The sequence below is a fragment of the Rothia sp. HMSC036D11 genome (assembly GCF_001814205.1).
GTDB classification, from domain to species: Bacteria; Actinomycetota; Actinomycetes; order Actinomycetales; family Micrococcaceae; genus Rothia; species Rothia dentocariosa.
In genome coordinates, this window is the sequence record NZ_KV815302.1 from 115,343 (window position 1) to 173,013 (window position 57,671).

The window sequence follows — 57,671 nt, forward strand, 5'->3', positions numbered from 1 at the left end:
CGGCAGCGAGTGGGAGATCACCGTGTACTGGAATGAACGTTCTGTTTCGGAAGGGTCGCACCCCTTCAGTACCGGACACGCAGAGTCTCTACTGACCCATATTCTCGCTGAACGTGAGGTTCAGATGCTCACGCCACTGTATACTCGCTCAGCCACTCTCGAAGAGGCATATCTGGCTATGGCGGAAGGACTGAAACGATGAACCGGCAACTTCGCTTGATGTCCTTTTCCCTGCGCCAATTCCTCACAGTACCCTACTTCCTGCAGCTGCTACTGCTGAGTACCTTTGGGGCGACGGCCCTGCAAGCGCTCGCCGCCGGTGCCTGGCCAGTAGATGCGACCCTCGCCTGGACTCGCGCAGGCATTATCGGCACCTGGAACATGTGCATTGTTGCCGCCGGGATCCTCAACTTTGAGCGCTACCGGGGAACGTTCGTGTATCTGCTCAATGGTGCCGTGAACCCGCTGCGGGCGCTCGCAGCGGTGGTCTCAACTGCCTCCATTTTTGGGCTTGCCGCCCTGCCATTGGCCTGGGCTATCTGGGCGCTGTGCACCTTTTCGGTAGGTTTTACGGACTTTACTCAGGTGGGTGCACGCTATCTGGTGGGTCTTCCGCTGCTGTGGGTCTCGTGTCTGGCGGTGACCTTTGTGATTGCAGGGTTCTTTGTGGCGACCCCGAACGCTATCGCCTATGAGGAGCTGCTGCTCGTGCCGGTTTTCGTGGCTTCCGGGGTGCTTTTTACCGAGAGTTCCGCGCCTGCATGGCTTGATGCGCTCGGCACACTGATTCCGATTCAGGCACCCGTGAAGGTTCTGCTTGGGCAAATGCCTATGAACTCATTCGGTGACTTTCTGGGCGTGGTACTGCAAACCTGTGCGGTCACAGCCCTCTGGATGCTCGCGGGGTATCTGTTGGGTAGGCGAGCGCTGCGCGCGGCAACGGTGCACGGCACTCTGGGTGCAATCTAGGAGGCTGCGATGTTTAAACGAACGAACTTTCTCTATCGTCTGAACAGTACCGCCAAGGTTGGGTGGTCTTCATCCATCACCTTCGCCACAGCTGGTACGGCCCTCAGCGCCCTCGTGATCGTACCGGGGATGAGCGTGCTGTTCAGCGTTCTACTAGGACGCGATCTTTCCGCACCTGATCCTGTGCGGATTGCATGTGCCTCTGCCCTGGCAAGCGTGGTACTCGGCGTGGCAGTCGGTGTTGTGGCGCGCGCGGCGACCGACCGCTGGCTGGGAGTGTTCGAGCAGGTGTGCACCGCTCGACGGTTTGATGCGGCTTATTGGCTGGGAGTCTCTGCAATGCCCGTGCTTTTGGCTCTGATCACTGGCATCACGAACCTGGGTGTTGCAGCGGCCTATGCCGGTTTCGGTGGTTCCGTTGAAGGCAGCCTGTCCATGCTTGTGCGTTCTGTGACGCTCTTACCTCTGGCTCTCATAGCGGGCGTATGTCTGGGTGTTTTCGCTGCTGGGCTGGGGCTGTATCTCTCGGACCCGTACCTGGGAGGAACTATCTTAGGAGCGCTTCTGCCTATCAGTGCGGGTGTGATCGTGCCGGTAGATGCATACCCGGTGTGGCTGGCGGCATTGTGTACGTTGGTTCCCGGCGGACGAACGATTGCTTTGGTGAGCGGCTCTTCTGAAGTGATGGATTCAACAGTTGTGACTGAGGTGTTAGTCTGCGTACTTTGGGCACTCGCAGGGCTTGTCCTAGTGCATGCCGCTGCGCGACGCATCCGCTCGGGTGCACGCACGAACCTGCTATAACCTTTCCCTTCTCGCGAGCAGGTGGTTTTGGCCGAGAAGGTGATTTTCTCACCTTCTTGGCCAAAAATCTGCTGCTTGTGTGTACCCAAAATAACCTCCTACCCTTGACAGGTGACTATATAGTCACATATTCTCGTGTTATGGATGATGACGCAGTTTTCAAAGCTCTCGCAGACCCCACCCGCAGAAAGCTGCTCGATAAGCTCTACACCACCGGCGGCCTCACCCAGGGACAGCTTGAAGAAGGTTTGGAGATGACTCGCTTCGGAGTGGCCAAGCATCTGCGCATCCTCGAAGAAGCAAACCTTGTGATCACACAGCGCTCAGGCCGCCAAAAGCTCCACTACCTCAACGCTGTGCCGATTCGCCGTATCCACGACCGTTGGATCGATAAATACACCGCCCACCAAAGTTCAGCACTTCTTGACCTGCAGAAGAATTTAGAGGAGGAAGACTCATGAGCACCGCCGACAACCCAAGCACTCCCCCACGTCCCCAGAGGGTTATCAGCTCGGTGATTATTCAAAACACCCCGCCGCAGCGCGTGTGGGAGGCGATCACCCAGCCCGAGTTCACTTCCCAGTATTTCTTTGGTTCGCGGGTTGAAATCATCGAGGACGAGCCGGGTCGCCTGCGATACCTTTCCCCAGACGGGAGGGAAGTTTGGGGAGACGGCGCGATTCTGGAGTCTGATCCACCGCGGCTTCTCGTTGTAGAGTGGCGCTCGCTTTATCTTCCCGATGCGGCACACGAACCGGCAAGCCGCGTTACCTGGCAGCTTGAGCCGTGGACGGATGGTGCCACGAAACTCACGGTCACCCACGACCGTCTGGAAGACTCTCCTGTTACGGCGCAGAATGTGGCCTCACCGCGGGGCTGGTCGTTTGTGCTGGCGGGCCTTAAACGAGTTCTGGAAACTGGCGAATAAAACCCGTCATAACCCGCGAGCAGGTAGGATTTTTCTATCTGCTCGACCAAATCCTACCTGCTCGCGAATATCAGGATTTAGAGCTTATCGCCCATCGAGACGTCAATAATCTGCCCGGTAATTGTTTGCGATGCATTCTGAGTGAGCAGACCAATTACTTCTGCGACATCCTCGGGCTGGGTAACCTTCTTCATAGCATTGCCGGATTTCACGAATTCGGCCGCTTCCGCATTATCGCGCAACCAGGCGGCGTTAATATCGGTATCGACCACGCCGGGCGCCACAAGGTTCACCGTAATCCCCTGAGGGCCAAGCTCAACGGCCATATTCCGCACCAGGTACTCCAGTGCAATCTTGCTCATGCCGTAGCCCGTCATCGCGGGGAACGCGTAGCGAGTCAGCACCGAGCCGGTAAAAATATAACGCCCGCCCGGTGCGCTCATGAGCGGCACCAGCCCGGCGGCAAGTTCGTAGGGGGCAACCGTATTGATCTGCAGCAGATTACGCAAAGCCTCTCCATTGAGCTCCTGGAAGGTTCCCTGCGTGCCAACGCCTGCGTTGAGCACAGCGACGTCGAGGGTATCCCCACCCAGCACATCTTTCACGTGAGCCAGGAAGGCAGAAACGGACTGTGGATCTGAGAAATCAGTCTGTACAGGTGTTACTTTTACTCCGTGTTCCGATGCGGCAGCCTCTACCTCACTAAAGTCCGGGTTCTCCACGCGGTGCTGTGCAATCACGTGATGCCCCAGCTGCGCCAGTCGAACCGCAGTCGCCTTACCAATACCGCGGCTTGCGCCGGTGACGAGAGCAATCTGTGCCATTTTTCCTCCTTGTATGAGCTGTGAAAGACGCTGAAAGTTCAGCATCACCTTTCAGCATAGTGAAACGAAAGTTGAGCTGTCTATCAAGGGGCACTGCACACATCCCTAGATATGACATCGACAGATACGCCGCTGCAGATTTCTATGTCCAGCGCAGGCATTGGCTCCGTGGGGCTCGCCTGCTGCGGCAGGCTGAACAATGAATCGCACCATCATACTGCCGTATAAATCTGCTTTTTCAGATCAATTGACGCAATATAGCAGAACAAGCAGATAGGATACCTTCAAGCTGAAATACGCAGCGATTCAAGAAGCCTCGTTAAGGTTTTCATCGTGTCTTCTAAAGCATCTGAGGAGTCGGTTTCGGCCAGCCACAGCGCTGCCTCATTCATCGCGCCAGAAAGCAGATGCGAAAGAGGCTCCACCGGCTGCTTTGCAATAATTTCCTGTTCCATAAGGGTCTTGAGGATGTCAGCCAAGAGCACCATTGAAGACGATTCATCGAGCGCCCGCCATTCATGCCACCCCAGAACAGCAGGTGCATCTACTAACATGATCCGCCGCACATTTGGTTCTATTGATGCAAGAATAAAAGTTTTGCTGCCCTCTACTAACTCTTCCCAAGGGGTGGCGCACGACCGAGCCGCATCTTCAATCTGACGCCCTACATCCTGCTGCACCTCACATACAACAGCACGGAAGAGGTCTTTCTTATTTTTGAAATGATGATATAGAGCCCCTTTAGTGATACCAAGCGAAGAGACGATATCGTCTATCCGCACGCTGGCATAGCCATCACGAGCAAACCTTTGGCGAGCCTCGGTCACAAGTGCTGAGACAGTAGCTTCCCGCTGGGCGGCACGCTGTCCTTCCACAGTTCTCCCCTTTTATGTTGACATACCCAAAGTATGCCAGATATTTTTAACATACTCAGAGTATGTGAAACCTTTGGATCCCTAATTACCCCCGTATGTGTAGGAGGAAGACATGAAGTTCATCGACCGCTACCCCCTCGTCGTTACCCCCATGAAAGACTCTTCCCGAGACTTCTGGACGTCTTATTTTGACTTCCAGATTATCTTTGACAGCTCATGGTTTACTCTTCTTGCTTCTCAAGACGGAGCCACATCTATCGCGTTCATGACGCCCGATCATCCTTCTGCGCCTCCCGGCTCAGAAACTTTCAACGGAATTGGGATATGCCTTGAGCTTGAAGTTCAAGATGCCACCGCCACCTATAACGATCTCAAAGCTCAGGGACTCGACATAACCTATCCTCTAACCAATGAGCCTTATGGGCAGCGCCGTTTTGGGTTTTCGGACCCCTCAGGATTATGGATAGATATTGTCGAACAGATCGAACCTGCCACAGGATACTGGGATAAATATATGCTCCCCTAGTCTCAAAGAAATCAGCCACACATACTGAGACAGCCGCGACATGCGGGCTACCTCAATTCGGAGATTTCTGGGGCGATATGTGCGCTGCCTCGTTACACTAGATAGCAAGCATATTTATCCAGGACTATTACGAGAAAGAGCCCCATGAGCGACGCATCGAACACCACACCGGCAGAAGAAGTTCCCCTCGTCCCCGTCCCTAAAAAAGTTGAGCATATTCGTGAGTATCACGGCGATACTTTTATCGACCATTACGAGTGGATGCGCGATAAAGAAAATCAGGAAGTCCTCGACCACTTGAACGCGGAGGCAAACTACACCGCCGCCGTCACAGCGGATCAGCAGCCTCTACGCGAGCGCATCTTTGAGGAGATCAAGTCCCGTACCCTGTTGACGGATTTGACGGTTCCGAATCGCATCGGCGATTGGTGGTATTACAGCCGCATGGTTCCCGGCGGTCAGTACCCAATTTTCTACCGTTACCCTGCCCTGCATGAGGGCGACGAGGTGGTGCGCTACACTCCCCCGGTTATTAAGCCCGGCGAGCCGCTGGAAGGCGAATCGGTGGTGCTTGACTGCAATGAGTACGCCAAAGACATGGAGTTCTTCGCACTCGGCGTGTTCCAGCCTTCGCGTAACGGTAAGCTTCTGAGCATTTCGGTTGATGAGAAAGGCGACGAACGTTACGAGCAGCGCTTCCTCAACCTGGAAACCGGCGAGTTCCTGCCCGATACCATCCCGAATATTAGCGGCGGGTCGTTCTTCATCAACCACGCACAGCAGCTCGTGTACACTGTGCCGGACGATTCGTGGCGGCCCTACCGCGTGTATGTGCACGATATTGGGGCGGGCACCGAAGACCACCTGATCTATGAGGAAACTGACCCCACCATGTGGCTGGGCTCTGCAATGAGCGCCGACCGTTCATCCATCGTACTCTCCAGCGGTAACTCCGAGTTTACCGAGGTCAGCCTAGTGCCTATTGCCGACCCGAAGAGCACGCCGCGCGTGATTATTCCGCGGGATGCGCGCATTGAGTACCAGGCGGAGCCGATCACGATTGCTGGTGAAACCCATCTGTTGATTCAGCACGACTATAAGGCGCTGAACTCGGAGCTGGTGCTCGCCGATATGCCACAGGAAGGCGAATCTTTAGAGGAATATTCGAAGCGTTGGGTTCCGGTGATTCGTCACAGCGAAAATGTTCGCCTCGAAGGGTTCACGCTCTCTGCGACCCACCTGGTAGTGACCGCCCGCGCGGATACGACCACACGCCTGTTCCTTGCCCCGCGGGAGCAGTTGCCCGTGCAGTGGCGCCGCAAGAAACCCGCAGGTATCACGTTTATGGAGCCTGCCGGGTTCGATGAAGAACTGTACACCGCTGGCGTGCTGCGTGCCGAGAACTATTCCCCGGTTATCCGCATCGCCTACACCTCATTCCTAACTCCACGCCGCGTATACGATTACTTCCCCATGTCACAGACCCTGCTTCTGCGCCGCGAGACCCCGGTGCTTGGGGGTTATCAGCGTGAGGATTATCGTGCCTACCGTGACTGGGCACCCGCCGCCGATGGAACCCTCATCCCCATCTCGGTGATTCACCGTGCCGATCTTGACCTGACACAGCCGCATCCGGTGCTTCAGTACGCTTACGGATCCTATGAAATTTCGATGGACCCCATGTTCTCCATCCCCACACTGTCTATTTTGGACCGCGGAGTGGTGTACGTGATTGCGCATATTCGCGGTGGTGGCGAGATGGGGCGCACCTGGTACCTCAACGGCAAGAAGCTGCACAAGAAGAACTCATTCACTGATTTTGTGGATGTCACCGATTACCTGGCGACCAAGCCATGGGCGGATCCTGCGCGTATCGCCTGCTACGGTGGTTCTGCAGGCGGGCTGCTTATGGGTGCCGTGCTGAACCTGGCTCCTGAGAAATATGCGGTCTCAATAGCCCAGGTTCCCTTCGTGGATGCACTCACCACCATCCTTGACCCTGACCTACCGCTTTCTGCTTTGGAATGGGAAGAATGGGGCAATCCCATTGAAGATAAGGAAGTGTACGAGTACATGAAGTCTTACACCCCCTACGAGAACATTCGCCCCGTGCGCTACCCCGCCATCGCGGCAGTAACCAGCTTGCACGATACACGCGTGTTCTATGTGGAGCCCGCCAAATGGATTGCAAAACTGCGCGAAACTATCGACCCGTCATCCCCCACCCCGCTGTTGAAGATCGATATGACTGGCGGACATGGAGGCGGCTCCGGGCGGTATACCCGCTGGCGTGAGATTGCGTGGGATTACGCCTTTATCCTGACACACCTAGGGATTACCGAATAAGCGGGTATACCCTTCCGCACGCAGATTTGGTACCTCGCGCGCTCGGAATCTGCATGCTCCAGCCCGCTGGCGTGAGATTGCGTGGGATTACGCCTTTATCCTGACACACCTAGGGATTACCAAATAAGCGGGTATACCCTTCCAATGTGTCCTCTTCCTGAGGACACAAAAGGCTCTTTATTCCAATAAAGCAACGAATAATACGCTTTATTGGAATAAAGAGCCTTTTTAGCAGGTTGTCAGGGATGCCCCACAAGCCCACGTTCTAGGGCGGCCGCGTGCACATCATCCCAGGCTCCGGATGCTACAAGCTCGCCGTCTTCCATGACAAGTACCTCATCGACCGCCGCTAAAACCTCGGGAACCGTACGGTGCGTAATGTAAACAAACCCTTCCATACTCTCGAAAAGAGCACGCTCAACCCGTCCCGCCGTAGCGTGGTCCAACCCAGTGGTAAGCTCATCCACAATATAGAAAGAGCGTTCGTGCAGGAGCATACGTGCAAGCAAGATACGCTGTTTCTCTCCGCCGGAAAGCGATCTCAAATCGTCGCTCAGCATATAATCAAGACCCTTCGCGGAAGCCCATTCGCCCAGACCTGCGCGCTCACAAGCCCAGAGAATCTGCACATCCGGCACCGACGGATCATACAGGCGAATATTTTCGCGCAAACTATCGTGCAGCAGATGACTATCCTGCGCGAGCAGCCCTAGGGAGGCATGCATATCCTGTTCGGCAATCTCACGCAGATCGCGCGTCTGCCCAGATTCGTGTACCTCAATAGTTCCGCTGTATTCGGGGTGATTTCCAAAAAGAGGTTTGAAAAGCGTAGATTTGCCCGAGCCGGATGCGCCAATCACCAGATACTTTTTACCAGTCTCAAATATGAAACTCACGCCATAACCCGCCGACTTTTCGCCCAGCGGCTTGACGTCACGATAGGTAATCGCATCCAGTGTGAGAGGCTCGCCTGATCGGTAATCTTCCACAGCGGGTACTTCCGCATCAATCTTGCGAATAATCTCACGACCTGCATAATACTGGGTCAGCAAACCCGTAGACATAAACAGCGGCATGCAAATCATACCGGTCAACTGGGCAAAAGCGACCACCTCGCCCACGCTCGATAGCCCCGAGAGCACCAACGCCCCACCGGCAAGCCACGTTCCCAAATACAGAAGTTTCGTGAACATACTATTGACGGCGTCTACACGCTCCTGCGTGCGCTGATAACTCTGCGCTGCCACGTACCATTCACTCAATTCTTCAGAAAAGCGTTTAGCCACGAATGAGTATGCGCCCAGAATCTTCCACCCCAAAGCGCTGCGGAGCGTATCACCGCTAACCTCGTTCAATGCGTCGGTCCGCGAGGCATAAACTTTCGTCACGGCGCCGATACGTTTTCGAGTCAGCATCGGCATCAAACCCACCGGCAGACTCAGCGCAAGAACAGCGCACGCCATGAAAGGGTTCAGAATAAAAGCAGCCACAATGGCGAGAATAAGCTGCGTGGCAAGGTACCCGCCCCAGAAAATAACGTCAATATAGTTGGTTTTAATGTTTTCAAGCTGACTCGTGAACTGCGAAAAATAATATTCCGAACTCCTGCCCGTCAACCGCGCTACGGGAGAAAGCCCGATGCGGCGGAACAATTCTGCACGCAGATTATTCTGAATCTGCACCCCAGCGAGAGCGGCACGGTACTGGCGTGCGTAATGAAAAAATGTATCGACGATAAGGTATACGGGCACGGCAAGAAACATCAGGAGAAAAAGCTTACGATCGCCCGTGATAACGGCATCGGAAAGGTACTTGATGAGCACACTTTCAAGCACCGAACTTACAGCAAGCACAAGAGTAAGCACGATAAGCATTAGGAGGGTCCCCGAGCTGAGTCTTCGGATAACCTTCATGCTTTCCTCCCCAATCTACTATGCTGCATATCACTACTGTACCGTATGAGGGTGAATGTGCCGCGTGTCTGCTGCGGGCTTCTCCCCTTTTACTGATCGCGCTGCTGCATTGTATTCAGCATAAAAAGGCTCTTTATCCGAATAAAGCGATGAAAAATACGTTTTATTCGGATAAAGAGCCTTTTTAGAGCCCGAACAGAGATCTTATCGAGGGTGCTTAGGTAATTAGCCTTCCACGCCGCAGGCCTGCAGAATAAGCTCACGCACGCGAGCCGCATCCGCCTGGCCTCGGGTAGCTTTCATCACCTGGCCAACGATTGCACCCGCTGCTTGAACCTTACCGGCACGAATCTTATCGGCAACATCCGGCATGGCCGTCAAAGCCTCCTCAACAGCGGCGGTGAGCGCACCATCATCCGAGACCACAGCAAGACCGCGAGCCTCAACGATCTCGGCAGGCTTACCTTCGCCAGCAAGCACATGCTCCAGAACCTTACGGGCAATCTTATCGTTGATCTTACCCTCGCCGATCAGCGCTTCAAGCTCCACCACCGTTGCGGGTTCAACGCCCAAATCGGTTAGTTCAACTTCTGCCTGCTTAGCTTTGCGGGCAATTTCACCCATCCACCACTTGCGGGCAGCGGATGCGCTAGCCCCAGCGGCAATAGTCTGCTCAACAACATCAAGAGCACCGGCATTGACCACGTCACGGAACTCTTCATCTGAGTATCCCCACTCCGCCTTCAACCGGCGGCGACGTTCCGCAGGAGGCTCGGGCAGGCTTGCACGCAGCTCTTCAACCCACGCCGTCTCGGGTACCACGGGCACCAGGTCAGGTTCCGGAAAGTAGCGGTAATCGTCAGCATCAGATTTGGGACGCCCTGATGAAGTCTCACGGGTATCCTCATGCCAGTGGCGGGTTTCCTGCTGAATTTTCTCACCACGCTCCAAAATAGCAGCGTGACGGCGAATCTCATAGCGTACCGCACGTTCCACCGAGCGCAGGGAGTTAACGTTCTTCGTCTCCGAACGAGTACCGAATTTCTCGCTCCCCTTGGGCATGAGCGACACGTTTGCGTCACATCGCACGTTACCGCGTTCCATGCGAGCATCCGAGATACCCAAGCCTTTGACAATCTCACGAATCGCTGCAACATAGGCGCGTGCCAGTTCGGGCGCACGCTCGCCAGCACCCACAATCGGGCGGGTCACAATCTCGATTAGCGGCACACCAGCGCGGTTGTAGTCCACCAGCGAGAATGCCGCGCCCTGGATGCGCCCGTCGGCACCGCCCACATGGGTGAGCTTACCGGCGTCTTCCTCCATATGTGCGCGCTCAATCTCAACGGTAAAGACGGTTCCATCTTCGAGTTCCACGTCCAGCTTGCCATTCTCAGCGATGGGGCCGTGATGCTGCGAGGTCTGGAAGTTCTTCGGGGAGTCCGGGTAGAAGTAGTTTTTACGCGCAAAATACGAGATAGGTGCGATATCGCATCCCAGGGCAAGACCCAGTTTAATAGCTGATTCAACTGCAACCTTGTTCACCACGGGAAGCACACCGGGCAGCCCAAGCGAGACCGGGGTGATATTGGTGTTCGGTTCATCCCCGAAAACGTTCGGAGCGGCATCGAACATTTTGGTGTTTGTATTGAGCTCTACATGCACCTCAAAACCAAGCACCGGATCATATTTCTCGATGGCTTCTTCGAAGCTGAGGACTTCTTCACTCATTACTTGGTACCCCCAAAGTCAAAGTCGCTAATCAGATTTTCGGTGTTGGGAATGCGGGTGTAGAACGGCGCACCCCAGGTATCATTCAGAAGCGCTTCCAAACCGGCACCCACCCGGTACAGGCGTGCATCTTCGCGTGCGGGGGCGGTGAACTGTATGCCCACTGGCAATCCGTCTTCGTCAGCAACACCTGCCGGGAGCGAAATCGCGGGAACCCCTGCAAGATTTACCGGCACGGTTGCCACATCGCCCAAGTACATCGCCATGGGGTCACCTTTAGTTTTCTCACCCAGTTTGAAGGCGGTTGTTGGCGAAGTCGGAGAAACCAGCACATCGCACTTCTCAAAAGCTGCGGTGTAATCACGCTGAATAAGAGTACGCACGCGCAATGCCGCACCGTAGTGGGCATCGTAGTTACCCGCTGATAGTGCATAGGTACCCAAAATGATGCGGCGCTTAGTCTCGTCGCCAAAACCAGCTTCGCGGGTAGCTGCCATAACGCGCTCGATGGTCACCGGACCGTCTTCGGGTATAACGCGCAGACCGTACCGCACGCCGTCGTATTTTGCCAGGTTTGAAGATACCTCGGAGGACATAATCATGTAGTAAGCGCTAATCGCTTCCTTCACTGAAGGAAGGGAAACTTCTACAACCTCAGCCCCAGCCTTCTCCAGCAGCTTTAGGGCGTCGTGGAAACGGTCAAGAACGCCCTGTTGGAAGCCACTGCCGGAACCGCCACCGAGTTCTTTAATAACGCCGATGCGCATCCCTTTGAGGGATTCAGGGTTGGCACCCTCAAGAGCCTGAGCCGCAAAAGGACCGACTGGTTCATTCAAAGAGGTAGAGTCCATGGGGTCGTGACCAGCGATAGCTTCGTGAAGCATCGCGGTATCGAGCACGGTACGAGCGCAGGGACCTACTTGGTCGAGCGAAGATGCCATAGCAATTACGCCGTAGCGGGATACCGAACCGTAGGTCGGTTTTACGCCTACAGAACCGGTGAGGGAGGCAGGCTGGCGAATAGATCCGCCTGTATCAGTTCCAAGAGCTAAGGGAGCCTGGAAAGCCGCAACAGCGCTGGCAGATCCGCCGCCAGAGCCGCCGGGGGCACGATCAAGCGCCCATGGGTTACGAACTACGCCGAATGCCGAGTGCTCGTTCGAGGAACCCATAGCAAACTCGTCGAGGTTAGTCTTCCCCAAGATTGGCATGCGTGCTGCACGCACCTTGCGAGTTACGGTACCGTCATAGGGGCTCATCCATCCTTCAAGCATGCGCGATCCGGCGGTGGTGGGCTGTCCCTTTGTGACGATCAAGTCTTTAACGGCGATGGGTACACCAGCGAGCGCGGGCAACTCTTGACCTGCCGCACGGTCAGCATCAACAGCCTGCGCGGTCTCCAGGGCTTCCTCACGGTTGATGTGTAGGAAAGCGTTCAGACCACTTTTACCGTCAGCGTGGTTCTCGCTGAGTGGGGTGCCATCGGTTGCTTCAATGCGATCTATATGCGCCCGGGTAAGCTCAACGGCAGAAATCTCACCGGCTGCAAGTTTTTGAGCGGCTTCAGCCGCAGTGAGCACAATAAGTTCGTTCACGTCTTCCCCTTAGTCTTCGTCGAGAATTGCGGGCACGCGGAATTTGCCATCCTGCGCATCGGGGGCACCTGAAAGCGCCTCTTCTTGGGTGAGGGTCTGCCCCACAACATCTTCACGCAAGACGTTCTGAAGCGAAATCGGATGGCTGGTCGGGGGTATGTCTGGGGTGACGGTTTCAGACAGATGCTCCATCGAGCTGACAATAATATCGAGCTCTGCCGCCATAGCGTTGAGCTCGTCCTCGGTCATCTCGATGCGTGCCAGTTCGGCAAGGTGCTTAACCTGCTCGGTGGTGATGGCAGACATGATTCTCCGTTAGGTATACTTTCAATTCTCTATCTAGTGTACCCGCCGGCTCGCAGGTATGCTGACGTATTGGTGATCTAGCGAGAGAGTTTTTAGATTTACAGGGACTCCAAACCTATAGCCTGCACAGAATAGATTTTCGCTCTGGCATTCATAAAAGTCTGAAGTGTAAAAGGGCAGTATCGTGCCTAGACGCATATGAGCCCCACCTTCCTTTGGGAAGGTGGGGCTCATATGTCTACGTTAAGGTGAACTCCCTAAATTATGCGGGGATGTTCAGAACCTGACCGGGGAAGATCAGGTCAACGTTGTAGACAACGTCGGTGTTAGCAGCTGCGATTGCCTGGTAACCACCAGCAACGCCGAGCTGAGCAGCGATACCGGAGAGGGTATCACCGGACTGCACGGTGTAGGTGCCAGCAGCGGTTGCTGCGGGTGCCTGAGCTGCAGGTGCTGCTTCCTGAACAGGTGCTGCGGGAGCTTCCTGAGCAGGAGCCTGAGTCGTAGGTGCGGGAGCTGCAGGTGCTGCTTCCTGAACGGGCTCGGAGTAGGACTGCTGAGCCTGTGCCTGAGGTGCTACCTCCTGCTGAGCTGCACCGGGATCGGTGTAGGAGGGGGTTGCGTTACCGGACAGACCGAGCTTCGAGGAGCATGCGGGCCATGCGCCCCAGCCCTGCTGTGCAAGCAGACGCTCTGCTGCCTCAATCTGCTGTTCACGGGAAGCGTTCATGGGGGAACCGGACATGCCGACACCGTTCCAGGACTGCTGGGTGAACTGCAGACCACCGTAGAAACCGTTGCCAGTGTTGGTTGCCCAGTTACCACCGGACTCACACTGTGCCAGAGCATCCCAGGTGGATGCCGGTGCTGCGTTTGCAGCAGGCGCGGCAGCGGCTGCAGCTGCACCACCAATAGCGAGAGCAGCAACAGTACGGCGGATTGCGGAAGTGTTCTTCATAATGCTCCAAATAAGGCCATCCACGCTCACTCCGTCCCCGGAGCTTCATAGCGTTACCGCTCACCCGTTTTAACAAATTGATTACTTGTCGAGGCTCTACCATGTGAGCGGCTATCCACGTGATTCGCACTTCCGCCATAGTCGCGTATTGCGGGGTAGACGGCAGAGGCGCATCCTCACGTGGGGACGTGCGGTAGAACCGGGCATCGTTTTGGGGTTTCCGGTCCCAAAACTAAATTTCTGATTGACTCCCAATAAAGGAATCGTTCTGCAGATAAAGATAGCTGAGAAAACTCAAGATTCCAACCTCTTCTATGCTCCCAGCAAGCGTTCTGAGTTCTCACAGGGAACTCCCAGGTAAATTAACTCAGGGTAGGCTAAGTTCAAACTTTTAAAACCTCGATTCCTACTCATCCATTGCCATACCAAGGAAGCATACAAGAACGAATCTTCTATATTCTGTTTCTGGGGGTGGGCTTTATCATTTCGTAATAGTGACCCTCCACCCATTTAAAAATTTTTTAAAAAATTTTTCGCTTGCGGCGTGTTTTAAGGGTTCATGACGACATGAGTCCAAACCACTTAACAGCTCTGCGGCGCGATGGCGCGCCTTAGCATATATGCACGGTCTTTGGGAGATTATGCGCTTATGTCACCCCATATAGAGCTATTTTCGGGCGTTAACAACTCTATTACCGGGTTTCAGGACCTTCATCGCAGCACATCATGCAGCTGCGCTGCCCCACACCAAATACCAGCTACAGCGTAACCTTTCGCCGTTATTTGGTGGATAACTCGGAGTAAGAGTCCTACTCCCCCGGTGTTAGCGCATCGGGCCCGTGGGCCAAAAGTTTCGTAAACCCGTCTTCATCAAGAACCGGAATTCCCAGGGCCTCGGCCTTATCGAGTTTTGACCCCGCAGAGGCTCCGGCAACCACAAAATGGGTCTTCTTAGACACAGACCCGGAGGCACGCCCGCCCCGCACGATAATCGCTTCCTTCGCGCTGTCACGGCTATAGTTCACAAGGGTTCCGGTCACAACCACGGTCACGCCTTCGAGCGTGCGTTCTATTGACGCGTCACGCTCATCTTCCATACGCACACCGGCATCCGCCCAACGGGCAAGAACTTCGCGATGCCAATCCGTTGCAAACCATTCGATAATCGAATCGGCGATAACGCCGCCCACACCATCAACAGCCGCTAACCTATCCCGGTCAGCCTGGGCGATCGCATCCATAGAACCAAATTCGGTGGCAAGGGCTCGCGCCGCAGTTGGCCCCACATGGCGAATCGATAAGGCCACAAGCACGCGCCAGAGAGGCTGCGATTTTGCTTTCTCAAGCTCTACGAAGAGATTTTGTGTGTTCTTCGTAGGAACGGGCTCCGGCTTTGCTTTCGTGGGTTTCGTATAGAAGTATGGAACAAGCTCAAACTTGCCGGTACCCACCCCCTTGACCTTCTTCTCGCGGCGAATTTTCACATCGCGTAGGTCTTCAGCGGTGAGATCGAAGAGGAACGCCTCACTCGTGAGCGGAGGCTGCTCAGGCTCGGCGGGAGCTGTCAACGCCTTAGCCGCCTCAAAGCCGAGTGCTTCAATATCGAAAGCACCCCGCGACGCGGCGTAGTAGATGCGCTCGGTCAGCTGCGCCGGGCAGGAACGGTAATTGGGGCAGCGCATATCGACGTCGCCCTCTTTACCGGGAGCCAATGTCGTACCGCAGGAAGGACACTCGGTGGGCATAACGAACTCGCGTTCATGACCGTTACGAAGAGCAACAACAGGCCCCACGATCTCGGGAATCACGTCGCCAGCCTTACGAAGAACCACGGTGTCTCCGATAAGCACACCCTTAGCCTTCACCACATCCTGATTATGTAAGGTTGCGCGTTCAACGGTAGAGCCCGAGACAAGCACGGGTTCCATCACACCATAGGGGGTCACGCGGCCGGTACGCCCAACATCCACGCGAATATCGAGAAGCTTGGTGTTAACCTCTTCGGGCGGGTATTTGTACGCTACAGCCCAGCGCGGCACTCGCGAGGTGTACCCCAGTTGAGTCTGCGCTACAAAGTCATTGACCTTGATGACAATGCCGTCGATCTCGTGCACCAGAGAATGGCGCTTTTCACCGTACTCGGCAATATACCGAAGAATATCATCGACTGAAGTAAAAAGTTTGCTGTATGGACTGGTGGGAAGCCCCCAAGCGGCCAATTGCTCGTAGGTTTGGTACTGGGAGTTCACATCTAGCCCGGTCCGCGAGCCCACGCCGTGAACATACATGCTCAGAGGGCGCTCAGCGGTCACGGCAGAGTCTTTCTGGCGCAGGGATCCTGCCGCGGCGTTTCGGGGGTTGGCGAACGGGTTCTTCCCCTCAGACACCATTTTTTCGTTGAGTTTCTTGAAGTCTGCCGATGAAATGAAAACCTCGCCGCGTACTTCAAGCTCCGCCGGGTGGTTCTCCCCCGCTAATTTCTGTGGGATTGAGGCTATAGTGCGCACATTATGGGTTACATCCTCACCCGTAGTACCGTCACCACGAGTAGCCGCACGCACCAACACACCGTTACGATACAGCAGATTGACCGCAAGACCATCAATCTTCAGCTCCGTAAGCCACTGCGGTGCGGTGCCGGTGAGAAGACGGGTATTTTCCTCGGCCTTTGTTAGCCATGCCCGAAGCTCCTCAAGAGAAAAAACATCCTCAAGGGAGTACATGCGTACCAGATGGGTTACCGGCGAAAAAGCCTCGCTGACTTCTCCACCTACCTCTTGGGTAGGCGAATCGTTAGCAATCAACGCGGGATATTGTGCCTCAATCTGCTCAAGCCTGCGGTAGAGCCTATCGTATTCGGCATCCGAGAGAGTCGGGGCATCTGCCTGATAGTAGTCATGCCGAGCGGCGCGAATAGTATCGGTCAGCTCAGCATATTCGGCGCGAATAGTATCGGTCAGCTCAGCGCTCGAATCTAGCGCCTTGAGGGCACGGTCAAGGGATGCGGGAGTTTCAGCAAGATTTTCAGTCACCCCACTAGTCTAACCGTTCACTTTCCCCGATGCGCTGGTTAATGTCACAGGGAAAGACTAGTCTTGCGCTTCTATGGCGTCAGCAACAATCACGGTAATATTATCGCGACCGCCCGAGCGCAGCGCCTCATGCTGTAGCACATCGGCGGCATCTTGCGGGTGACGTATAGAAGTAAGAACACGCGCCATATATTCATGGGAAAGCTCGCCAGAAAGACCGTCCGAGCAGAGCATCAGGCGGTCGCCCGCTCGTGCGGGAAGCACCCAAAAATCGGGTTCCCAAAAATTACCTGTACCTAGTGCACGGGTAATCACATTTCTGCGCGGGTGTGTTAGGGCTTCAAGCTGAGTAATCTGCCCTTCATCCACCAGATATTGAACCTCAGAGTGATCAGTAGTGACTTGCTCAAGAGATACATTGCCCTCGTTGCCCGGCAGGCGTTCCATTTCAGCATGGTGAATACCATCGTCTTCACGCATCAACCGGTATGTACGAGAATCGCCAATATTAAAGACAACCCACAGGTACTGCTGACCTATATTGGTAAGCCACGCGCCGGTTACGGTGGTACCGCCTGAACGCGAGAGCGCATCTTTAATACTATCGTTCGTTTCACCCAAAATCTCACGTGTGCGATCAAGGGCACGCACAATTTCATGGTTCAGTTCATTTGTTAAACGACGATGACGCTGCTTTGAATTTTTATCTTGGTAGTCCTGTTTAATCTTTTCGACACGCTGGCGGTAGTTTTCTTGTTCTTCTTCGCTCATACCGCCGGGTCGAGTAAAAAAATGCGAATACGCCAGCTGACGTACACACAACCGCGATGCGACCTCTCCCGCTTCGTGACCGCCCATACCGTCGGCCACCACGCATAGAGACCCCGCTACGGCCATCGAGTCCTCGTTGTTGTCACGATGAGCCCCACGATGAGTCGCACCACCGGTGCGCAGGGTCAGGTTCAAGGGAGTTGCCATGATGTATCGTTCTCCGTTATGTAACTAGCGCCGGGCGTAACCGCCACAGGGTCTACATTACCAAAGCTACGCACGTTGCGTGTGCCTTGGTACGTCAGAGTAAAGCGGTCGCCATACTCTTTGAGCGTTTCGGCGGTCTCGCTATCGGTCAGCACAGAACCGGGTTCCGCGAGAGATACCAGCCGTGAAGCAAGGTTTACGCTCGAACCATAAACATCTCCACGATTCGCCAGGACCTCGCCCCAAATAAATGCTACACGCACTTCTGGCAGTTCAGGGTCTTTTCCGATTTGCTCCGCCAGTTTCAGACTGATCTCGGCGATAGCCTCGGGAGCCTCCGTGAGGAAGAAAACTTCATCGCCTAGAGTCTTAATGATGCGCCCGCCGCTTGGAGCAATAATATCGAGGCAGCTTTGCTCAAAACGGTTGATAAGACGCGCCAATTCGGGAGCACTCAGGTTACGAACCAGGGAGGTATACGACACCAAATCCACGAAACCTACACCCCGCACGAGGGGGAGCTGAGCTGGCTCCGACCCCAGCTTTTTATTCTCGCGCAGAGCGAGACGAAGAACACCCGTATACATTTGACGACGATAAGCGTAGAGCGCGAGTTCTTCGAGAACCGGCATGAGATCTGCAAGACGGAAAAGAAGCTGACGGCGTGCCTGCGCATCGTCTACACCATCACGATCCATAATGTCGTGCACCAGTGTTTCAATCTGCCACGCCACAATGCGATCGGTCAGCTGCCCTACGGACCGTGTCAAAGAGACAATGCTCTCTTCCGCAACAAGATTCGTTCGGTTGAGATTCTCCAGGTCTTCGAGCATATTGACGTCGAGTTCCGTGAAATGGGGATCGGCGGCGTGAATATCAGGAAAACCCATATTGCGCCAGATCCGGCGAGCATCTTCAAGGCTCATCTGCGCGGCAGCAGCGGCTTCTCCAGGTTTATACCGGCGGCCCTCTCCCAGCAGAGCGCGTTCAAGCACGCGCACGCCTTCTTTTGAGGTTTCGTCACGGTAAATATTGTTTTGCGCTAGATTCTGCAGAATACGCAGATTCAACATCTGGGTTTCAGGACCCAACGTTCGGGGATTCTTATACGGGGTAGCCTCAACGCTATCGCCAGATAGGCTCTCATGAGTCATAGGCGTTGAGTTCTCCTTCCTTGTCCCCTGGATATATGCAGCACACTGTATTCGGGTGCAATATTTCACATTAAGAATACCCGTGTGCTCTTCCGGGCAGACATAAAAAGTATGCTTGCCCACATTATTCTACCCTTACCAGGCAAAAATCTCGCCCGCTAGACCCTAAACATAACTAACACGTAACGGATAGTAGTCCTGCCAGGCATGCTCGACAATATTCCGGAACCGTTCGGGGTTTGGAAGGTGCATAAGCTGGTGCCGAAACCCTCCTGCATAATCAACGTGGAAAGAACCGTACCCCATCCAAGCGCCCAGGCTACTCTGCGAAACCCAACGATTTCCCATGCCGTCAAGCAGCAAGGATATGTCAGCCTTACGACGCATCAGGCCCTTAATAATCATGATGCGATGCGTGGTGATAGCGTACCGTGTGACAGACCAGCGCCATATCTTACGAAGAGCCACCAGAGCGGTAACCGCAGCTACCACGCTGCCCGCCCAGAAGAGCAGCCCCGATGATCGTGCGGTCGAAGCAAAACTTGCTGAGGTAAAGGCCACCAGCAGGTAGACGAAGGCTCCCACAAGAGCGCCGGGATGAGCCCTCGTTAGGATAATGGTCTGTTCGCCGGGGTAGAGTTTGCCACGCAGTTTCATGCTTATGCCTTTGCAGAAGTATTAGGGGTTATCTCAGACGGTGCTAGCGTTGGAGAATCTTCCTGTCTGAGGGCAGGATAAAAATTACCGTAGCTTCCATCTGCCGGACGCAAATGTTCAATGTCTCCTACGGAATAGGCCTGCACGGCACCGGTTGTATCACGAATTAGGATGCGCCCTTGAGCATCAAGATCGGTTGCGACTCCGGTGACGATGCGTCCATCAGGAAGGTGCACCGATACCTCGGCTCCCAGCGTCACCGTGGCGGCACGTGCCTGATCAAGCAGAGACTGTCCGCACAACAAAGTTTTTTGGGGGTCTCCCCCAACACTTACAAACTCACGATAGCGACGGGCAAAAATGGTCAGCATACGGTTCAAAACCACATGATTATCAACGGGTTCACCGCGTTGGATAAGAGCGCTCGTGGCGGTCGGTACAGGCACCTGGTCTTCACGCATATTCAGGTTCTGCCCAATCCCCACGACAATGCTCAGGCGCTCTTTCTCCCCCGGCGCTTGAGTCGGTTCGCTCAGGAGCAGGGCGAGAATACCGCATGCCTTACGACCTTGAATGACCAGATCATTGGGCCATTTTAAGCCGGCATCAAGCCCCAGTTCACGCCAGACATCAAGCACGCTCAGCCCGGCAAGCATGGTCAGCCAATGGTAGCTTGTGATCGGCAGCTGCTGCCCAATACCAGCATGGGGGCGCACCACAATGCTGGTGGCTAAGCAAGTACCTGCAGGAGCTGTCCACGAGCGGTCCATACGTCCTTTTCCGGCAGTCATATAAAGGGTGGTAAAAACCGACAATTCCCCCAATTCGGTACGTTCGCATGGTTCCCCGCGTGTAAGGCGCCGAACAATTTCGGTGTTCGTCGTATCGACAACATCGTAAACACGCACGAAGCTGTACCCTGCCTCACGTGCTTCGGGGAGAATACGGGACGGATCAAGGATTGCAGGCCTCTGGTCTGGTAGCGACATATGTACCATCATAGTGGCTCGGAGCCTTGTACGGTCTGTACATCGTGATGCCGTACTCTCACAAGGGTGTGAGATAGTAGAGTAACTGGGGTCTACGCCCTGCGCGTACCCTTGGAGACAGATAACCACCGGTAAATACCATAGGAAAGGAACCCGCCATGGCATACTATGTCATTTCTTACGTCTACGGAGACCCAGCCCTTCAGGATGCACATCGTCCGGCGCACCGTGAATACCTCTCTACACGCGTCCAGGAAGGTACGATCGTAGTTTCCGGTCCGCTTCTGAAAGACTCGGTGTCCGTAGGTGCTCTCCTGATCGCTCAAGTTGATTCTTTTGATGCCGCCGAGACCATCGTCAAGAACGACCCCATGAAAATTGGCGGTGCCGTCGAGTCCTACACTATCGGCGAGTGGAACCCGGTTCTGGGCAGCATCCGCTAGTTTTACCCCTCAATACCGTTTTCGACCCGCCGCTTTGTGCCCTCACCAGGCAACGAACCGGCGGGTTTATCACGATGGGGCATAGGAATCTGACCGGCAACACGTATAACGAAAATACGCGGGTACCTGGCACCATGACCGTCCCGCACACTATAGTTGATAGGGTAGCTTTTCTAGCCTGAGAAAACCTACTATCTGTATCGACACCGCACGTCATAAACACCCTCTACCCATGATGCGTGCCGCACGAATCGAGGAATACATGTCTGAGAACACTCAGGAATACGACTTGAGTACGACCGCCGGTAAACTCGCCGATTTTTATGCTCGTCGCGAGCAGACCCTTGCCCCCGGCGGGCAGGCCGCTGTAGATAAACAGCATGCACGCGGTAAGAATACGGCACGCGAGCGCATCGACATGATTCTCGATGAGGGTTCTTTTGTAGAGTTTGATGCCTTAGCTCGCCACCGTACCACGGCTTTCGGTATGGACAAGAAAAAACCCCTCGGTGACGGCTTAGTTTCGGGCTACGGCACCATTGATGGGCGTCTTGTCGCTATCTATTCTCAAGATTTTACGGTGTACGGGGGTTCGCTCTCGCAGGTGAACGGCGAGAAGATCGTGAAGGTGCAGAAGTTTGCCCTCAAGAATGGCTGCCCGGTGATCGGCATTAACGATGGCGGCGGGGCTCGCATCCAGGAGGGGGTGGCCTCTCTGGCGCTGTTTGCCGATATTTTCCGGATGAATGTGCGTTCTTCGGGCGTTATTCCACAGATTTCAATTATCATGGGACCCTGCGCAGGTGGTGCCGCATACTCCCCCGCGCTCACTGATTTTATTGTGATGGTCGATAAAACCTCGCATATGTTTATCACGGGTCCGGACGTTATTAAGGCGGTCACCGGTGAGCAGGTTGACATGGAAACCTTGGGCGGCGCCCGTCAGCATAATGCAATGACCGGCACGAGTGCCTACCTTGCCGAAGATGAAGAAGACGCTTTCGATTTCGTGCGGGAGCTTTTGGAATTCTTGCCCTCCAATAACCTGTCAGAGTCGCTGCCGTTGGATCATGACCAGGAGTTTGAGGTCGTGGTGGATGATCTGGATCTTGATACTCTCATCCCCGATTCTGCGAATCAGCCTTATGATATGCGCGATGTGATCGAGTCCGTGGTTGATGATGGGCATTTCTTCGAGCTTCAGGCGTTATTCGCCCCGAATGTCATGATTGGTTATGCCCGTGTGGAGGGTCGCACGGTGGGTATTGTGGCAAATCAACCTACACAGTTTGCGGGATGTCTCGATATTGCCGCCGCTGAGAAGGCTGCGCGTTTTGTGCGTAATTGCGATGCTTTCAATATTCCGATTTTGACGTTTGTGGACGTTCCCGGATTCTTGCCGGGTACGGATCAGGAGTTCAACGGTATTATTCGCCGCGGTGCTAAACTGCTCTACGCCTATGCGGAGGCGACTGTACCGCTCATTACAATCATTACTCGCAAGGCTTTTGGTGGCGCATATATTGCGATGGGGTCAAAAACCCTGGGAGCCGATATTAACATGGCGTGGCCTACCGCCCAGGTGGGTGTGCTTAATGGTCAGGGTGCGGTCAATATTCTTTATCGTCGTGATCTTGCCGCAGCTGCGGAGGCTGGCGAAGATGTTGAGGGACGCCGTTCTGAGCTGATCGAGCAGTATGAGGAAGAGATTCTGAACCCGTACCAGGCCGCCGAGTTGGGGTATGTGGATGAGGTTATCGCTCCGCATGAGACCCGTGTGCGTATTATCTCTTCTCTTCGCGCGCTACATGATAAACGTGCCGCTATGCCAGCGAAGAAGCATGGGAATATTCCGCTGTAGTTCTTGACCGCTCTTAGATCACGTTGTGATGCAGTACTGACCGGAGTTCGAACCAAGATACTGCATTATCGGTTATTTATTGTCAGGAGGCGCCTGTGGCAGGCTACAATCCGCTGAATTATTTCTCTTTCGGGAAGAAGAAGGATGCTCCTACGACTCCCAAAGAGTCCGCTGATCAGGTTTTACCGCGGGACGGCACTTCGGAGGCTGCCCCGCACGCTGATACCGTGGATCCTGCGGACATTCAGGATGATTCACAATCTTCCGAGCAGCCTCTGCTGCGTGTTATCAAGGGTAATCCGACGGTTGAGGAGATTGCCGCACTCACCGTATTGGTAGCTTCATATCAGAGTTCGCAGGCTCAGCAGGAGCACAATTCGATTCTGACGGCGGCTTCTCGTTTGCTTAACCGGCGTCAGCGGCTGGGGGCTTCGCTGCGTCCCGGTCCGGGATCGTGGCGTAGAGCCCGCCCGATGTAATCTTGCCTTCAATGCGGCAAAATATCGAGTCTCGTGCGCTATAACGTACGAGGCTCGACGTATATGAAGAGAAATATGTATGGCTTCTCTGGAAGATATTTAGATGCCCTATATACTAGGTATATATAGCGAACCACACTAAAATGCCCGAAAGGTGGTTCAGATATGTCTAAAGAATACAAAAATTATGCTGTGCCGCTTGAGGCCGTTGAGATTCTTTTTCTGCCGGCTCTGCGGCGGCTTAGCCGTGCAGTCCCCCGCACCGTGGCGGATATATCGCAGTCCCTCTCTGAACAAACACACGCTTTAGGCACCAAAGAAGAACTTCAGGATCTCAAATCCGATGCTTTTATGCACCAGGTCAAGGCTACGCTCCAGGCGATGGCTCGCTTGGGCTATGTGCTGGTCGTTCCCAAAACCATAACCTCAAAAACTCGCTATCTGCTCAGCGATTCCGGTGCTGACATTCTAACGGCGCAGATTCGGCGCCGCGGCAGCGTCATTCCCCAAAGCGCTCGATATGAGCTCCAAAAACTGTTTACTCCGCTTTATGCAAGCGCTCCTAAGGACCCAGACAAACTGGATTCCCACGATACCCCAGCCCAAGATAAACACGAACATAGTTCGTATACCCCGATGACCACCCCGTTGAGTCCCGGTGCGTCTTTGCGGGATGCGCATCCCGATCTTATTTTGGCTCAGGCGGCATATGCGGCAGATTTTGCCGGTGATCTTATCGAACGTATTTATGCTGTTTCACCAACATATTTTGAATATATTGTGGCAGATGTCTTTAAATCTTTAGGGACTTTTCATGCAGCAGTTATAGGCGGCCCTAACGATCACGGGATTGATGTTCTTGTACATTATCCTAAAGAACTTTGTTTTCCGCCTATCTATGTTCAAGCAAAACATTATTGCGGATCATCAAAAGTAACCCTCAGCGATATTCAAAAATTTGCTGGAGCAGTTCTTTTACACAATGGGTTACAGGGCGTTTTTGTTACCTGTGGAGAATTTGCTGCGCAGGTTCCGCAACAAATGGAAGCTCTTCCCGGGGGCAACCGCATTGCTCTGGTTGACCGTGACCGTTTAGTTTCACTGATGATTCGGCACCGTGTGGGGGTCATTCATGCTCCGGGAGAATGCACATACAGAATTGATGAAGAGTACTTCTCCCGCGGAATTCCGCAGGATTCTCATGAGTGACACCTTCGAAGGACAGCAGAATCCTGTATAAATAGACCGCAAAGCTAGATCAGCAGTTCTGCGCACCTTCCTGTCATAATTCATCCTTTTGGATGAATACACTTATTCCTTTTTCCCGTTTATACTAGTAGAACAGTAAATATAGATATCAACAGGGGTACTTGTGACCATCGTAAATACGAACATGCTTCGGCATGAGAAAACACCGGTAGATAACATTCTTAAAGCGCTTTCCTGGGATGATATTCCAGAGGAGTACCGCGATGATTGCCGTGATATTGCGGTTCGAGCGGCATTAGCGCTTTTGCGCCAATTTGAACGAGCACATGAGCACGGACAGAAACTGCTTTTTCCCGAACTTTACACTCCAGTTGGGGTTGAAATAGGTTTCACCATGACCCAGCGCTATATTGCGGTGGGTAAATCCGTGTTATTTCGTGATGCGATTGACAAAATTATTGTCGCATTCGTAAATCATGATTATCTTGATGTATCGCTCAGTAATCTGCATCCGGGAAATTTGCTCTATTCTTTGAGCGAACGTGGGCTTGATTTTCTTCAACGCTCTGAGGACGAACAGCGTGAAATTCTAGAGGATCTTTTCTATCCCATTATTGGCACGCATTTGTTCTATATGCAGGATTACTATCCGCGACTGCTGGCTCAAATTAATGTGCGCAATATTGCTCCTATTGCCCTATCGGTTATTCCGCTGCATCTGAGCGTTACAGAGAGTAAACTTCGTGAGCTTGTGATGCGCGAATGTGGCTTTGTGCAGGGATGGTACGGTCTCACCCAACTGGAACAGCAGCTTTTTGAGACATCATGCGCCGAATCTGTGCGTGGACTTCTTGATGCAGGCTATCTGCGCCCTAAGGAGCACCACGATAAGATCGCATATGCGCTCACGACCGAGGGTAAGAATCTGCGGTACAGTTTCCCGCACGGGGTACCTGCCCAAGCACTCAGCGATATTTTCGATGATGCTCCCGTCTCCCTGCTCACGGTGGATCAGCTTAAACACCATGAGAAACTTCTCATTCGTATGGGGCGCGTCATCATGGATGCGGTACTCGCCAAAGGCGAGAACGCGAAGCTGCCCCTGGCCGATGTGGATCGTGCTATTGCCCAGGATGCCGAGATTCAGCAGCTTGCAGACGAAGACTCTCCTGAGTATTTGCAGGGACGCGAGCATGTTTATGACGTGCTGTTGGCGCACCGTTACCTTGAAGAGGGAGATGAAGATGAGCAAGAGGTCTTCATGGTGGGGTCTGCCTACGCCGATGCTCTTAATAGCGTAGAGGACGGCTCGATTGACGAGTTGATGCGCCGTGCGTTCCTCGATCCCGCGGCGGCGGAACAGATTCCGCATCCGCATCATATGCTTTTCGATATTCTGACCTTGGTGCGTGACAACCCGGATATCAATTTCTACGACCTGTTCGCGAAGGTTGAGGACACGCTGGATTTGCCGTATCTGCAGGCTCGTTTAGCGCCGCATCGCTCCAATACGACTCCTCGCGTGCGCAACCGGTACGCGGTTGCGGTTCAGGTTTTGAAACAGGAAGGCTATCTGCAAGTTCATGGTGGGCAGAGCGGTAGGCTTTCTCGTAAGGATCCCGAACGGTATACACTCACGCAGAGCGCCATAGAGCTTTTGGAGCGCTTCCCCAACGGTATTCCGGAGACTGTTGCCGCGCGTATCGTACCGCTTCAGAAGCAGGCACTTCGACACAAACTTCCCGAGGATATCGCGGCTGCGCTCAATACTGGCCGTAAACCGTATGAGAAGCGAGAACATTCTCAGGATTCCTATTCCTACCAGAATTCGCGCGGGCATTACGGGTCAGGTTCCCGCTCGGGCTATGGTGCTCCCGTTCAGGCGACCCCGCAGAACATTGCCCAGGCACAGGGCGGTTCGGGTGTTTCTTCGGCAGCTTACGCTTCGCAGTCCTTCACCCAGCCTGCCCCCGCCTACCAGACACCTGCGCCGGTACCGTCTCAGACACCCGGTGTAGAGCAGTCGTCGGATGCGCCTTCGGACGCTCTCAGCGCCGTCGAAGCCGCAAGGAATGCTGTGCAGGATGCGCAGAGGCGCTACCGCGATGTCTTCAAACGTGCTCTTCTTCAGCCCCAGCTGCAGGCAGTGACGAAGGACCGTTTCACCGATATTGCGGCAGACTTGTTCTCAGTACGCGGATATACGGCTGAACGTGCGGATGCTTCACAGGGTGTTCAGGTTATTGCTTACCCCTCTGGTGGGCAACGCGACCGTGCATTCTATGTGCGGGCTCAGCGTTCAGCCGACGGTGCGGTCAGCGTACAGGATATTACCAACCTGTACCTCTCTCTAGAGCAATTGGGCGGTCAACTGGGTGCGTTTATCACGGATGGAACTTTCGGTGATGATGCATACGATGAGTACATTCGATGCTCCACCAAGTACCCGCATATTCTGGTGGATCTTATCGCGGGCGACGAGCTCATGAACCGTCTAATTGCCCATCGTTTGGGTATTCGTGACGGTCGGGTGCCCGGGACGATAGAGCTCGATGACGCGTATTTCAGCGGTTCTGGCTCCGCTGCATCGTAATTATCTTAAGTACCCCTCACGCGACGGTGGCTGATAATCTCAGGATTGCTCAGCCGCCGTCGCGGCGTATGCGGCGCACGCAAGTTTCGGCGCTTCACGTACTGGACATACAGCGCAATAATGCCGTGCTGTATGCCACGCTACGTTAGTATGAAAAGTATGAGCATTCACCACGAAATTCCGGAGATTTACCGCGTCAAGCGAGCGCTGACCGACGTCGATCACATCGCCAACGAATTCTACGAAGCGGTTCTAGATTTAGATCCCGTCATTGCAACGGAGCAGGGGCGCACGGGTGTCGCGACTCAATTTCGCGACTATTCCCCCGCCGGGGAGGAAGCCTATATCCAGTTAGTGCGCGCGACCCTCAAGAAACTTAATCAGGTCATTCCCATAGACGATGTTGATCTTGTGACTCTTGATGCCATGCAGGAGCGTCTGAGGCTTAGTCTTGAGAGCCACCGTGCCGGGCTAGGCGGCTGGCAGTTAAACAACATTGTTTCGGTTCCTCAAGAGATTCGCGGCGGGTTCGATCTGATGGCGCGAAATACCGAGCAGGATTGGGCTAATATTGCCGGACGTCTGTTCAACGTTCCGCAGGCGATCACCGGTTTCGTTCAGACTCTGCATACGGCCAGGGTTGCTGGCCATGTCTCGCCGCGTCGACAGATAGAGATTGTTATCGAGCAGATCGCCGCGTATATCGCCGAGGACGGTTTCTTCGATGAGCTTGCCGCCGAGATTACTCAGGCGGTACCGGATCTTACCGAGCAGGCGCGGCGGGGTGCTAAAGCGGCAAAAGATGGGTACGCCACGCTCAAGACGTACTTGCACGAGGTGCTGCTCCCGGCAGCTCCCCAGCAGGATGCGGTCGGCCGCAAACTCTATGCCCTGCACTCTCGGGCATCCTTGGGGGCTTCTGTCGATCTTGATGAAACCTATGCCTGGGGTGTGCAGGAGCTTGACCGCATTATCGCTCAACAGCGGCAGGTTGCAGAGGAGATCGAGCCCGGAGCATCGATTGAACGCGCAAAAGAGATCCTGGATGCCGACCCGTCACGCACTCTGCACGGAACCGATGCGCTCCGCGAGTGGATGCAATCGCTCTCGGACCGCGCGGTGCACGAGCTCGCGGGTACCCAGTTTGATCTTGACGGTCCAATGCTGCGTCTGGAATGCCGCATCGCCCCTACCCATGAGGGCGGTATCTATTACACCGGCCCCTCCCCCGATTTTTCGCGCCCCGGGCGCATGTGGTGGTCTGTTCCTAAGGGCGACGATACATTTGGCACGTGGCGCGAGACTTCGACGGTGTACCACGAGGGCGTTCCGGGGCATCATCTGCAGACGGCTATTGCGCTGGTCATGAGTGAGAGCATGAATAAATGGCGTTCGCAGCTGATCTGGGTTTCCGGGCATGGTGAAGGCTGGGCGCTCTACGCTGAGCGTCTGATGGAAGAATACGGGTTCTTGACCGATCCTGGAGACCGTATGGGCATGTTGGATGGTCAGCGGATGCGCGCCGCCCGCGTGGTTTTCGACATTGGCGTGCACTGTGAGCTTCCGATCCCCGATGCTTGGGCTGAACCGCTGGGGGTTGAACCAGGCACCTTGTGGACTCCTGAGCTGGGGTACGAGTTCTTAAAACTCAATCTAGAGGGTACCGAGAGCGTTATCCGTTTTGAGTTCTTGCGGTATCTAGGGTGGCCCGGGCAGGCGCCCAGCTATAAGGTAGGTGAACGTTTGTGGCTTCAACTTCGAGACGATGCGCTTCGTGATGGGTTGTCTTTACGTGAGTTCCACACGAAAGCTCTTATGCTCGGTTCGGTAGGGCTCGATACGTTACGACGCGCCCTCACCGATGAGGTCATGCCCTATAGCGATGATGAGGATGACGACGACGATGATTAAACCCCTGCGCTTTACCGCGGAATAAAGCTAAACCCTAGAGAGCTGGCGCTAAAACCCGTATATTTTGCTGCGTATCGTACATAAACCTATGAATATACAGCAAAGTGTACGGGTTTTAGTGTGGTTAAACGCGGCGCATCAGCTAGGGAATAAGGTTCGGTTTGACCTGTACAAGATGAGGGGCAAAACGACATTCGTAGTCGGTGATAGGCCTGTCCGATTCGCGAATGCCCATACCGACTGCCTCGCCATTGACCATCCAGATGCCCAGCATCGGCAGGTTAGTGCGGTTAATAATCCCCGAGTACACCGGCGGGGCAACAAAATCCTGGTATACAAATTCGCTTTCAGGTACGTTGATAAAGTGGTCATCGTCCTCATCACGCACAAAGACATCATAATCGGGAGCATTGATCTCAATGCCATCGCCTTCGCGGCCAAATATCGGTTTACGAACCCAGTTCTTCAGACCGCCTCGCGTACCTACATGTGTTTCTAAGAGGTTGGGGTGGTTGGGATATAAATCCCATAGAGCGGCGAGCAAAATCTTATTCGACAGGAACATCTTCCATGCGGGCTCAATCCAACGGTTCATCCTATCGTGGTAGGCGAAGAGCAGCTTATCGTAACCGCTTTCGCTATCGGTCACCATATCTTCCCAGGGATAAAGCTTGAAAAGGTTCTCGATGCGTTTTCCCTCAGGGTCTTTCCAGATTTTTAGGGTCTCATCGAAAATAACCTCGTCGATACGGATAAGCTTCGTGGTCAGTCCCGCACGGTTGGCGGCATGGGCTATAAGCCAGAGGTTGTTATAGTCTTCGTCGTTAACATCAATTTCTTCGGTTACACTCGCTAAGTGCAGTCGTGGTGAACGGCCGTGAGAGAGATCGTGCGCAAACATTTGCCGCCAGCGTTCGGTAAAAGCCTCACCAATTTCACCCCAGTGTACGTAACCGCGGGTATCGAGGCGCTGATCGCTCGCCCATGTCTTCTGGCTGATAGCGGCCTCAACGATGCCGGTTGGGGTATCGGCGTTGTATTCCAGGAGTTTGAGAGGATCGCCGGGCACCCCGGAGTAGATGAAATCGAAGCGACCGTAAAAATCCGGTTCGTGGCGGTTCCACGATTCTTTAGCCAGGTTAAAGGCGGCTTCGGGAAGACCGAGCGTTCCGTAGGCACCAGATGCCATACGCTCAATAGCGTGCAGACACATTTGATGAACCTCACGCGCCTGGTCTCGCAGGTTGGTCATTTCTGCGGGTGTAAAAACATAGGCCGCATACTCATTCCAATAGTGCTGCATATCGTGTGGACCATCGACGCTATAGGTCAGACCTTCGTCAATAATGGTTTGTTCCCAGCCGGGGCGTCCCACCGGAAATTCTTCGCGTTTCATATTATCTTTCGTGATAAGACACCGCCGCTGAGTACGATGTGCAGTATAGGAACTTGTAGAGAATTCTCATCTGCGGGGCGTATAGAGCAACCGGCGCAGGTATAGATACGTCGGCCGGGTATTTGTATCCCTTGAGAAAATACGCGGGGCGGGCTATCCGCCGGAGGTACCGCCTCCGGACTTCGAGCCTCCGCCGAAGCCGCCTTTACTCCCGGAGCCGCCGCCTTTATTATTCGAGCTGCTTCCACCCTTACCGCCCGAGTTATTCCCTGTCAGCCCCGTTCCCTTAGAGGTCGTAGTCTTGCCGCCGCTGCGCGATTCCGTCACCTTGCCCGAGGAATAGGTGGAAGTCTTTTTAGCACTCTTATAGGAGGATTCAAATCCGCCGCCGCTGCGGGAAAGACCGCTGTATACCGTTCCCGAATTGGGGCGTGTGGTGCTGCCGCCGCTCAGAGATGATCCCACGGCGGGAATGGAGGTAGTGCCGGCGCTGCGGCGCCCTAGGTAGTACCACAGGAACGCATTGGTTGTACCGGAATGGTGTGTCGTGCCCGAATTACCGGAATTCTGAGTTCCGGAATGAGAATCGCCCGAAGAGCCAGAGCTGGAATCCGAAGAAGTATTCCCGGCCTCTTTCTCTGCCTTCTCGCATTGCTCATCCTCAACGCGCAGCCCGGTGTTGGAGTCTTGACAAACCTGAGCGTATTCTTCACCGTCCGCGCTAAAGGCTTCCTCGCTCTGGTGCAAAGAGTTATAGGCGAATATGCCGCCGCCTGCCAAAAGGGCACCGGCGCCGAACACTGCGAGCGCTTTCTTACCGGTACCGCGTGCAGGAGGAGACTTGAGGTCTTGACTGTCCTGTACGTTCTCCGGATGCTCTACGTCTGCGGCATCTGCGGTTTGATGTTCGGCCCCGCTCACGGGTCATTTCTCCTTCACACTATCCTGTCTCGGTGATAACAGGCTCTTTTCAGGATACCAAGCACGCCTCGCACAAAGGCTTTTCTTAGCCGATAAAAATTAGCAATAATACGTGCCTCGGGTCTTTTTCGGTGGCGCTTGTACGGTCACGCTATGTCATACAGTCATAGTTCGTCACACTAATTACCGCTGTTCTCTCTTACGGGTCTACAGTAACGCCATGCCTACTACACATGAAACACCGCAAAAATCTAGATTTCCCAGCTGGGCTACTTCTTTCGGACATCAAATTATAGCTTCCCTTATTCTGGGCATCGCGCTCGGGTACGTTGCACTCGCCCTCGGCGGCGATGCAAAAAATAATCCCAACTGGCTCATGGCCACTCTAGACGCTGTCGGCACGTCCTATGTGACTCTCCTTAAGGCCGCGGTGATCCCGCTGGTGTTTACCGCCGTCGTTGCCTCAATCTCGAATCTCTCGCAGGTGACGAATGCGGCGCGTTTAGCGGTTAAGACTCTTATCTGGTTTGCTATTACAGCATTTTTTGCGGTCTCCATCGGTATCGTACTGGGGCTGCTCGTTCAGCCTGGTGTGGGTGCCGAGGTAAGCGCCTCGGGCAGCACCAGCACCCGGGGATCATGGACAGCATTTCTGACCGGGATTATCCCCTCCAATTTCTTAGGGCTTGAGGTCACCACGAAAACCACCGACTCCGGTATAACTTCTTCGGTTTCCTTTAACGTGCTCCAAATGCTCGTGATTTCGGGGGCTATCGGTATTGCGGCTCTGAAGGTGGGCGATGCGGCTAAGCCCTTTATCGATATCGTCAAGAGCGCGCTCGCCATTATTCAGAAGGTGCTGTGGTGGATTATTCGCCTCGCTCCGCTGGGCACGATCGGGCTGATCGGGCATGCCGTCTATGCCTACGGCTGGACATCCATGGGCTCGCTGGTGAAGTTCATTGCGGCACTGTATGCGGGTCTGCTCCTCGTGTTCCTGGTGGTGTATCCCCTGATCGTGAAGCTCAACGGGCTCTCTGTGAAACAGTACTTCTCGGGCGTATGGCCCGCAGTGCAGCTTGGTTTCGTATCGCGGTCTTCGATGGGCACTATGCCCATGACTGAGGCCGTTACCGAACGTAATCTCGGCGTGCCGCGTGCATACGCATCCTTTGCAGTGCCGCTGGGTTCTACGACCAAAATGGATGGATGCGCCTCTGTCTACCCCGCGCTGGCAGCTATTTTTGTGGCGCAATTCTACGGAGTGCACCTGGATATTTCGCAGTATCTGCTGATTATTCTGGTGTCGGTGTTGGGTTCTGCCGCTACGGCAGGTACAACGGGCGCTATCGTGATGCTCACTCTGACCCTTTCGACTGTGGGCCTTCCTCTTGATGGAGTGGGTCTTCTATTGGCGATTGACCCGATTATTGATATGGGACGTACCGCTTTGAACGTGGCCGGGCAAGCTTTGGTTCCCACGATTGTCTCTAAGCGCGAGGGTATCCTCAGCGCCGAGATCTACAATGCACCGCGCAGCGCTAACGGGTTTGTGCCGCAGGATCTTGTGGAAGCCGCCCAGTCGAAGCTGATTCGTGGCGAGGATACCTCGCCTAGTTCTGCCAAGGTTACTGCTGCGTCCTAGGCGGTTCTTGGCTACGGCATAGGGATGCGGCGCATCGGTATGGTACGGAGACTATTCTCTCGTATGAAGACCAATCTTGATACTCGTTCTAAAATAAAGATATGACTTCCCAATCTTCTGTTCCATCCGGTGCGTCGCATTCGGCATCAAAGCCCGCACCGCGCCTGATTCTGGCTTCCGCATCACCCGCGCGTAAAAAGCTCCTTGAAGACTCCGGCATTATGTTTGATATTCATGTCTCCGATGTCGATGAGGATGCGGTGCTCGCCAGTGCTGCCCAGCGTGCCCGTGAAGAGGGACGTACCGACCTAACCCCGGCGGAGGTTTCCGGCATTCTTGCGGAGGCAAAGGCACGCGCGGTTGCTGATTCTCTTGCCGCCCAGGGTATAGTAAACGCCTTCGTGCTCGGATGCGATTCTGTCTTTGAGTTTGAATCGGTCGCCTACGGCAAACCGCACACCCCTGAGAAAGCACGCGAGCGCATCGCTGCGATGAGCGGTCGAAGCGGGGTGCTCCACACCGGGCATTGCCTCATAGATTTACGGGATGGGATCGGTGAGACCAAAGATAAACAGCTTCCCGCCGTTCAGCAGGTACGCAGCGCTACCGTAAACTTTGCGCCGATGAGCGCCGCAGAGGTCGATGCTTACGTTGCCACGGGCGAGCCACTTCATGTAGCGGGTTCCTTTACCCTCGACGGATATGGTGCTGCCTTTATTCAAGGCATCCGCGGGGAATCACATACGGTGATTGGGCTGTCGGTGAATGCACTCAAGGAAATGCTCTCACAATATGGGATATCGATAAACATGTTCTGGAAGTCCTCATCAGACTAACGACCGCTAAGCCAAACCCGGTATAAGCATCCTCACTTTTCTTATATTTTTCGCGTCATTCGGCGCTATATATTCGCCATTCTCAGCTTTTCTCGCTATGCTTTCGGCAGGATAAAAAGGAGAGCCTCAGTGACTCACAACCCGGCAAAAGCCATCAAAAACTTTACAGCTGTTCCCGGACACCATACCGGTCCGGTCAGTAAAATTCTTATTGCTAACCGCGGCGAGATCGCGGTACGTATTATTCGCGCAGCCCGTGACGAAGGTTTAGAGACCGTCGCCGTTTATGCAGAACCGGATCGCGATGCCCAGCATGTTAAACTCGCAGACGAGGCTTACGCTCTAGGAGGGGCGACCGCGCCCCAGTCATATCTGGTGATGGACAAGCTCATTGAGGTAGCTATTCGTTCCGGCGCGGATGCGGTGCATCCCGGCTACGGTTTCCTTTCAGAAAACGCCGAATTCGCCCAAAAAGTCATTGATGCCGGATTAACCTGGATTGGTCCCTCCCCCGAATCTATTACCCAGTTGGGCGATAAAGTCGCCGCGCGCCATATCGCCCAGAAAGTGGGTGCCCCCTTGGTACCGGGGACCAAGGATCCCGTAGAGTCTGCCGATGAAGTGCTCGCCTTTGCCGACGAGCATGGTTTGCCCATCGCGATCAAGGCGGCGTTCGGTGGCGGCGGTCGCGGCATCAAGGTTGTGCGCAACCGTAGCGATATTATCGAGCTCTACGAATCCGCCGTGCGTGAAGCGGTCGCAGCCTACGGCCGCGGAGAATGTTTTATTGAGCGTTTCCTAGATTCCCCGCGCCATATCGAAACTCAGTGCCTGGCCGATGCTCACGGCAATGTGCAAGTCGTTTCGACCCGTGATTGTTCTCTTCAACGCCGTAACCAAAAGCTCGTAGAGGAAGCCCCCGCCCCGTACCTTACGGAAGAACAAAGCGACCGGCTCTATGAAGCATCCCGTAAGATTCTGCAGGAAGCCGGATACCAGGGTGCGGGTACCTGCGAGTTCCTGCTTGCCCCCGACGGAGCGATTTCCTTCCTAGAGGTGAACACCCGCTTGCAGGTTGAACACCCGGTTTCCGAGGAAGTATCGGGCATTGATCTGGTGCGCGAACAGTTCCGCATTGCCCGCGGCGAGAAAATCGATCCGCAGAGCCCCCAGCTGCGCGGTCATTCCTTCGAGTTCCGCATCAACGGCGAAGATGCAGGGCGTTCCTTCATGCCAGCACCGGGTACCATCGAAAAACTTCGTGTTCCTTCCGGCCCCGGTGTACGCTGGGATTCCGGCTTCGTAGAAGGCGATGCTATCAGCGGCAACTTCGACTCAATGCTCGCCAAGCTCATCGTGACCGGTGCTACCCGCGAGCAGGCGATCGAACGCGCTCGCCGAGCCCTAGACGAGCTCACACTCGACGGCCTTCCGACAGTGGTTCCCTTCCACCGCGCAGTTCTGGACGAACCCGATTTCGCCCCCGCAGCAGGAGCAGATTTCAAGGTTCACACCCGGTGGATCGAAACCGATTACAAGAACACCATTTCGCCCTACTCCGGCGCTCCCGGCAGTGTGGATGATGACGATGCCGAACGTCAAACCGTGGTCGTTGAGGTTAATGGTAAGCGTCTTGAGGTTATTCTACCTGAATTGGGCGGTACTCCTGCCAAGAGCAGTTCAAAGCCCGCATCGAAAACCCGTAAGTCCCGTGCTCGCGGCGGTTCAAATGCGGTCAGCGGAGACGATCTGACAAGCCCCATGCAGGGTACGATCGTGAAGGTCTCCGTTGCCGATGGGGACACAGTCGCCGAAGGCGATCTGATCCTGGTGCTAGAGGCTATGAAGATGGAACAGCCTATCAACGCGCATAAGGCCGGTAAGATTTCCGGGCTGTCCTTGAAGGCGGGCGATACCGTCACCGCAGGTGCCGTTCTAGCCACCATCAAATAGCCTTCTAACGGGACTCTATGTCTATAGCCCGCCGGATGCGTTCTCTCATACGCATCCGGCGGTTTGTTGTTCGTGTATTCCTGATTTTTCATCCTCGAACACTGAAATACAGCTGAATGGTCCAGATGATGAATACAGGATGTTGGCACCGTATCGCGAGGCGTAGAATATAAAAGTTGAGAATCTACACTCACAACATCGAGCGTAGTCGCTACTATCCCTTTTTCAGGAGCTAATTCACGATGAGCACACACGCGCCCGACGTTTCCGCCGGGCACAACACGCAGGTTGAGAATACAACCCCCAAGAGCAGAGTTATTATCGCCTCTCTGGTGGGCACCACCATCGAATTCTACGACTTCTATATTTACGCCACCGCAGCGGTAGCGGTTTTCCCGGTTCTGTTTTTTGCCTCCAAAGATGACACTACGGCTTTATTAGCTTCTTTCGCTTCCTTCGGGGTCGCCTTTATCGCCCGCCCCTTGGGTTCTATCGTTTTCGGTCACTTCGGCGATAAGATCGGCCGTAAAGCAACGCTCGTGGGCGCACTTCTGACCATGGGGTTGGCGACCTTCCTCATCGGCTTGTTGCCCACCTACTATCAGATTGGTCTGTGGGCACCGGTCATGCTGACCATTATGCGTTTCTGCCAGGGTCTAGGCCTAGGCGGCGAATGGTCGGGTGCGGCTCTGCTCGCCAGCGAATATGCCGAAGAAGGCAAACGTGCACGTTCCGCTATGTGGCCTCAGTTAGGCGCGCCTATCGGGTTCTTTCTTGCCAATGGACTTATGTTGCTTCTAACCGGGTGGATCACTTTCAACTCCGCCACAGATGGTAAGAACCTCGATCACCCCTTCCTCGTCTGGGGCTGGCGTATTCCGTTCTTGCTCTCCATCCTCATGGTTGCTGTAGGCCTGTATGTACGTTTCAAGCTCGAAGAAACCCCTGTCTTTGCCAAAGCTGTCAAGAATGATGAGAAGGTTAAGACCCCGCTGGTTGAGGCGTTCAAAGTTGCCTGGTGGCCCATGATCCAGGGCACTTTCATTATGGTGGCATGCTACGTGCTGTTCTACCTAATGACGACGTGGATTCTCTCCTACGGTAAAGCTGATGTTAAAAACGGTGGGTTAGGAATCGCCTACCACAAGTTCTTGGAGATTCAGCTCATCTCTATCATTGGTTTTGCGCTCTTTATTCCCGTCTCGGGATGGTTAGCCGACAAATACGGTCGCCGCAAACAGCAGCTGTGGACCACTATTGCCATGGCTGTCTTCGGCGGTACTTTCGCCCTGGTCATTGCTCCCTCCGTCGTGGGAACCGGCAAAAACGCTAACCTCGTTATTATTACCATCTTCATGTTCATCGGAATGTGCCTGATGGGGCTTTCTTTCGGCTCCATGAGCGCCTACCTGCCCGAGCTGTACCCCACTAATGTGCGGTACACCGCCAGCGGTATCGCCTACAACATGGCATCTATTTTGGGAGCCGCCTTGACCCCGTTCGTGGCGGTATGGCTGAATACGAAGTTTGGTGTTGGGGCCGTCGGATACTACCTAGCAGGTGCATCCTTGCTGAGTGTTCTCTTCATCTTGCTCACGCATGAAACCCGCGACGTCGATATGAACGCGGTCAGCACTAAATAACCTGAATACTGTAAGCATTTGAGGGGCGTGGCTCTACACAAGTCACGCCCCTCAAATCTATATCAAGAGCTGTAGTGAAAACTAAACACGGGTGTGAAGCTGCCGCGAGGCCGTAGAAATCGCCTCGGATAGAGACGGGTAAACAGTAAAGGTAGCGGCCAAATCATCCACTGTCAGTTTCTTCTCGATAGCCAGCGCAATAGGATAGATAAGTTCGGATGCACGCGGACCGACCACGACCCCGCCAATCACAGTACCGGAGTGCTTACGGGCAAAAATCTTCACAAAGCCGTCTTGGAACGCCATCATTTTGGCGCGCGGATTCGTAGTCAACGGAAGCATGACAGCCTCGCCTCGGTAAACCCCGGCGGCAAGGTCTTTCTCACTAATACCCACGGTCGCAATCTCCGGGGTGGTGAAAATATTCGCTGCCACTCGGTCGGTGCGAAGCGGATGCACCGTATCACCCAAAAGATGCGCCATCGCGATGCGCCCCTGCATAGCGGCTACGGAAGCCAACGGGTACACACCCGTGCAGTCTCCAGCAGCGTAAATATGCGGTACTGACGTACGTGAAACAGCATCGACAACCACATATCCCGACTCGTTGGTCTCTACACCAGCGGTCTCAAGACCCAGTCCTTCAGTGTTGGGAATAGAACCAATTGCGACCAAGCAATGCGTGCCAGAAACCTTGCGTCCATCGGAGAGAGTCACCACCACGCCGTCGTTGGTGCGTTCCACGGCGCTCGCACGTGACCGCGGCATTACCCGAACACCACGGCGCTCAAAGACGTCTTCCAGCACACGCGCGGCGTCTTCGTCTTCGCCCGGAAGCACACGATCTCGCGAAGAAATTAGGGTCACCTGGGAGCCAAGCCCGTTATAGGCAGAGGCAAATTCGGCACCGGTAACACCCGAACCGATCACGATGAGTTCGCGAGGTACCTCACGCAGATTATAGAGCTGTGTCCAGGTGAGAATCCGTTCCCCATCAGGCTGCCCGGTCGCCATCTCACGCGGGTGCGTCCCGACCGAAAGCAGAATAAAGTCTGCATGCAGGTCATATTCCAGCCCGGTATTATCGGTAACCGCAACGGTGTGCGGGTCGGTAAGTTTACCGGTGCCGCTGATAATTTTGACCCCGGCGGAGGCAAGGGCCCGTTTGATATCGGCAGATTGTTGATGCGCTAGATCCAAAACACGGCTATTCACCCGGTTCATATCTACTTGCAGCTGCGGTGCGTTGCCCTTGGTATTTTCGATCCCCAATCGCCCAGCATCAGAGAAACGAGTCATCATATCTGCGGTAGCGATAAGCGTTTTCGAAGGTACTACATCGGTTAGGACTGCGGATCCGCCTAGAGCATTACGTTCGATGATTGTTACATCAGCATTCGATGATGCTGCCACAAGCGCGGCCTCATAGCCGCCGGGCCCAGCGCCTAGTATCACGATTCGTTGGGATGCATAGTTCACTGTTGAAGTCACACTTTCATTGTGTGCTATCACACTGAAATACTCAACCGAAACCGCCGTCGTCTCCAGGATATTAAATGCCGATTTTTGGTGCCGAGTAGGTACCGTGATGCCTGCAGGAGCGGCAAAGTCGCCGAGAACGCTACGGATACATCTTGCTGCCTACGAGAGTCTTATATTTGCCGGGTAACGTCATGAACCCGTAGTTTGAGTTTGCGCAGTGTCATAAGTGTGCATTCGTGCGGGTAAAAACACTATACTTGAGAAAGGATTTCTCGGTTTATAAAGGTTTATAGGGCACTGAAACCGGGGTGAAGCACACACATCATCGACCCAATGCAGGTCGCTACAGATGAAGGAAAATTATGGCTAAAACGACGAAACCTCCCGCCTACTCCGGGCAGGGCAGGCATCTTGAGAACGCAGTGTTGTTCATCGGCTGCTTCGTATTTTTGCTTCTATCCCTCTACCTGCTGGGCACCTACCCCGAAGGCGGTCCGGTTCTGTATGCCGGAGCCCTCGTTGCGTTTGGAATTTTCTTTGGTGTTGTGTTCCATCTGCTGCCCTCGAAGACAACCCGTAAGATTACGGATCAGAATAAGGTACAGAAGTAACTGAAGTACCTCATTTTATAGTTTTTCTTATCTGCCGGATGGTGTCACAATCTATAAGAAATGTGGCACCATCCGGCAGTATGTTGCTCCCACGCTATTCCTTGCTGCCAAACCTTACCGGTCCGCTCGTGCCAAATTCTCCGCTGCGAACCTTAGCTCGATGGGCGACATAAAACAGGAGGGCAGGTGCACCGCAAGCAACCGCGATCAGCAGGTACGCCACTACAACGAAGTACACCGTTAACCCGTACGAGCTGAAAAATACCCAGACAATCGTTCCTAAGGCGACAAAACCTAGCGCAGCCCATCCCACGATACTCAGCAGAAGTCGCACCCAGCCTTTCGGGGTGCGCGGGGTAGGTGCCGATGACATCATGACTCCTCCAATGCTTTCGGGTCTGCCGAGTAGATAGAGTTAATTAACTTCGAGCACCATTCCAACATAGGACCGTCAATAAGGTCCACGCCACCGACCGGCAAAGTCTTAGGACGCGGAACCAGAGTCAGCCACGTGCTCAGACCCTTCGGTTGGGTGTGAGTTGAGCCGGGATACACACGTTTGAGGCGCATCTGCCGTGATTCCGGCAGCGGTTCGCCGCTGACCACACGCAGTTTCGGCCCCAGCGCAGTAATCTCATGGATGCCTGCTTCCCGTGCTTCGCGGCGCAGCACCGCCACCTGAAGCAGATTCTCCACAGGCTCGGGTAAGGCACCGTAACGATCGTGAAGTTCTTCGCGTACCTCCGCGATTTTCTGTTCGGTGTCTGCGGAAGCTATCTGGCGGTATGCCTGCAGGCGTAGACGTTCCGCATCAATATAATCATGCGGAATATGGGCGTTGACAGGAAGATCAACCTTAACCTCGGCCTCGGTGTTCTCCTGTTCGCCGCGGAAGTTGGCTACAGCTTCTCCCACGAGACGCAGATACAGATCAAAACCGACACCCGCGATATGCCCGGACTGTTCGCCGCCGAGCAGGTTTCCGGCGCCACGAATTTCAAGGTCCTTCATCGCCAGCTGCAGACCGGCACCCAGCTCGTTATGGGTCGCTACAGCTTTGAGGCGTTCATGCGCGACCTCACCAAGGCTCTTATCCGTCGGGTACAGGAAGTAGGCATAAGCCCGTTCACGCCCGCGACCCACACGCCCGCGCAACTGGTGCAGCTGACTCAGTCCATAATTCTGGGCGTTATCGACAATCAGGGTATTGGCGTTTGAAATATCCAACCCGGTTTCCACGATGGTTGTACACACCAGAACATCGAAGCGTCGCTCCCAGAAGTCCACGATAATCTGCTCAAGCCGAGATTCGCTCATGCGCCCGTGCGCCGTGGCGATGCGCGCCTCCGGCACGAGCTTACCGATTTCGGCGGCAACAGTATCAATATTCGCCACCCTGTTATGGACGAAGAATACCTGCCCTTCCCGCATAAGTTCGCGTCGAATAGCGGCAGTAATCTGGGCATCGGTACGCGGACCCACAAAGGTCAGCACGGGATGCCTCTCTTCCGGCGCAGTTGCCAACGTTGAGGTCTCCCGAATACCGGTAAGCGACATTTCAAGCGTGCGCGGAATTGGGGTGGCGCTCATGGCAAGCACATCCACATTAGTGCGCATCTGCTTGAGCTTTTCCTTATGCTCCACGCCAAAGCGCTGTTCCTCATCAATAACGACGAGTCCAAGATCCTTGAACTTCACGTTTTCCGAGAGGATGCGGTGAGTACCAATCACCACATCTATGCTCCCGGAGGCAATATCCTCCACGATAGCGCGGGTTTCTTTAGCCTTTTGGAAGCGCGATAGCACCTTAATTTTGATGGGGAATCCCGAGAAACGCTCGGTAAAAGTCTCAAAATGCTGCTGCGCCAGCAGGGTTGTGGGTACAAGTATGGCAACCTGTTTACCATCCTGCACGGCTTTGAAGGCCGCCCGAATAGCGACCTCCGTTTTGCCAAAGCCGACGTCCCCGGAGATCAGGCGATCCATGGGGATTTCCTTCTCCATATCCACCTTAACCTCGTGAATAGCGGTAAGCTGGTCGGGAGTCTCATTATAAGGAAAAGATTCCTCAAGTTCCCGTTGCCAGGGAGTATCTTCTGAGAATGCATGACCGCGCGAAGCTTGCCGTGCCGAATAGAGTTTCACCAGGTCAGCGGCGATTTCTTTAACTGCTTTACGTGCGCGGCTCTTTGTCTTAGCCCAGTCGCTCCCGCCCATTTTAGAGAGGGTCGGGGTTTCGCTTCCCACATAGTGCGAAATGAGATCCAGCTGATCGGAGGGCACAAAGAGGCGGTCAGGGGCTCCCCCGCGTTTTGAAGGCGCATACTCGATCACCAGGTATTCTTTCAAAGGGGTTTCCCCATGTTTTGAAGACACTCCAGCGACTGGGCGCGAAGCCATTTCAATGAATTTACCGATACCGTGACGTTCGTGCACCACATAATCGCCAGGGGTTAGTGCCAGAGGATCGACGGCGTTACGTCGTTTACGGGGTTTGAGTTTTTTGCCGCTCGTGCCACGTGGCGCATAGGTGCCGCGCCTGCCCAAAATTTCACCTTCAGTCAAAACAGCAAGGCGCGCCTCAGGAATTAAAAATCCGGCAGAGGCTGGGGTCTCACAAACTTCGACTACTCCGGGTTGTAGGGCGCCTTCCGTTCCCCCGTCGAGGGTTTCCCGACGTATGGCTGGAATTGGGTCTTCTCCTGAGATACTCTCGCGGAAAAGTTCGATGAGGCGGTCGGTGGATCCTCGCCCATTGGTAAGCGCCAGTACCGTCCAGCCGTCACGAACCAGCGAACCAACCTCGTGAAGCATTTGTTCTACCGAGCCGGTGAAGGATGCTGGAGCCTGTGCCGCGACCGTCATAGTTGGGATGTCGTCGTCGAGAGCATTGTTGAGAAGATCTACACTATCGACAAGCTCGGTGATTTCCCACCAGGATAGGTTACGGTCCAAAGATTCCTGCTGGGTCGCGGCAATCGTGCGGAACCCGCTGTCGCTAACCCGAAGCTGTCCCAAGTCTATAGGCGCACGCGAGCCCGCATCAGCGGAAGCATCCCAAGCGGCCGCTAAAAACTCCTCGTTGGTTGCCACAAGGTCTTCGGCACGGGCACGCACCCGCTCAGGTTCCAGAGAAATAATGAGTGATTCTTCGGGGAGCAGAGACACAAGAGTCTGCATTTTATCGACAAGAAGCGGGGTTAGAGATTCCATGCCTTCGACATAGATACCTCCCGCGATTTTCTCAAGCATGCTTGATGCCGTCGGATAGTCCGTTTTGAGTCGGGCAGCACGTCCCATAACTTCCGGGGTAATGAGAAGCTCACGGCATGGGAGCAAGGTAACGTGCGTTGGGTGGTCTGCTTCCTGCCCTAGAGTACGCTGGTCTGCCGTTGAGAAGTAACGTATTTCGTCAAGTTCGTCGCCGAAGAATTCCAAGCGAACTGGATGCTGTGCGGTGGGTGCAAAGACGTCGATAATACCGCCTCGAACCGCATATTCACCACGCTTTGCTACGAGATCTACACGCGAGTATGCGGCATCTGTTAGACCTTTAATAACGTCTTTGAAAGAGTATTCTTCACCGCGTGCCAGGCTTACCGGTTCCAGGTTCTCAATACCAGCCACGAGGGGCTGAATGACCGCGCGCACCGGGGCTATAACAACCTGTGGAGTCGGCGTTTCAAGATGAGTTATAGAGCGCAGAACATTCAAACGTTTTCCCACGGTATCGCTGCGTGGCGAAAGCCGTTCATGCGGCAAAGTTTCCCATGCGGGAAAGCTCTCGATATGGTGATCAGGCAAATATGAGTGCAGGGCATGTGCGGTATCCTCAGCCTGTCGCTCGGTTGGTGTAATAATGAGCGTCAGCGGAGTTTTTCCGGTTCTGGACTGGCGCCGTACTGCAACGGCAAGATCAGCTATAAGGGGTGCCTGTACACCGGCGACGGCGCCAATTAGGGTTTGGACAGGACGTTCCGCAGCGGGAACATCGCAGGCTTCAAGAATATGACGGTAGGAGGGCTGTTCTGCCAGAAGACGGCTCAGTCCAGTTAGTTTCACGGATACTCCTTCTACCGGATGCGGTGGCTATCAAGGCGGCGCCTCCCAATAACGCGTGCGCTCTATATTGCCACGTTGATGCGTTTGGGTACCCGTCTATCTTATACCGTAGGGGTATCTCGCTCAGGCTTTTTGTCTATCTCCTCGACTACAGCCGGTGGGGCGGGTCTTCACGATAAAATCTATTGTTCGTCGTTTCCTATCTGCTCATATTTTTGAGGATGGCATGCGAAATGCATATTTTTAACTGTTCATGAAAGTGTCCTTAAGGTATATACCCTTGTAAATCCTGGTTTTAAGGCCGTGGCTAGGAAATTTATAGCAGGGTTTGCCCGCCTCCCTTCTCCCTTGTTATCACAGGGAACATGTTTTCTGGGGGTATATACTATTATTTTTTATTTGATAGGTAAAGTATGTGCCAAGTCTCAGAACGTATATTGGGTGAATATTTATAAATTTAAGAGCTTTAAGTATCTTTCAAGTAGACTCAGTTGCCGAAACCCAATCCCTCCCAACCCCCTCAGAAGTTTTATAGGTATTTTATGAGTAAATTTCTATACACGAGAACAACTATCAACTTTGTATCGAAACAACCATTTACACCTTTCTTTTGATAAGGGTTCATAAAATATTTATTAGGTTTTCTTATAGTATTTGTCCACCCCTCGGACTATCCGCGAGTATTGTGACCTCACCGCGGTCACAACTTTCGTTCGCTGTGCTAGCCTATAGGTATCCACGGAAAGTTCTGTGCCTTCATGGCGCGGTGTAGCCCCATGGAAAATAATAAAAACCAACGGGTACTCCCGTCGGCAATAGCAATTCACTCACTTATAATTACACAAAGGGTGGGTTGTCGTTATTGTTGGCAGAAGTGCCTTCACTTTACCGATAACCAACCACCTTACAACTGAACGAGAAAGATCGTGCTTCGTACGTTTTCTTCACTTCCGAAACAGCGACGGGCAGCAACGGGCTTACTTCTGAGTTTGTCTTTGATAGTCCCCCTTGCGGCATGCTCTCAGTCATCAGATCAACAGACTGCGAGCCCCGACAGCTCAGCTTCAGCAAGCTCGTCATCTTCTGCTTCAAGCGCATCTAGCGCTTCTTCCGCCCCTTCTTCTGAAACTGCTACTTCCTCTGAATCTGCACAGGCTGAAGTTCCTGCGCAGGACGAAAATTATCCCCAAGCAGAGCAACTCAAAGACGCTAAAACTGTCTCGACTGACGCGGCCGAGGTTAAAGAAGTCAACGGTCTCGTAAACTCCTATGAGCAGACCATGTCTTCTGTTCCAAGCGCGCCTGAAGGTTCAGCAGATACTGCTTCATCAGATTCCGGTCAACCCCGGCAGTTTCTTGATGAGGCAACCATGGACTCCATCAACAAGGTAGCTGTAGACAACGCCGCCGAAGAATACGCGGCATCCGCTGCCGAGTATGCCCAAAACGGTTGGCATTACGAGGGCACCAGCACGGTCGTCGGCAGCCCCAAAGTTGCCGAAGGAACCTACCAGGGCAAGCGTGCACGATTCGTCGAGGTGTGCCTGGATTCCTCCCAAGTCAAGACCAAAGACAGCGCGGGTCGGGAACTCCAGAGCGGAGGCAAACGAGCTCTCAATATATATACGCTGGTCGAATCTGACGGCACGTGGAAAATAGCCCAACACGACTTCCCTAACAATCCCGATTGCTAAGCACATGGTACGTCGTACCTACAGGCATCATAAGGCCGTTTTATCCTTCGGTGTCTGCCCGTGTTTATTCCACTCCTTCAATACGTATTCAGCATTCAACGGAGGTGCAATAAAACCATGAAATTTGCTAGAAAAGCGACTACGGCGGTAGGGCTTGCCCTGACGCTTGGACTTTCCGGGCTAGCCCCGGTAGGTCCCGTAGCCTACGCTGCTGAGGATGCGGTCGTTCACGACGGCTCCTCCAGCGACAAGGCAGCCGCTTCCTGTTATGAAGCTAAACAAGTCAACAAGGATGCAAAATCCGGTAAGTACTGGCTGTACACCCCTTCGATGTCGGCTCCACAGCAGTTCTACTGCGACCAGGAGACTAACGGCGGCGGTTGGGTTCTGATTGGTCGCGGCCGTGACGGTTGGACCGAGAACTACCACGGTCGAGGTGCTGCATCTAAGCTGTACACCAGCCCTGAGGGTGACGACGCAATGACTCCGGTACAGCTGCCCTCTACCACTGTTGATGAGCTGCTGAACGGTCAGAAGCCGCAGGATCTTGAAGATGGCGTGCGCTTCCGCCGCGCCCTGAATACTGACGGCACGGAATGGCAGAACATCACGGCGCATCGTGATCAGACCGAGCGTTGGACCTGGGCTCTGCGAAGCAACAATATCTGGTCCAATATTGACGTCAGCGCGGATAACCCCCAGTACATGCAGAGGGACCGTACCCACTTCGACAAGACTGAGGGCCATATTCAGCAAAATGGCACCTACTCGGTGCTGAACTTTGATGAGCAGCGTGAGCAGGGATGGAAGCTCGGTTTTAGCTACAGCCGTGATGTTCGTGCTAACGGAAATCGCAATGAGAGCGCAAGCAACTCATATCTGTACCGCCCGAGCGGTTCCAACGCTACTCCCTTCGCTTTCACTCAGGTGTACCTGCGCCCGAAGCTGACCCAGCAGAACATGGGTGCACAGGCTATTGGCGATAACGGTACTGCGGCAAGTAACCGCCGCGCACTGCCCAAGAGCGGTTCTATGCCATGGAAGTGGCGCACAAGCGATAAGTCCGGAACCGGTAACGTCAACGAAATGAACACCTACGTTCAGGCTATTACTCAGGTAGGCGACACTGTCTTCACCGGCGGTGACTTTGCATACCTGGAGTCTGCAGCCGGTGCTCATGTGGATCAGTCTTATCTTGCTGGTTTCAACGTCAATACTGGTGAACTGGTACAGACCTTCAAGCCGAAGTTCAATGGTCAAATTAAGTCTCTTGAGGCTCTGCCGAACAACAAGTTGGCCGTTGGTGGCGAATTCACCGAGGTTAACGGAGAAAAGGTGCCCGGTTTTGCGGTGCTTGACCCCGCAACCGGACAGCTTGACCGCGAACTGAACCTGCAGGTTGAAAACAATGTTTCCGGTTCAGCTCTTTCTGTGAAGACTCTGCAAGCTCAGGGAGATTACCTGTACTTGGGCGGTACGTTTACCCATCTCAAGAGCTCAGGAACCCCCAATAAGGTTTACTCCCGTAACGCTGCTCGCGTGAAGATCTCCACCAACCAGGTTGATCGCACGTGGACCCCGCGTTTCAACGGAACAGTAAATGGTATGAGTGCATCGGCAGATAACTCCGAGGTATTTGCCGCCGGTTACTTCACCGAGATGAATGACCAACGCGCATTCCGTGTGGCACGTATCCTCGATTCCGCCAAGAAGGTCGGCACATGGGAGGTCACTCCCTCATACCTTCCGGATCCACAAACCCGCGAGAAAAGGGTGTGGGGCTTCCACTTTGACGTTCAGGATGCTGGCAGCTCCGTATGGCTTGGCGGTACTGAGCACATGATTTCTCAGTACACTAAGAACGAACCAATGACCCGTTTGAGCTCGAGTATTACCCGCAACGGCGGTGATTTCCAGGATCTGCATCTCAACGGTAATAACATCTACGGCGCCTGCCACTGTGGTGACTTCCTGTACCAGGGCAGCGGCACCCACGACTACGCATGGCGTGGTTCTACCGTGACCGACAGCATCCGTTTGGTTGCTGCGTTCGATAAGGACAGCGGTAAAACTCTCCCCGAGTTCGCTCCTACTCTTAAGGGTAAGAGTGGTCACGGCATCTGGGAATCCTTCGTGGACTCCAATGGTGTACTGTGGGTTGGCGGCGATTTGAACCGCTCCCTAGGTGAAAATGGTGTACAGCAGGAATCTGTTGGCTTCGTACGCTACGCACCACGCGATGTTACTCCCCCGCCTGCTCCGAGTAACCTGACTGTTACTCAATCCGGTGATAACGATCAGCTGAACTGGAGCGCATCTGGCGAGGCGGGTGCACGTTACCATGTGCTCCGTAACGATCGCGTGATTGCTACTGTGAACGGCACCAGCTACAGGGTAAAGCACACCGACAACGCTCGTTACTTCGTGCGTGCGGCTGATGCAAACGGTAACTACTCTGCTTCTACTTCGGTTGCTGTATCTGGCAAGAAGGCTGAGCAGCCTAAGCAGGAGAACCCCAAGCAGGAGAATCCGCAGCCTCAGCCGGAAAACCCTAAGCAGGACGATCCTAAGCAAGAGGACCCCAAGCAGGAACAGCCCAAACAAGAGCAGCCCAAGCAGGAAGATCCTAAACAGGATGATCCCAAGCAAGAGCAGCCCAAGCAGGAAGATCCTAAGCAAGAGCAGCCTAAACAGGATGATCCCAAGCAGGATGACAATAAGAATATCGTCAAGCCTCAGCCGGAAAACCCCATCCAGGACGATCCTAAGCAAGAGGACCCCAAGCAGGAACAGCCCAAGCAGGACAACCCGAAGCAGGAAGATCCTAAACAGGATGAACAGCCTCAGCCGGAAAACCCTGCGACAGACGACCAGGTTCAGCCCGCTGATCCCAACGATGATCTGAAGCCGAACGAGCCTAAGCAGCAGGAGAACCCGAAGCAGGAACAGCCCAAGCAGGAAGATCCTAAACAGGACAATCCCAAGCAAGAGCAGCCCAAACAAGAGGACCCGAAGCAGGAGCAGAAGCCCCAGGGCGATCAGGTTCTCGTCGATAGCGGTTCTTCATGGGTCTACCGCGTAGGCAGCGACCGCGCCGAAAGCGAATGGAAAACTCGTTCATGGCTCGGCGGTGCATGGTCTCGCGGCAAGGCTCCCCTGGGTGCTGGCTCGGTGAATGTTGAGACCGAGGTGAATACCTTCTTTGGTACTCCGATGAGCATCTACGCCCGTAAGGACGTTACCCTCACGAAGGAACAGGCTCAGCAGTATCTGAAGCTCACCACCTACGCAGATGACGGTACTGTGGTTTATGTCAACGGCAAGGAAGTTGCTCGTAAGAACATGCCGCAGGGTCGTATCTCGGCTAACACCCCCGCAACCCAGCGTCCGGAAAGCCAGAACGCTCAGCTGTTCTCAGTTGACGTTCCTGCTGAGTACCTGCGCGAAGGTCGCAACGCAATCGCCGTTGAGGTTCACGCTAACTCGCACTGGAGCAACAACATCAGCTTCGATATGCAGGTTATTTCCACCGCGCAGCACCAGAATCCCCTTCCTGAAGTACAGAATCAGGAGGATAACGGTCAGCAGCACCGCCCTCAGGTCTGGTACTGGTACTACCCGGAGTACTACGGCAACTATGGTAACGGTGACTACTACGGTCGTCGTAACCAACGCGTAGCCTATAACTACGATCACCGTGGTTTTGGTTACATGGGTGGCTTCGGTTATGCCCACGGATTCTTCGGTCGTGCATTCTACGACTACGGATTCGGTTGGTAATCACCTAACCCCCGCGTAGGGACTGCATAAACGCTCCTGTAGCTGGATTTAGTATTCGGCTACGGGGGCGTTTTTCAGCGCGATACCGTCTTCAATGTTTGACTAAGAGTCAGTAAAATAAGGCGCGTATGGCAAAGTCCTACTTTTTAGAGCATTTTATTTCTATAATCTTTATGACTTACTTTTTGCTCGGACACTCGGTTTTAGATCGCATGTCTTCCGGCGGGCTTAGGTAACAGCAAACGTCGTCATCACCCGCGGCACCACCTCAAACTTTGATCACCGATTAGGATTCTTCACATGGGTCACATCACTACGCCAAGCACAGCAAAACGCCCCGGCTTTTCGGATACTCTGAGAGCGCTTGAGCAGGCGCAAAAACCAGGTATTGGAGTTCCCGCATACACCCGATGGGTAAACCGCAGGATTGCACGCTATTTCGCTGCTGCCGCTGTCTCTCTTGGTATTACGCCCAACGGCGTTACGGCGGTCAGCGCAGCTATCTCAGCGGCAGGTGTTATCGTTCTTCTAACCACTCCCCCAACAATCCTGACAGGCGTTATCGTTGCGTTTCTGTTTGCCCTCGGTTACGGGCTTGATTCAGCGGACGGGCAGGTAGCCCGCGTGACCGGCGCATCCTCACCCGCAGGAGAATGGCTTGACCATGTAGTAGATTCCATGCGAGTGCCCACCGTACACCTAGCGACGCTGGTAGGTTTTATCCGTTTTCCCGAGTACTTCTCTGTATCACATACCACCGATGGTTTTCCCGGTGGCTGGATTCTTTGGGCACTGCCCATGGCATTCACAGTACTCACCGCCGGACATTTTATGAGTCAGATTCTCGCTGAGCAGCTGCGCAAAAACCGTAAAACTGCGGCACCTTCGACCGGGGGTAACCTCCGTTCCTTCATCAATCTGCATATGGACGCCGGTACGCTCTGCTGGATCTATATTTTTTGGGGTTTTGGCGTGATCTTCGTCTTCGTCTATGCGCTTCTTTTCTTGGCAAATGCGGCGACCGTTTTGCTGTCTATGCGCCGTAAATACGTCACACTTGCAACCCCCGCACCGTCCCCCTCGCAGGAGGCATAACCGTGAAGTTTGAATCTTCAGCTCCCGCCGTAAGCGCCGTGATCGCAACTAACGGTAAACGTCCCGAAACTCTGCGCACTGCGGTACGCTCTATTCTCGATCAAGATTATGCGGGGTTTATCGAGGTTGTCGTGGTGTATGACCGGGTAGAGCCCGATCTGCTGGAAGACGTACAGGTTCCGGAAAATCGGAAGCTCATCACGGTGACGAACACACGCACGGGCGGTCTTGCGGGCGGTCGTAACAGCGGGATTCTTACCGCCACTGGAGAAATTATTGGCTTCTGCGACGACGACGATTATTGGATGCCCACCAAGCTGACCGAACAACTCGCACTATGGAATGCTCACCCGGAGGCGGTCGCAGTTTCTTCGGGTATCACCGTTCGCTCGGGTGGGCGTGATATTGAGCGGCTGGCGCCTAAGCGTGCATCCTTCGATGACTTTCTGCTCTCACGCATTACGGAAATTCATCCTTCCGCTATGCTCTATGCGAGGCAAAACCTTGTGACCGACCATCTCGGTTTAGTCGATGAGGAGCTGCCAGCTTCCTACGGCGAAGACTACGATTTACTCTTACGAGCAACCCGCTACGGCGACGTTTTTTCGGTGCAGAAACCACTTATTCTGGTGCTGTGGGATCGTCCCTCATTTTTTGCCGGCAAGTGGCAGGCTATGGCGGACGGGCTTACCTATATACTGCAAAAATTCCCCGAATTTGAGCGTAGCCCGCGTGGACTGGCACGTATTGCCGGGCAGATAGCTTTTGTGCATGCAGCGCTCGGTCACCGTGATCTTGCTCGTTCCTACGCCCGCTCGGCCCTTAAACGCGATAAAAAGCAATTACGTGCCTGGGCGGCATACGTGGTAGCACTGGGGATTGTGAAACCTCAGCTGCTTCTTGATCTCGTTCAGAAGACAGGAAGAGGTCTGTAATGTCTACTGCTCTAGCTCTTCCAACCCTCGGTGCTTCAAGGAAGCTCGCGTCCACACCCGCGGCGGGCGGTGCATCCGCACAGGCACCCCGTAAACGTCTTCCTGCGTGGCCTCTTCTCACCCTGTTCTATGGGTTCCCGGCATTTTGGGCGTTGGGGCTGCTTCAGATCGTGCCGCTGGTGCTTTCGGTTACGATGGTCATTTACTTGACTATCCGCGGCGGCGTGCGAGTGCCCCGCTCACTCTGGATATGGGCTGCGTTCATCTTCTGGGTGATTGTCTGTACCGTCTCGTTAGAAGATGTGACAGACTATATCGCCTGGACGCTGCGCTTCGTCAATATTCTCAACGCGGGCGTGTATACGCTCTACTATTTCAACGCTAAAGAAAGCATCTCGATCAATCAGCTCTTGGGCAGCTTAACCGCCCTGTGGGTTACGGTTGTCGTACTCGGATGGGGCGGCGTGCTCTTCCCGGAAGTGCGCGTTCAAACACCAATGAGCTACGTCGTGCCACAGAGTTTCATGTCGAACTCTTTGGTGAAAGACTATATGCTCCCACCCTTCGCGGAGGTTCAAAACCCTTGGGGCGCGCCCGAACCCTACGTGCGCCCCGCCGCTCCTTTCCCCTATGCCAATAGCTGGGGTCTTGCCTTTACCGTGCTCACCCCCGTCATGTTCGCGTTCTTTGCGCGCACACGCTCGTGGCTTCTGCGCATCTTTCTGGCAATCGTCCTCGGAGCGTCGGTCGTGCCGCTCGTTGCGACCAGTAACCGCGGTATGTTCATTGGTCTGGGTTTTGCGACTGCATACGTCATTATTCGCCTGATTATTGGTCGCTATTGGGGCTTGGTAACGGCGGCCGGGGTGATGGTTGTCGGGGTGGTGACCGCGTTAATTGCCTCCGGCACGGTGGCAGCTATTTTGGGTCGTCAGCAGTATTCTGACTCGACCGGCGGTCGCGCGGCGCTGTACCGCTCAACCTGGGCGGCGTCCTTAGAGTCTCCCATTGTGGGGTATGGAACTCCCCGCATGGAATTGAGCGTGGGTGTTTCGATGGGTACTCAGGGGTATCTGTGGACTCTGATGTTCTGTTTCGGATTTGTGGGTCTTGCTATATATGCCCTCTTTATTCTCAGCATTTTGGGTGAAGGGTTGAAGGTGCGCACCCCCGCCGGATTCTGGTTGCATTCTATTCCGGTCTGCAGCTGTGTTGTCATTATTTTCTACAGCTTCGATGTGGCACAGCTCAGCGTTCTTCTGCTCAGCGCCATGGCCTGCATTCGTGCACGATATTACAGAGAGGAGCTTTAATGGCACGTCATGCTTCTTTAGCGCGCAGTGGATCGCTGGCTTCTCTCTGTGTGATGTACGGTGCCGGTATTGCGTTCGTTACGACCCTCGTGGTCTCAAACGGAATCGGCGCCGCCGGTGCCGGTGAATTCTTCCGTCTAATGGCACTCTTTGCGATCGGAACCTCGCTCTCAGTCTTCGGCGCGGATACCGGGCTTGTACGTACGATGTCCGCACAGCGTGCCCTAGGACGATACTCTGCGCTCCCCCAGCTTATCCGCTTCGCTCTTTTCCCTTCGGTACTTCTTGCCGTTGTTGTAGCCCTCGCAGCGCTGGTGTACAGCTTGATCATGCCGGGAAGCGACGAATACGCCACCGCTCTACGGGTGAGCGCTCCGTTCCTGATAATTGCCGCCGCCATGACGGTGGGGTTCGGCGCGTTACGCGGTCTAAACCAGGTAGTGACATTCACCCTCCTGCAGAACGTGGTGCTCCCGACTCTTCGCCTAGCTGGCGTAGCTCTTGCGGTGATTCTTGCGGGTTCTTTGATGGGCTTAGTGTGGGCATGGACTATTCCGGTGATTATCACCACGGCGGTCACAGCATATCTGCTCAACCGCCCTCTTCCCGAAGAAATGAGCCAGGATACGCCGCCCACCACGAACGACCATCAGGACGCCCCAGAAGAAACGCTGCGTTCCTTTTGGATGTTCTCATCTGCCCGCGGTGTTGCCGCTATTGTCGAGACCGCACTCGAATGGATTGATGTGCTGGTTATCGCAGCATTCCTCGGACCGGCCGCAGGCGGTGTCTACGGCGCGGTAAACCGGTGTGTGCGTGTTGGCACTATGGTCGAACACACCGGGCGCATCGTGACCGGACCATCGATCAGCGCGGCTTTGGCAACCCAAAACTTGATTCGTGCCCGTGAAATCTTCCTCGCGACCACCCGCGTGCTCACCGCCCTAGCCTGGCCTTTCTACCTTTCACTTGCTTTCTTCGGCCCGGTTTTGCTGCGTTTCTTTGGTAAAGGTTTCGAGTCTGGCGCCGGTATTCTCTGGGTTATCTGCCCGGCGGCGATGCTCGCGATGAGTGCGGGCGGCGTGCAGTCAGTTCTGCTTATGAGCGGTAAAAGCCGTTGGCAGCTTCTCAATAAGCTCTCGGCTCTGGTTCTGGCGATTATCCTGAACCTTACCTTGGTTCCGTTATGGGGGCTCTATGGTGCCGTCACCGCTTGGGCGGCGGCGCTGCTGATTGATACGTTCTTGGCAAGCTACCAGGTCTTCAAGCTGGTGGGTATTCGCGCTACTGTCAAGGAAATGGCTCCGGCGCTCATCCTTGGCGGTGCGGTACCGACAGTATGCGCCCTTATTCCGCTTGCGATTCTGGGGCAAAGCCTAGTAGCTCTGGTGCTGTACCTGGTTCTTCTGGTTCCAAGCTACGGTTACCTGCTGAAGCGCTTCCGCAAGCCGTTGGGCGTTGAACGTTTCCTCTCGGCACGCAAGAAGCCCGCAACCGCAGAAGAAGTTGTTGCAGCCCAGACCCCGGAAAACGCGCCTACCACGGTGATGGCGATCGTTCGCTCCCCCAGCAAGTTTTCAGCGGTGCGTGCCGCTATTGCTCAGGGGCGACGTGAAGCGTTCCCGCAGTACACCGATTCCGGTGCCGATGCACAGCGCTTGAATGATGCGCTTGCCCACGGAGCAACGATGGTTCAGCTCGTCGGGGTTTCCCCGCAGCATCCTCAGCGCTCCTCCAGCATTGCTTCCGCCGTTACTGCGGCGCTTTCAAAAACACCACCGGCGCAGTCTTCGGATGCGCCCTCTCAGCAACATACCGCAGCTGAGACACACCTGTCAGCTACGCCTCCCGCCGAGGGAACGGCGGTTCACCACGAACAACTTCACGAGAAGGGACAAACTCCGCACATGGGGAGAGAACAAGAGTCTGCGCCGCAGGCTAACGCATCGTCGCAGGATCACAGCAACCCCCAGACGGGGAAAACACCGCATATCGAAAAATCGCCTACCGTACCAATATTCCTGGGTGCGGCGGCTGGTGATGAGCCGGGTTCACCCGATTCTGCGGTTGGTACCCTCAGAAATGCTCTGCCGCAGGATTCTGCACAGCCTGAAGCCGATAAATCTCCCGAGCCAGCTCGACCCGTGCAAGCCGTGAAGAAGCCGAGGCTTCCTGCGATTGCACAGGCTACCGCGAATGGTGCCCCGGATACGCCCACGGGCATGATACCCGCGCAGCCCGCCGCTAAGACTCAGGCGACACCAGCGGAAAGCACCGACGCCGAAGCCCCGGCGAAGTCTTCCGAAGATACGACGGACTCTCACAACACAACACCGATCACGAACCACGAACGACCCAGGATTATCGTTCAGAAAGAGAACACCATGGAAAATTCGAGCACTTCCGAGAAACAGCCTTCGGCATCTTTGCTTGAGCAGGTTCAGCGAGTATGGCGCCATAAGCTCATTGTTCTTATTCCGATCGTGGTGATGGCGATTCTTGCGGGAACCTACGGTGTGATTTCGCCTGCATCATACGCCGCGAAATCAACTGTGGTGGTTTATCCGCTCGTGAACGACCTTTCTGGAACCGGCAGCGCGAACTCCTTGAAGGTCGATATTAACACCGAGTCCCGTGCGGCAAGTTCCCGCCAGGTTGCCGGGCGTGCCATTACCAAGGCTCAGGCTAACCAAGAGGGCCCCAACTACCAGGCGATGGACGTTGATAAGCTCATGGCTGCCACAAAGGTAACGGGTACTTCGCAGTCGGCCGTTTTGGATATTGAGGTGACTCTGCCTAACGCCCAGCAAGCGGCTGACTACGCAAATGCCGTGGCTGAAGCCTATCTGGAGGTGCGCAGTGAAGGCCTCAAGGCTAATGTGGAGGACCGGCGCAAGAAGCTCAATGAGAAGATTGAGGAAGCACAAAATAGCAATACCATCCCAGCTTCCGAACTTACTCAGCTTCGTGAACGCCTTTCTCAGCTTGAGCTGATTTCTAAGGAGGGCGGTCGTGTTGTATCCTCGGCTCAGGTTCCAAAGAGCCAGAAGGGTCTCTCCCCCATGGTTCTGATGGTCGTTGGCGGTGCCTTCGGTCTGCTGGTGGGTATTGCTGCAGCATACATTTATGACCGTTCGATGCGTACCTTAGGTTACGCTGGTCGTCTCAAGGAAATGGGTATCGATTCGCATGAGCTCAAGCCGAACGACACCGAAGGAGCGCTTTTGCTGCTGCACCGTGTAGGCGCTACGGATGGTGACCTCAAGAAGGCCGGTTATGCCGGTATTACCCTCAGTTCTGCATCCGGCAAACTCGCTTACCGTATGTACCAGGCTCTCTACACCGCGCTGCCAAGCGATCAGGTGCGTTTTATCGACTACAAGTCGCTCAAAGACAGTCACTCGCTGCAGAACCCCGAGAAGTATGTTGCGGGTAATTCCATTCCCGTTGTGGTTGATTTGGGGAATTCCGCTACGCTTCCGCAGGTTGTGCGATTCAGCAATGCCACTCGTTTGTGCCTGATTCCGGTGAACAAAGATACTAACCGGGCAAAGCTGCGCGAGCTCTTCTCGTACCTGCAGACTCTTGAAAATACCGTGAGCATCGCAGTATTTATGGAACCGCAGAAGGAGGGGTAAGCGATGACTAATTCACCGGATAAGTCCGCGAAGTTACTTCTCGTCTCTAGCAGCGGCGGGCATTTGAAGCATCTGACCGAGACCGCTTCTGCATGGGAAAACTACGAGCGGGTGTGGGTGAGTTTCAAACAGCCCGATGTTCAGGCGGCGCTTGAGAACGAGCGTGTGCATTGGGCCTACTACCCTACGACCCGCAATATTAAGAACGCTATTCGGAATTTCTTCTTGGCTCTGAAGGTTATTCCTCAGGAGAAACCGCAGGCCGTAGTTTCTGCGGGGGCCGGGGTTGCGGTTCCGTTCTTCGTAGCGGCGAAGCTATTTCGGGTCAAGACCATGTACATTGAGTGCTATGATCGCCCGACGCTGCCGACGATGACGGGAAAAATGCTCTATATTCTGGCCGATAGCTTTAACGTTCAGAATGAGGAACAGCAGAAGAATTTTCCGGATTCGACGATTCTGCACCCGATTTTCTAGGGCGCAGCACCGCATTATATGCGCGGGCGTGGGATTAATAATTTTCACCGCTTTCATGACCGTGAAGTTTTACTTTAATCCTGCGTCTGCGCGTATATACTTAATACATAACAAACTGATAACAACATCTGCGGGCGAGCATTACCTTCGACTAACCACCGGAGTCAATCGCAGAAACTCTTCCGATTTACCAACCACTCGGGGTTAGCTGGCCTACTTCCACTCTTTAGGCTGACCGATTCCGCACTCACCGATTAGAGTTAGGATCAGACATATATGTCTATTCAGAACGTGCCCCATACTGCGGGGCATAGCATTATTCTCGATCCGGCGAGCTTCACTCTCGCCCAGGCTCCCTCACGTCTTCCGGCGGATACTTATGATCTTGTGGTTTCTCTCGGAACCGACTATCACACCTTTGATCGGCTGCTACGGTGGGTCAAGGCTTATTTGGCGGAGAATCCTCAGGTACGATGCCTCATTCAACACGGCCATACTTCCCCCGTTGAAGGAGCAGACAACGTTAAACTTCTGCCCGCAGGCACCCTCAAACGCCTATACGCCAAGGCGCAGGTTGTGCTGGTTCAGGGTGGTCCGGGGTCTATTCAAGATGCGCGTGCTACCGGCGCTATCCCCCTCGTTGTACCGCGCCGCGTTGAGTTTGATGAAGTTGTCGATAACCACCAGGTCCCTTTCGTTACCATGATGGAGAAGCAGGGCGGCGCCGTTATCGTTGAGAGCCGCGCAGACCTGTTCGACAAGCTTACTTTAGCCTTTGAAAATCCCTCGCTTTTTCATGCGGCACAGCCCTATGTGGCGAACCCAAGTATCGCTGCGGAACAGCTGGCGCAGGAGCTCGATAACCTGCTTTCGGGGAAGACTCGCCGTGCTGAGGGATATATAGCCCGTTTCAAGCAGGCAGCACGTGCCCACGCTGCGGGTAAACAAGAAATGGCTCGAATTAACGCTATTACACCCAGCGAGTAGAATCTAAGTAGCTATCGGCGATATAGTGCACATGTATCCGCCGAGTTTTCAGACGTAAGGCTACACCGGAGCATCCGCCACTATATGAGGCAGAAGACCGCACATATGCGCGGGTGTTCCAC

General features: G+C 54.4%; 43 protein-coding genes (1 of these 43 cut by a window edge). 26 read left to right on the forward strand and 17 right to left on the reverse strand.

Translation table 11 applies throughout. From position 1 onward, the window contains the following. The 5 genes from HMPREF2958_RS06955 to HMPREF2958_RS06975 form a co-directional block, all read left to right on the forward strand. Positions 1-202, forward strand: the 3' portion of a protein-coding gene (locus tag HMPREF2958_RS06955; protein WP_070697491.1) for an ABC transporter ATP-binding protein. It extends 800 nt beyond the left edge of the window; the window shows 202 of its 1,002 coding nt (coding positions 801-1,002); its start codon lies beyond the left edge, outside the window; the stop codon is at positions 200-202. Further along, the gene (locus tag HMPREF2958_RS06960; protein WP_070697492.1) at positions 199-969 is read left to right on the forward strand and encodes a hypothetical protein; all 771 of its coding nucleotides are present in this window, start codon (positions 199-201) and stop codon (positions 967-969) included. Before HMPREF2958_RS06955 ends, HMPREF2958_RS06960 begins: the two co-directional genes overlap by 4 nt. 9 nt (positions 970-978) lie before the next feature. Next, positions 979-1,773, forward strand: a complete 795-nt coding sequence (locus HMPREF2958_RS06965) for an ABC transporter (RefSeq protein WP_070697493.1) — start codon at positions 979-981, stop codon at positions 1,771-1,773. Positions 1,774-1,877: 104 nt separating this feature from the next. Then, positions 1,878-2,234 (forward strand): ArsR/SmtB family transcription factor, encoded by a 357-nt coding sequence (locus HMPREF2958_RS06970; RefSeq protein ID WP_246828071.1) that lies wholly within the window; start codon positions 1,878-1,880, stop codon positions 2,232-2,234. Beyond that, positions 2,231-2,701 carry an SRPBCC domain-containing protein gene (locus HMPREF2958_RS06975; protein ID WP_070697495.1) on the forward strand — a complete coding sequence of 157 codons (471 nt, stop codon included), beginning with the start codon at positions 2,231-2,233 and terminating at the stop codon, positions 2,699-2,701. The genes HMPREF2958_RS06970 and HMPREF2958_RS06975 overlap by 4 nt, the downstream gene beginning before the upstream one ends. A 77-nt stretch (positions 2,702-2,778) precedes the next feature. Here the strand turns inward: HMPREF2958_RS06975 and HMPREF2958_RS06980 are convergent, their stop codons facing one another. Both HMPREF2958_RS06980 and HMPREF2958_RS06985 read right to left on the reverse strand, forming a co-directional pair. Further along, positions 2,779-3,525, reverse strand: coding sequence for an SDR family NAD(P)-dependent oxidoreductase (locus HMPREF2958_RS06980; protein ID WP_070697496.1), 747 nt, complete (start codon positions 3,523-3,525; stop codon positions 2,779-2,781). Between the two features lie 284 nt (positions 3,526-3,809). Beyond that, positions 3,810-4,400 (reverse strand): TetR/AcrR family transcriptional regulator, encoded by a 591-nt coding sequence (locus HMPREF2958_RS06985; protein WP_070697497.1) that lies wholly within the window; start codon positions 4,398-4,400, stop codon positions 3,810-3,812. A 112-nt stretch (positions 4,401-4,512) separates the two neighbouring features. On the opposite strand from HMPREF2958_RS06985, the gene HMPREF2958_RS06990 reads away from it, so the two are divergent. Both HMPREF2958_RS06990 and HMPREF2958_RS06995 read left to right on the forward strand, forming a co-directional pair. Then, complete coding sequence (locus HMPREF2958_RS06990) at positions 4,513-4,926, forward strand: VOC family protein (RefSeq protein ID WP_070697498.1); 414 nt, start codon at positions 4,513-4,515, stop codon at positions 4,924-4,926. 144 nt (positions 4,927-5,070) lie between these two features. Next, positions 5,071-7,272 (forward strand): S9 family peptidase, encoded by a 2,202-nt coding sequence (locus tag HMPREF2958_RS06995; protein WP_070697499.1) that lies wholly within the window; start codon positions 5,071-5,073, stop codon positions 7,270-7,272. A 239-nt stretch (positions 7,273-7,511) separates the two neighbouring features. On the opposite strand, the gene HMPREF2958_RS07000 is transcribed toward HMPREF2958_RS06995, so the two are convergent. The 10 genes from HMPREF2958_RS07000 to HMPREF2958_RS07045 form a co-directional block, all read right to left on the reverse strand. Beyond that, positions 7,512-9,185, reverse strand: a complete 1,674-nt coding sequence (locus HMPREF2958_RS07000; protein WP_070697500.1) for an ATP-binding cassette domain-containing protein — start codon at positions 9,183-9,185, stop codon at positions 7,512-7,514. 225 nt (positions 9,186-9,410) lie between these two features. After that, complete coding sequence (gatB, locus tag HMPREF2958_RS07005; RefSeq protein ID WP_070697501.1) at positions 9,411-10,916, reverse strand: Asp-tRNA(Asn)/Glu-tRNA(Gln) amidotransferase subunit GatB; 1,506 nt, start codon at positions 10,914-10,916, stop codon at positions 9,411-9,413. Continuing rightward, complete coding sequence (gene gatA, locus HMPREF2958_RS07010; protein WP_070697502.1) at positions 10,916-12,511, reverse strand: Asp-tRNA(Asn)/Glu-tRNA(Gln) amidotransferase subunit GatA; 1,596 nt, start codon at positions 12,509-12,511, stop codon at positions 10,916-10,918. Before gatA ends, gatB begins: the two co-directional genes overlap by 1 nt. 9 nt (positions 12,512-12,520) lie before the next feature. Continuing rightward, positions 12,521-12,817, reverse strand: a complete 297-nt coding sequence (gene gatC / locus HMPREF2958_RS07015) for an Asp-tRNA(Asn)/Glu-tRNA(Gln) amidotransferase subunit GatC (RefSeq protein ID WP_004006192.1) — start codon at positions 12,815-12,817, stop codon at positions 12,521-12,523. Between the two features lie 262 nt (positions 12,818-13,079). Then, a complete protein-coding gene (locus HMPREF2958_RS07020; protein ID WP_172461385.1) occupies positions 13,080-13,775 on the reverse strand; it encodes a transglycosylase family protein in 696 nt (231 codons plus the stop codon). 809 nt (positions 13,776-14,584) lie between these two features. Further along, positions 14,585-16,735: an NAD-dependent DNA ligase LigA gene (ligA, locus tag HMPREF2958_RS07025; RefSeq protein WP_246828075.1), complete on the reverse strand. Its 2,151-nt coding sequence runs from the start codon at positions 16,733-16,735 to the stop codon at positions 14,585-14,587. Positions 16,736-16,864: 129 nt separating this feature from the next. Further along, entirely contained in the window at positions 16,865-17,785 is a 921-nt protein-coding gene (locus HMPREF2958_RS07030) for a PP2C family protein-serine/threonine phosphatase (RefSeq protein WP_004006189.1), read from the reverse strand. After that, on the reverse strand, positions 17,770-18,939 hold the full coding sequence (locus HMPREF2958_RS07035) for an adenylate/guanylate cyclase domain-containing protein (RefSeq protein WP_070697504.1): 1,170 nt from the start codon (positions 18,937-18,939) through the stop codon (positions 17,770-17,772). The genes HMPREF2958_RS07030 and HMPREF2958_RS07035 overlap by 16 nt, the downstream gene beginning before the upstream one ends. A gap of 165 nt (positions 18,940-19,104) precedes the next feature. Then, positions 19,105-19,596, reverse strand: coding sequence for a PH domain-containing protein (locus tag HMPREF2958_RS07040; protein ID WP_048778631.1), 492 nt, complete (start codon positions 19,594-19,596; stop codon positions 19,105-19,107). A 2-nt stretch (positions 19,597-19,598) separates the two neighbouring features. After that, positions 19,599-20,585: a biotin--[acetyl-CoA-carboxylase] ligase gene (locus HMPREF2958_RS07045; RefSeq protein WP_168165965.1), complete on the reverse strand. Its 987-nt coding sequence runs from the start codon at positions 20,583-20,585 to the stop codon at positions 19,599-19,601. Between the two features lie 158 nt (positions 20,586-20,743). On the opposite strand from HMPREF2958_RS07045, the gene HMPREF2958_RS07050 reads away from it, so the two are divergent. The 6 genes from HMPREF2958_RS07050 (at position 20,744) to HMPREF2958_RS07075 (ending at position 29,081) form a co-directional block, all read left to right on the forward strand. Then, a complete protein-coding gene (locus tag HMPREF2958_RS07050) occupies positions 20,744-21,028 on the forward strand; it encodes a YciI family protein (RefSeq protein WP_004006185.1) in 285 nt (94 codons plus the stop codon). Between the two features lie 262 nt (positions 21,029-21,290). After that, positions 21,291-22,889 (forward strand): acyl-CoA carboxylase subunit beta, encoded by a 1,599-nt coding sequence (locus HMPREF2958_RS07055; protein WP_070523040.1) that lies wholly within the window; start codon positions 21,291-21,293, stop codon positions 22,887-22,889. A 95-nt stretch (positions 22,890-22,984) separates the two neighbouring features. Then, positions 22,985-23,368 carry an acyl-CoA carboxylase subunit epsilon gene (locus tag HMPREF2958_RS07060; RefSeq protein ID WP_070697506.1) on the forward strand — a complete coding sequence of 128 codons (384 nt, stop codon included), beginning with the start codon at positions 22,985-22,987 and terminating at the stop codon, positions 23,366-23,368. Positions 23,369-23,533: 165 nt separating this feature from the next. Beyond that, the gene (locus tag HMPREF2958_RS07065) at positions 23,534-24,577 is read left to right on the forward strand and encodes a restriction endonuclease (protein ID WP_070697507.1); all 1,044 of its coding nucleotides are present in this window, start codon (positions 23,534-23,536) and stop codon (positions 24,575-24,577) included. Positions 24,578-24,740: 163 nt separating this feature from the next. Beyond that, positions 24,741-27,170 carry a restriction endonuclease gene (locus HMPREF2958_RS07070; protein WP_246828072.1) on the forward strand — a complete coding sequence of 810 codons (2,430 nt, stop codon included), beginning with the start codon at positions 24,741-24,743 and terminating at the stop codon, positions 27,168-27,170. A 159-nt stretch (positions 27,171-27,329) separates the two neighbouring features. Further along, a complete protein-coding gene (locus HMPREF2958_RS07075) occupies positions 27,330-29,081 on the forward strand; it encodes a DUF885 domain-containing protein (RefSeq protein WP_070697508.1) in 1,752 nt (583 codons plus the stop codon). A gap of 142 nt (positions 29,082-29,223) precedes the next feature. On the opposite strand, the gene HMPREF2958_RS07080 is transcribed toward HMPREF2958_RS07075, so the two are convergent. Then, a complete protein-coding gene (locus tag HMPREF2958_RS07080) occupies positions 29,224-30,477 on the reverse strand; it encodes a glutathionylspermidine synthase family protein (RefSeq protein WP_070697509.1) in 1,254 nt (417 codons plus the stop codon). Positions 30,478-30,630: 153 nt separating this feature from the next. Further along, positions 30,631-31,398: a hypothetical protein gene (locus tag HMPREF2958_RS07085; protein ID WP_070697510.1), complete on the reverse strand. Its 768-nt coding sequence runs from the start codon at positions 31,396-31,398 to the stop codon at positions 30,631-30,633. Positions 31,399-31,618: 220 nt separating this feature from the next. Here HMPREF2958_RS07085 and HMPREF2958_RS07090 point away from each other — a divergent pair, with 220 nt between their 5' ends. The 4 genes from HMPREF2958_RS07090 to HMPREF2958_RS07105 all read left to right on the forward strand — a co-directional run bounded on the left by HMPREF2958_RS07090 (position 31,619) and on the right by HMPREF2958_RS07105 (position 37,475). Next, positions 31,619-33,043: a dicarboxylate/amino acid:cation symporter gene (locus tag HMPREF2958_RS07090; protein WP_070697511.1), complete on the forward strand. Its 1,425-nt coding sequence runs from the start codon at positions 31,619-31,621 to the stop codon at positions 33,041-33,043. A gap of 101 nt (positions 33,044-33,144) precedes the next feature. After that, positions 33,145-33,879: a Maf family protein gene (locus HMPREF2958_RS07095; RefSeq protein ID WP_070697512.1), complete on the forward strand. Its 735-nt coding sequence runs from the start codon at positions 33,145-33,147 to the stop codon at positions 33,877-33,879. Positions 33,880-34,008: 129 nt separating this feature from the next. Next, positions 34,009-35,832 carry an acetyl/propionyl/methylcrotonyl-CoA carboxylase subunit alpha gene (locus HMPREF2958_RS07100; protein ID WP_070697513.1) on the forward strand — a complete coding sequence of 608 codons (1,824 nt, stop codon included), beginning with the start codon at positions 34,009-34,011 and terminating at the stop codon, positions 35,830-35,832. 242 nt (positions 35,833-36,074) lie between these two features. Next, the gene (locus tag HMPREF2958_RS07105; protein WP_070697514.1) at positions 36,075-37,475 is read left to right on the forward strand and encodes an MFS transporter; all 1,401 of its coding nucleotides are present in this window, start codon (positions 36,075-36,077) and stop codon (positions 37,473-37,475) included. 81 nt (positions 37,476-37,556) lie between these two features. Here HMPREF2958_RS07105 and HMPREF2958_RS07110 read toward each other — a convergent pair whose 3' ends face one another. Continuing rightward, a complete protein-coding gene (locus HMPREF2958_RS07110; protein ID WP_070697515.1) occupies positions 37,557-38,966 on the reverse strand; it encodes an NAD(P)H-quinone dehydrogenase in 1,410 nt (469 codons plus the stop codon). Positions 38,967-39,319: 353 nt separating this feature from the next. Between HMPREF2958_RS07110 and HMPREF2958_RS07115 the strand changes: the two genes are divergently transcribed. Beyond that, on the forward strand, positions 39,320-39,568 hold the full coding sequence (locus HMPREF2958_RS07115) for a hypothetical protein (RefSeq protein ID WP_004006172.1): 249 nt from the start codon (positions 39,320-39,322) through the stop codon (positions 39,566-39,568). Positions 39,569-39,662: 94 nt separating this feature from the next. Here HMPREF2958_RS07115 and HMPREF2958_RS07120 read toward each other — a convergent pair whose 3' ends face one another. Both HMPREF2958_RS07120 and mfd read right to left on the reverse strand, forming a co-directional pair. Beyond that, positions 39,663-39,941 carry an amino acid transporter gene (locus tag HMPREF2958_RS07120; RefSeq protein WP_246826713.1) on the reverse strand — a complete coding sequence of 93 codons (279 nt, stop codon included), beginning with the start codon at positions 39,939-39,941 and terminating at the stop codon, positions 39,663-39,665. Next, entirely contained in the window at positions 39,941-43,630 is a 3,690-nt protein-coding gene (gene mfd / locus HMPREF2958_RS07125; RefSeq protein WP_070697516.1) for a transcription-repair coupling factor, read from the reverse strand. Before mfd ends, HMPREF2958_RS07120 begins: the two co-directional genes overlap by 1 nt. A gap of 926 nt (positions 43,631-44,556) precedes the next feature. On the opposite strand from mfd, the gene HMPREF2958_RS07130 reads away from it, so the two are divergent. From HMPREF2958_RS07130 to HMPREF2958_RS07170, 8 genes are all read left to right on the forward strand, one after another. Beyond that, positions 44,557-45,324 (forward strand): IMS domain-containing protein, encoded by a 768-nt coding sequence (locus HMPREF2958_RS07130; protein WP_070697517.1) that lies wholly within the window; start codon positions 44,557-44,559, stop codon positions 45,322-45,324. A 117-nt stretch (positions 45,325-45,441) separates the two neighbouring features. Continuing rightward, positions 45,442-49,104: a fibrinogen-like YCDxxxxGGGW domain-containing protein gene (locus HMPREF2958_RS07135; RefSeq protein ID WP_070697518.1), complete on the forward strand. Its 3,663-nt coding sequence runs from the start codon at positions 45,442-45,444 to the stop codon at positions 49,102-49,104. 300 nt (positions 49,105-49,404) lie between these two features. Further along, positions 49,405-50,199: a CDP-alcohol phosphatidyltransferase family protein gene (locus HMPREF2958_RS07140; RefSeq protein WP_070697519.1), complete on the forward strand. Its 795-nt coding sequence runs from the start codon at positions 49,405-49,407 to the stop codon at positions 50,197-50,199. A gap of 2 nt (positions 50,200-50,201) precedes the next feature. Further along, the gene (locus HMPREF2958_RS07145; RefSeq protein ID WP_070697520.1) at positions 50,202-51,134 is read left to right on the forward strand and encodes a glycosyltransferase family 2 protein; all 933 of its coding nucleotides are present in this window, start codon (positions 50,202-50,204) and stop codon (positions 51,132-51,134) included. Further along, positions 51,134-52,447 carry an O-antigen ligase family protein gene (locus tag HMPREF2958_RS07150; protein WP_070697521.1) on the forward strand — a complete coding sequence of 438 codons (1,314 nt, stop codon included), beginning with the start codon at positions 51,134-51,136 and terminating at the stop codon, positions 52,445-52,447. The genes HMPREF2958_RS07145 and HMPREF2958_RS07150 overlap by 1 nt, the downstream gene beginning before the upstream one ends. Beyond that, positions 52,447-56,085, forward strand: a complete 3,639-nt coding sequence (locus HMPREF2958_RS10745) for an oligosaccharide flippase family protein (RefSeq protein ID WP_083313722.1) — start codon at positions 52,447-52,449, stop codon at positions 56,083-56,085. The genes HMPREF2958_RS07150 and HMPREF2958_RS10745 overlap by 1 nt, the downstream gene beginning before the upstream one ends. 3 nt (positions 56,086-56,088) lie before the next feature. Next, complete coding sequence (gene pssD, locus HMPREF2958_RS07165) at positions 56,089-56,562, forward strand: PssD/Cps14F family polysaccharide biosynthesis glycosyltransferase (RefSeq protein ID WP_004006163.1); 474 nt, start codon at positions 56,089-56,091, stop codon at positions 56,560-56,562. A 276-nt stretch (positions 56,563-56,838) separates the two neighbouring features. After that, positions 56,839-57,549: a glycosyltransferase gene (locus HMPREF2958_RS07170; protein ID WP_070697522.1), complete on the forward strand. Its 711-nt coding sequence runs from the start codon at positions 56,839-56,841 to the stop codon at positions 57,547-57,549. Positions 57,550-57,671: the final 122 nt, after the last annotated feature.

Excerpts from the sequence above, each read along its gene's own strand:
- HMPREF2958_RS07075 (WP_070697508.1), top strand. The coding sequence starts at position 27,330 with ATGAGCATTCACCACGAAATTCCGGAGATTTACCGCGTCAAGCGAGCG.
- HMPREF2958_RS07120 (WP_246826713.1), bottom strand. The coding sequence starts at position 39,941 with ATGTCATCGGCACCTACCCCGCGCACCCCGAAAGGCTGGGTGCGACTT.
- HMPREF2958_RS07050 (WP_004006185.1), top strand. The coding sequence starts at position 20,744 with ATGGCATACTATGTCATTTCTTACGTCTACGGAGACCCAGCCCTTCAG.
- HMPREF2958_RS06980 (WP_070697496.1), bottom strand. The coding sequence starts at position 3,525 with ATGGCACAGATTGCTCTCGTCACCGGCGCAAGCCGCGGTATTGGTAAG.
- HMPREF2958_RS10745 (WP_083313722.1), top strand. The coding sequence starts at position 52,447 with ATGGCACGTCATGCTTCTTTAGCGCGCAGTGGATCGCTGGCTTCTCTC.
- HMPREF2958_RS07045 (WP_168165965.1), bottom strand. The coding sequence starts at position 20,585 with ATGTCGCTACCAGACCAGAGGCCTGCAATCCTTGATCCGTCCCGTATT.
- HMPREF2958_RS06960 (WP_070697492.1), top strand. The coding sequence starts at position 199 with ATGAACCGGCAACTTCGCTTGATGTCCTTTTCCCTGCGCCAATTCCTC.
- HMPREF2958_RS07065 (WP_070697507.1), top strand. The coding sequence starts at position 23,534 with ATGTCTAAAGAATACAAAAATTATGCTGTGCCGCTTGAGGCCGTTGAG.
- HMPREF2958_RS06965 (WP_070697493.1), top strand. The coding sequence starts at position 979 with ATGTTTAAACGAACGAACTTTCTCTATCGTCTGAACAGTACCGCCAAG.
- HMPREF2958_RS07035 (WP_070697504.1), bottom strand. The coding sequence starts at position 18,939 with ATGACTCATGAGAGCCTATCTGGCGATAGCGTTGAGGCTACCCCGTAT.
- HMPREF2958_RS07090 (WP_070697511.1), top strand. The coding sequence starts at position 31,619 with ATGCCTACTACACATGAAACACCGCAAAAATCTAGATTTCCCAGCTGG.
- HMPREF2958_RS07150 (WP_070697521.1), top strand. The coding sequence starts at position 51,134 with ATGTCTACTGCTCTAGCTCTTCCAACCCTCGGTGCTTCAAGGAAGCTC.
- HMPREF2958_RS07115 (WP_004006172.1), top strand. The coding sequence starts at position 39,320 with ATGGCTAAAACGACGAAACCTCCCGCCTACTCCGGGCAGGGCAGGCAT.
- HMPREF2958_RS07105 (WP_070697514.1), top strand. The coding sequence starts at position 36,075 with ATGAGCACACACGCGCCCGACGTTTCCGCCGGGCACAACACGCAGGTT.
- HMPREF2958_RS07140 (WP_070697519.1), top strand. The coding sequence starts at position 49,405 with ATGGGTCACATCACTACGCCAAGCACAGCAAAACGCCCCGGCTTTTCG.
- HMPREF2958_RS06995 (WP_070697499.1), top strand. The coding sequence starts at position 5,071 with ATGAGCGACGCATCGAACACCACACCGGCAGAAGAAGTTCCCCTCGTC.
- pssD (WP_004006163.1), top strand. The coding sequence starts at position 56,089 with ATGACTAATTCACCGGATAAGTCCGCGAAGTTACTTCTCGTCTCTAGC.
- HMPREF2958_RS07080 (WP_070697509.1), bottom strand. The coding sequence starts at position 30,477 with ATGAAACGCGAAGAATTTCCGGTGGGACGCCCCGGCTGGGAACAAACC.
- HMPREF2958_RS07000 (WP_070697500.1), bottom strand. The coding sequence starts at position 9,185 with ATGAAGGTTATCCGAAGACTCAGCTCGGGGACCCTCCTAATGCTTATC.
- HMPREF2958_RS06975 (WP_070697495.1), top strand. The coding sequence starts at position 2,231 with ATGAGCACCGCCGACAACCCAAGCACTCCCCCACGTCCCCAGAGGGTT.
- HMPREF2958_RS07170 (WP_070697522.1), top strand. The coding sequence starts at position 56,839 with ATGTCTATTCAGAACGTGCCCCATACTGCGGGGCATAGCATTATTCTC.
- HMPREF2958_RS07040 (WP_048778631.1), bottom strand. The coding sequence starts at position 19,596 with ATGAAACTGCGTGGCAAACTCTACCCCGGCGAACAGACCATTATCCTA.
- gatB (WP_070697501.1), bottom strand. The coding sequence starts at position 10,916 with ATGAGTGAAGAAGTCCTCAGCTTCGAAGAAGCCATCGAGAAATATGAT.
- HMPREF2958_RS07135 (WP_070697518.1), top strand. The coding sequence starts at position 45,442 with ATGAAATTTGCTAGAAAAGCGACTACGGCGGTAGGGCTTGCCCTGACG.
- gatC (WP_004006192.1), bottom strand. The coding sequence starts at position 12,817 with ATGTCTGCCATCACCACCGAGCAGGTTAAGCACCTTGCCGAACTGGCA.
- HMPREF2958_RS07055 (WP_070523040.1), top strand. The coding sequence starts at position 21,291 with ATGTCTGAGAACACTCAGGAATACGACTTGAGTACGACCGCCGGTAAA.
- HMPREF2958_RS07020 (WP_172461385.1), bottom strand. The coding sequence starts at position 13,775 with ATGAAGAACACTTCCGCAATCCGCCGTACTGTTGCTGCTCTCGCTATT.
- HMPREF2958_RS06990 (WP_070697498.1), top strand. The coding sequence starts at position 4,513 with ATGAAGTTCATCGACCGCTACCCCCTCGTCGTTACCCCCATGAAAGAC.
- HMPREF2958_RS07030 (WP_004006189.1), bottom strand. The coding sequence starts at position 17,785 with ATGGCAACTCCCTTGAACCTGACCCTGCGCACCGGTGGTGCGACTCAT.
- HMPREF2958_RS07095 (WP_070697512.1), top strand. The coding sequence starts at position 33,145 with ATGACTTCCCAATCTTCTGTTCCATCCGGTGCGTCGCATTCGGCATCA.